General features: G+C 35.4%; 40 protein-coding genes and 3 tRNA genes (2 of these 43 cut by a window edge). 17 read left to right on the forward strand and 26 right to left on the reverse strand.

The annotated features are described in order from the left end of the window. On the forward strand, positions 1 to 203 hold the end of the coding sequence (locus tag DF185_RS16580) for a TorF family putative porin (protein ID WP_110361884.1). 547 nt of this gene lie to the left of the window's left edge; 203 of the gene's 750 nt are visible here — the last part of the coding sequence; the start codon falls outside the window, past its left edge; the stop codon is at positions 201 to 203. Between the two features lie 97 nt (positions 204 to 300). Here the strand turns inward: DF185_RS16580 and DF185_RS16585 are convergent, their stop codons facing one another. From DF185_RS16585 to DF185_RS16620, 8 genes are all read right to left on the reverse strand, one after another. Then, positions 301 to 936 (reverse strand): 7-carboxy-7-deazaguanine synthase QueE, encoded by a 636-nt coding sequence (locus tag DF185_RS16585; protein WP_110362011.1) that lies wholly within the window; start codon positions 934 to 936, stop codon positions 301 to 303. A gap of 127 nt (positions 937 to 1063) precedes the next feature. Continuing rightward, complete coding sequence (locus tag DF185_RS16590) at positions 1064 to 1990, reverse strand: hypothetical protein (RefSeq protein ID WP_110361885.1); 927 nt, start codon at positions 1988 to 1990, stop codon at positions 1064 to 1066. A gap of 72 nt (positions 1991 to 2062) precedes the next feature. Then, positions 2063 to 5422, reverse strand: a complete 3360-nt coding sequence (locus DF185_RS16595) for a PAS domain S-box protein (RefSeq protein WP_110361886.1) — start codon at positions 5420 to 5422, stop codon at positions 2063 to 2065. 210 nt (positions 5423 to 5632) lie between these two features. Beyond that, positions 5633 to 6094, reverse strand: coding sequence for an Lrp/AsnC family transcriptional regulator (locus tag DF185_RS16600; protein WP_110361887.1), 462 nt, complete (start codon positions 6092 to 6094; stop codon positions 5633 to 5635). 349 nt (positions 6095 to 6443) lie between these two features. Then, on the reverse strand, positions 6444 to 6698 hold the full coding sequence (locus DF185_RS16605) for a hypothetical protein (RefSeq protein WP_110361888.1): 255 nt from the start codon (positions 6696 to 6698) through the stop codon (positions 6444 to 6446). Between the two features lie 57 nt (positions 6699 to 6755). After that, positions 6756 to 9557: an alpha/beta hydrolase family protein gene (locus DF185_RS16610; protein WP_110361889.1), complete on the reverse strand. Its 2802-nt coding sequence runs from the start codon at positions 9555 to 9557 to the stop codon at positions 6756 to 6758. 44 nt (positions 9558 to 9601) lie between these two features. Further along, positions 9602 to 10411: a 3'(2'),5'-bisphosphate nucleotidase CysQ gene (gene cysQ, locus DF185_RS16615; protein ID WP_110361890.1), complete on the reverse strand. Its 810-nt coding sequence runs from the start codon at positions 10409 to 10411 to the stop codon at positions 9602 to 9604. 43 nt (positions 10412 to 10454) lie between these two features. Continuing rightward, positions 10455 to 12236 carry an SLC13 family permease gene (locus tag DF185_RS16620; protein WP_110361891.1) on the reverse strand — a complete coding sequence of 594 codons (1782 nt, stop codon included), beginning with the start codon at positions 12234 to 12236 and terminating at the stop codon, positions 10455 to 10457. A 146-nt stretch (positions 12237 to 12382) separates the two neighbouring features. Between DF185_RS16620 and DF185_RS16625 the strand changes: the two genes are divergently transcribed. Next, positions 12383 to 12958, forward strand: a complete 576-nt coding sequence (locus tag DF185_RS16625) for a DUF2284 domain-containing protein (protein WP_165836054.1) — start codon at positions 12383 to 12385, stop codon at positions 12956 to 12958. Positions 12959 to 13019: 61 nt separating this feature from the next. Here DF185_RS16625 and DF185_RS16630 read toward each other — a convergent pair whose 3' ends face one another. Together DF185_RS16630 and DF185_RS16635 are read right to left on the reverse strand one after the other, a co-directional pair. After that, positions 13020 to 13826, reverse strand: coding sequence for a toxin-antitoxin system YwqK family antitoxin (locus tag DF185_RS16630; RefSeq protein WP_110361893.1), 807 nt, complete (start codon positions 13824 to 13826; stop codon positions 13020 to 13022). A gap of 57 nt (positions 13827 to 13883) precedes the next feature. Further along, positions 13884 to 17141 carry a UvrD-helicase domain-containing protein gene (locus tag DF185_RS16635; RefSeq protein ID WP_110361894.1) on the reverse strand — a complete coding sequence of 1086 codons (3258 nt, stop codon included), beginning with the start codon at positions 17139 to 17141 and terminating at the stop codon, positions 13884 to 13886. 358 nt (positions 17142 to 17499) lie between these two features. On the opposite strand from DF185_RS16635, the gene DF185_RS16640 reads away from it, so the two are divergent. Beyond that, positions 17500 to 21381 carry a fibronectin type III domain-containing protein gene (locus tag DF185_RS16640; protein ID WP_110361895.1) on the forward strand — a complete coding sequence of 1294 codons (3882 nt, stop codon included), beginning with the start codon at positions 17500 to 17502 and terminating at the stop codon, positions 21379 to 21381. Positions 21382 to 21548: 167 nt separating this feature from the next. Next, positions 21549 to 21962 carry a DUF6146 family protein gene (locus tag DF185_RS16645; protein WP_110361896.1) on the forward strand — a complete coding sequence of 138 codons (414 nt, stop codon included), beginning with the start codon at positions 21549 to 21551 and terminating at the stop codon, positions 21960 to 21962. Positions 21963 to 22017: 55 nt separating this feature from the next. On the opposite strand, the gene DF185_RS16650 is transcribed toward DF185_RS16645, so the two are convergent. Next, positions 22018 to 22902, reverse strand: a complete 885-nt coding sequence (locus DF185_RS16650) for a DUF3078 domain-containing protein (RefSeq protein ID WP_110361897.1) — start codon at positions 22900 to 22902, stop codon at positions 22018 to 22020. Positions 22903 to 23532: 630 nt separating this feature from the next. Here DF185_RS16650 and mnmA point away from each other — a divergent pair. Next, positions 23533 to 24705, forward strand: a complete 1173-nt coding sequence (gene mnmA, locus DF185_RS16655; protein ID WP_110361898.1) for a tRNA 2-thiouridine(34) synthase MnmA — start codon at positions 23533 to 23535, stop codon at positions 24703 to 24705. Between the two features lie 533 nt (positions 24706 to 25238). On the opposite strand, the gene DF185_RS16660 is transcribed toward mnmA, so the two are convergent. From DF185_RS16660 to DF185_RS16695, 8 genes are all read right to left on the reverse strand, one after another. Then, a complete protein-coding gene (locus DF185_RS16660; RefSeq protein WP_110361899.1) occupies positions 25239 to 25868 on the reverse strand; it encodes a type 2 periplasmic-binding domain-containing protein in 630 nt (209 codons plus the stop codon). Positions 25869 to 26109: 241 nt separating this feature from the next. Continuing rightward, positions 26110 to 26859 (reverse strand): nucleotidyltransferase family protein, encoded by a 750-nt coding sequence (locus DF185_RS16665; protein WP_207784680.1) that lies wholly within the window; start codon positions 26857 to 26859, stop codon positions 26110 to 26112. Positions 26860 to 27066: 207 nt separating this feature from the next. After that, positions 27067 to 28506 (reverse strand): RapZ C-terminal domain-containing protein, encoded by a 1440-nt coding sequence (locus tag DF185_RS16670; RefSeq protein ID WP_110361900.1) that lies wholly within the window; start codon positions 28504 to 28506, stop codon positions 27067 to 27069. 44 nt (positions 28507 to 28550) lie between these two features. Then, complete coding sequence (locus DF185_RS16675; RefSeq protein ID WP_110361901.1) at positions 28551 to 29228, reverse strand: DUF554 domain-containing protein; 678 nt, start codon at positions 29226 to 29228, stop codon at positions 28551 to 28553. A 194-nt stretch (positions 29229 to 29422) separates the two neighbouring features. Continuing rightward, positions 29423 to 31717: a multiheme c-type cytochrome gene (locus DF185_RS16680; protein ID WP_110361902.1), complete on the reverse strand. Its 2295-nt coding sequence runs from the start codon at positions 31715 to 31717 to the stop codon at positions 29423 to 29425. Beyond that, the gene (locus DF185_RS16685) at positions 31717 to 32175 is read right to left on the reverse strand and encodes a QcrA and Rieske domain-containing protein (RefSeq protein WP_110361903.1); all 459 of its coding nucleotides are present in this window, start codon (positions 32173 to 32175) and stop codon (positions 31717 to 31719) included. The genes DF185_RS16680 and DF185_RS16685 overlap by 1 nt, the downstream gene beginning before the upstream one ends. An 18-nt stretch (positions 32176 to 32193) precedes the next feature. Further along, positions 32194 to 33480: a cytochrome b N-terminal domain-containing protein gene (locus tag DF185_RS16690; protein WP_110361904.1), complete on the reverse strand. Its 1287-nt coding sequence runs from the start codon at positions 33478 to 33480 to the stop codon at positions 32194 to 32196. 235 nt (positions 33481 to 33715) lie between these two features. Continuing rightward, positions 33716 to 33799, reverse strand: a tRNA-Leu gene (locus tag DF185_RS16695). A gap of 142 nt (positions 33800 to 33941) precedes the next feature. On the opposite strand from DF185_RS16695, the gene DF185_RS16700 reads away from it, so the two are divergent. Continuing rightward, complete coding sequence (locus DF185_RS16700) at positions 33942 to 34490, forward strand: hypothetical protein (protein ID WP_110361905.1); 549 nt, start codon at positions 33942 to 33944, stop codon at positions 34488 to 34490. Positions 34491 to 35038: 548 nt separating this feature from the next. Here the strand turns inward: DF185_RS16700 and DF185_RS16710 are convergent. The 3 genes from DF185_RS16710 to DF185_RS16720 form a co-directional block, all read right to left on the reverse strand. Further along, positions 35039 to 35111: transfer RNA gene (locus DF185_RS16710), tRNA-Gly, on the reverse strand. Between the two features lie 43 nt (positions 35112 to 35154). Next, a tRNA-Gly gene (locus DF185_RS16715) sits at positions 35155 to 35227 on the reverse strand. 184 nt (positions 35228 to 35411) lie between these two features. Continuing rightward, complete coding sequence (locus DF185_RS16720; protein ID WP_110361907.1) at positions 35412 to 37625, reverse strand: S9 family peptidase; 2214 nt, start codon at positions 37623 to 37625, stop codon at positions 35412 to 35414. A gap of 360 nt (positions 37626 to 37985) precedes the next feature. On the opposite strand from DF185_RS16720, the gene thrS reads away from it, so the two are divergent. The 8 genes from thrS (at position 37986) to DF185_RS16760 (ending at position 45778) form a co-directional block, all read left to right on the forward strand. Further along, the gene (gene thrS / locus DF185_RS16725) at positions 37986 to 39938 is read left to right on the forward strand and encodes a threonine--tRNA ligase (RefSeq protein ID WP_110361908.1); all 1953 of its coding nucleotides are present in this window, start codon (positions 37986 to 37988) and stop codon (positions 39936 to 39938) included. 21 nt (positions 39939 to 39959) lie between these two features. Next, positions 39960 to 40514: a translation initiation factor IF-3 gene (gene infC / locus DF185_RS16730; protein ID WP_110361909.1), complete on the forward strand. Its 555-nt coding sequence runs from the start codon at positions 39960 to 39962 to the stop codon at positions 40512 to 40514. Positions 40515 to 40560: 46 nt separating this feature from the next. Continuing rightward, entirely contained in the window at positions 40561 to 40749 is a 189-nt protein-coding gene (gene rpmI, locus DF185_RS16735; RefSeq protein WP_425593783.1) for a 50S ribosomal protein L35, read from the forward strand. A 90-nt stretch (positions 40750 to 40839) separates the two neighbouring features. Then, positions 40840 to 41193, forward strand: coding sequence for a 50S ribosomal protein L20 (gene rplT, locus DF185_RS16740; protein ID WP_110361910.1), 354 nt, complete (start codon positions 40840 to 40842; stop codon positions 41191 to 41193). Positions 41194 to 41415: 222 nt separating this feature from the next. Then, positions 41416 to 42129, forward strand: a complete 714-nt coding sequence (gene dapB, locus DF185_RS16745) for a 4-hydroxy-tetrahydrodipicolinate reductase (RefSeq protein ID WP_110361911.1) — start codon at positions 41416 to 41418, stop codon at positions 42127 to 42129. Positions 42130 to 42162: 33 nt separating this feature from the next. Next, positions 42163 to 43554, forward strand: a complete 1392-nt coding sequence (gene lepB, locus DF185_RS16750) for a signal peptidase I (RefSeq protein WP_110361912.1) — start codon at positions 42163 to 42165, stop codon at positions 43552 to 43554. A gap of 101 nt (positions 43555 to 43655) precedes the next feature. After that, positions 43656 to 45044, forward strand: coding sequence for a signal peptidase I (gene lepB, locus DF185_RS16755; protein WP_110361913.1), 1389 nt, complete (start codon positions 43656 to 43658; stop codon positions 45042 to 45044). Between the two features lie 92 nt (positions 45045 to 45136). After that, positions 45137 to 45778 (forward strand): WbqC family protein, encoded by a 642-nt coding sequence (locus DF185_RS16760; protein ID WP_110361914.1) that lies wholly within the window; start codon positions 45137 to 45139, stop codon positions 45776 to 45778. Here DF185_RS16760 and DF185_RS16765 read toward each other — a convergent pair. Both DF185_RS16765 and DF185_RS16770 read right to left on the reverse strand, forming a co-directional pair. Further along, positions 45770 to 46207 carry an NUDIX domain-containing protein gene (locus DF185_RS16765; RefSeq protein WP_207784681.1) on the reverse strand — a complete coding sequence of 146 codons (438 nt, stop codon included), beginning with the start codon at positions 46205 to 46207 and terminating at the stop codon, positions 45770 to 45772. The genes DF185_RS16760 and DF185_RS16765 overlap by 9 nt on opposite strands. A gap of 62 nt (positions 46208 to 46269) precedes the next feature. After that, complete coding sequence (locus DF185_RS16770; RefSeq protein WP_110361916.1) at positions 46270 to 47058, reverse strand: C40 family peptidase; 789 nt, start codon at positions 47056 to 47058, stop codon at positions 46270 to 46272. Positions 47059 to 47236: 178 nt separating this feature from the next. On the opposite strand from DF185_RS16770, the gene DF185_RS16775 reads away from it, so the two are divergent. From DF185_RS16775 to DF185_RS16785, 3 genes are all read left to right on the forward strand, one after another. Beyond that, on the forward strand, positions 47237 to 49381 hold the full coding sequence (locus DF185_RS16775; RefSeq protein ID WP_110361917.1) for an HD family phosphohydrolase: 2145 nt from the start codon (positions 47237 to 47239) through the stop codon (positions 49379 to 49381). A gap of 445 nt (positions 49382 to 49826) precedes the next feature. After that, positions 49827 to 51479, forward strand: coding sequence for a DUF8614 domain-containing protein (locus tag DF185_RS16780; protein WP_133250067.1), 1653 nt, complete (start codon positions 49827 to 49829; stop codon positions 51477 to 51479). A gap of 108 nt (positions 51480 to 51587) precedes the next feature. Next, entirely contained in the window at positions 51588 to 53978 is a 2391-nt protein-coding gene (locus DF185_RS16785; RefSeq protein WP_110361919.1) for a TonB-dependent receptor, read from the forward strand. A gap of 76 nt (positions 53979 to 54054) precedes the next feature. On the opposite strand, the gene DF185_RS16790 is transcribed toward DF185_RS16785, so the two are convergent. Together DF185_RS16790 and DF185_RS16795 are read right to left on the reverse strand one after the other, a co-directional pair. Then, positions 54055 to 55638 carry a SusD/RagB family nutrient-binding outer membrane lipoprotein gene (locus DF185_RS16790; protein WP_165836055.1) on the reverse strand — a complete coding sequence of 528 codons (1584 nt, stop codon included), beginning with the start codon at positions 55636 to 55638 and terminating at the stop codon, positions 54055 to 54057. Between the two features lie 19 nt (positions 55639 to 55657). Then, on the reverse strand, positions 55658 to 57671 hold the 3' portion of the coding sequence (locus tag DF185_RS16795) for a SusC/RagA family TonB-linked outer membrane protein (RefSeq protein WP_110361921.1). Its footprint extends 1235 nt past the window's final position; the window shows 2014 of its 3249 coding nt (coding positions 1236-3249); its start codon lies off the right edge, out of view; its stop codon occupies positions 55658 to 55660.

The raw sequence follows: 57671 nt of genomic DNA on the forward strand, positions 1-57671 counted from the left end.
TTGCGGGTCTCACTCCTTTCGATGCAGATGAGGACGAAGGAGAATCCGGTTTTTACGGGGATACAGCTGGCTTTGTAAACTTAGGATTTACAGCATCAAAGGAAGTAGCAATTACAGAAAAGTTTTCACTTCCACTTTCAGCTTCCGTTATTGCTAACCCAATGGCCGAAAATCTATTTTTAGTGTTTGGAGTATCATTTTAATCGCAATATTCTTCCAATTATTTAATTTATTAGCTTAGAACAAAGAAGGGCATTCAAAATTTTGAATACCCTTCTTTCTTGTTCTTCTATATATCCTTTATGGTATTCTCATAAACTTATGAGATTGTAAAGAAATATTCCATTTCGGATTATTCTTCACATACTCCACTATTGGTTTCACATTGTGAACATACTGACTCCATTCGGACTGCAGATACAATAAGCAATCATCACCTACATTTTTAGCCAACTCTTCTGCCCATTCGAAATCTTTTTCCAAATCGTAAATAATAACTTTAAGCTCATTGGCTTTTTGATAAGACGATGGCACTGGTAACTTATTTCTCTTTGGTGACAAACAAATCCAATCCCATTCCCCACTTATTTCGTATGCCCCTGAAGTTTCTAGAAAATTCTCAATATTGTGTTTCTTCAATTCAGTGCACAAAGGCTCCAAGTTGTATAAGGATGGTTCTCCACCCGTTACAACTACCGATTTAGCAGGAGATTCTACTGCTTTTCTTACCACCTCTTCAACTGAAATTAGCCTATGCTCTGCAGGATTCCATGAGATTTTACTGTCACACCAACGACATCCTATATCACAACCACCGATTCGAATAAAATATGCAGGTTTACCGGTATGGTACCCCTCCCCTTGAATGGTATAGAAATCCTCAACCAGAGGCAAATCTGTTCCTTTGTCGAATATTTCTTTGTACTTGTCTTTCAAAACCTTCTTCTTTTCTTGTAAAACAATTTTAAAGCTGTGGCTGTTTAGCAAATCGGGCTACAAAATTAGAAGCTTTTTAAGGAATTCAAAATCAAAGCAAGAGATTATTTGATATATCCCCCCAAGCTTAATTCTTAATCAATTGTTTCCAATCAATTTTGTATACAGCTTGCGCCTGCTTGGTTGCTTCTGTATTAATAAGCAAATTATTGGTATCGGTAAAAACAACACCTTCGGTTTGTGCTCCTCCCAAAGAACTCAAATCTAATCGGATGTGCTCACCTCCAAAGAAATCTGAGCCAATAAAGTTGTAAAAAAGAATCATGTAAGTTTTATAATCCTTATAACCTACCAAAGCCACGAGTTTACCATCAGAACTAATATCTGCACCCGTAACCATAAAATCGGTATCAAATTCAACTTTTGGATTTAAATCGTGATGCTTAACAGATTTTTCCATCACATACATCCTTGTTTTTTGATTTTCCCAATTCTTAGTAAAGAAATACAAAGAATCACCATAAGATAAAAAAGCTTCACAATCAAAGTTATGATTGTGCTTCCTACGTTTAAACTCTTTCTGATCAGCCCATACAAAACTAATCTCATCAGCTTTAATACTCAGCTCAGGTTTATCGTGGATTTTAGACTTATCAAGACTGAAAATTTTTAAATTCTTACGAGTACCATTGTTATTTCCGAATTCTCCAATGTAAAAATACTTCTCATCTTCAGCCAAAGCCTCCCAATCCTGATTCGAAACTCCTTCAATATTCAATTGTTGCTTTAACTCTCCATTTTTATTGTAAGCATATAAAGTAGCAGCTCCTCCACTATCATTATTCACCCAAATCAAATCATTATGCCAAATCATTCCCGATTGCTCATCCACCTTCTTTGGCAATTGGTCTGAAAGCAAAATTGGATCGTATTTTACCCAGTTGTAATTTTCTTGCTCACTACTGATTGATTCCTCCTTATTTACTTGAGAAGAGTGACGACATGAGACCAGTAAAATAACCAACAGGCTTAATGTGTAGGTATAGTTTTTCACAATATCTTGTTTTTATTGAAAAACAAATCTGTGAATTTTTATTGAATATTAAAAATATTTAGAATAAGTCGACTAATTATCTGTAATATGGCTTTGCAACAACTCGAACAACTTTATTCTATCAATTGGCTTAGTAATGTATGCAACACAACCCGAATCAATAGCTTTTTGCCTATCACCTTTTAAAGCATAAGCGGTTTGTGCAATAATCGGCAAACCTGGTTTTTGCTCCAATATTTTTTTAGTTGCATGATAACCATCCAAATGAGGTATTTTAACATCCATTAAAACCAAGTCAATTTCTGGATGCGATTGCATCATACCCACTGCAGAAACACCATTTTTTGCCCATAACACTTTTGCATTTGTTGGACTTAAAATCTCTTCAAGCAGTTCATAATTTATCTCAACATCCTCAACTATCAAAATATTTTTTCCTTTCAAATTTGGAGTTTGTATGGAGCTTAACATTTCACATTCCTTTGATTCTGGTATGGTAACTACATCATTTAATTTGAAATAAAAGCACGAACCTTTGCCTTTTTCAGATTCCAACCAAAGTTCGCCATCCAGCAAATTTGCTATCTCTTTGCAGATCGCCAAACCAAGACCAACTCCAGATTGTAATCCCCAATACGGTTCTTCTACCTGGCGAAAAATATCGAATATTACTTCTTTGTGCTCATCAGAAATACCAATTCCTGTATCCGATACAAAAAACACAATGTTATTATCATGAATTTTGCATCCATAGTCAATTTGCCCTACATCTGTGTACTTAATGGCATTATTAAGAAGATTGGTTATCAACTGCATCACTTTGGTTCTGTCTGATGTAATAAAAATATCGCATTCACTACAGGATTTAAAGTTGGTTCCCACTTCTGTTTTATTGAATTTCTTTACCTCAGCTTTTACATACTGCTGAATGGTATTAAACATTTCAAACAACGAGAACTGATCAATATTTAATTTCACCTCCTTGGCTTGAAGTAATGAAACATCAAAAATAGATTCAATAATTCTTAGCAAATGCTTACCACTAGCTTTAACAATGCCATTCCACTTCTCTATCTTATCGGATGGTGATTCCGGTTTTAACAATGTACTAAAACCAATAATCGCATTCAATGGCGTTCTTAACTCGTGAGACATAGAAGCTAAAAATGTTGATTTTAGCTGATCACTCTCTTCAGCCTTTTCTTTTGCAAAAATCAACTCCTGTTCATATCTCTTCCTACTAAGAACCCCTGCCAACATATCAGCAAAAGTCTTAATGTGAATAACATCGGTTTTATTCCATTTTTTAGCCTGATTCACAACGTCAAACACAACACAACCCAATATATTTTCTTGGGTAATTAATGGGAATACCAATAGCGATTTAACTACCTTTCTTGGATCGTATTCAAAATTGCCAAAAGCATGAGATGGTAGTTTTTTAATATCATTTACCACAAAGTTTTTATGCTTTTTAAACCTTTCTATCCACCAGGTAAAACCCTCACTTAGCATTAGTTTAGGATTATCAAATCGAGCTACTTTCTCATTGGTAAACCACTCGTGAGTTCTTTCCAAATACTTTTGATTCTTACCTACCAAAAACATATAGGCTCTATCTGCCTTTGTATGGCTCGCTATTTTCTCTATTGCGGAATCAATGGCTTTATCGATATTCTCAACCGGAGCACTTACCAAGTCCGCAGATATTTTACTAAGTAATTTTTCAATCCTTGTTTTTCGGGCCAATTCACTCTCCGCTTTTTTCTGCCTGCTAATATCACGAACTACAGTTTGAATATATTTTTTCCCATTAAGATCAATTAGATTTGCAGTTAACTCAACAGGAAACTCAACATCATCCTTAGTACGGTGCCATGTACGCATAAAGAAACTACCCAGCTCTTCAATAATTTCTCTTATCTCAGAAACTTTCTCTTTGCTTAATACTCCTTTACGAGCAATATCTATCGGATTTAAACTCAGAAACTCCTCTTTTGTATATCCATACCGATCTACAGCAGTATCATTAACTTCAATAAAATTCTCTAAACCATCTCCTTCCCAAGGGTGAACAAACACCGCTTCGTTCAATGAATTAAAGAGTAATCGAAACTTACTTTCACTTAATGCAAGATTCTGCTCTGCATGTTTTCTCTCCGTAATATCTGTGATGTAACCTTCAATAAAAAGCGGTCTTCCCATCCTATCTTTTATGTTAAGCCCTTGTTCGAATACCCACTTCTGCTTTCCTGATTTGGTATATATTCTGTATTCTAAGGAGAATCTCTTATTCTTATCACCTGCCATCGAAACCTCTTGAGCTACATAATCTCTATCTTCAGGGTGAATAATATCATTAAAAGCCAAGCTGGCATTATAATTTAATTCTTCTGCAGTATAACCCGTAAGTTCATTTACTCCTTCACTAACAAATAGCATCGTCCAGTATTCATCAACCAGGCAGCGGTATGCCATACCTTTCAGGTTTCCTATTAAAGTAGTTAACCTCCTTGTGGCTTCAATTACTTTTCGTTGTGAGCGTTTTTGCTCTGTGATGTCGCGTATAATTACCGTAACTTCTCTTTCTCCAATCGAACTTAGACGAAACTCGTAAAAGCAAACACCCTTATTCTCAACATTTTTACGATAATCAAATATTTGAACCAGCCTTGAATCAAAAGCCTCTTCCATTGCATTGGAGAATCTCTCTCGCAACTCTTGATCAAAAAGGCTTCTTATATTCTCATTATCTATACTCTTGGGATATGTAAATAATCCATTAGGCTTTCCATGTAAGTCTATTATTTTTCCATCACGAGTAATTCGTATAATTAAATCAGGTATGGTTTCCAACAAAGCCTTGGCTTTTGCTTCGCTATTTTTTATCTGCAGATCAGCATCTATTTTTGTAGTAATATCTTCAAAAATTGTAAAAACTTTCGTTGGCTTATTGGTTTGTCTATCCAACATTGGCGTTGCAGTTACACTAATCCAAATATAATCCTGTTTTTCAGGATTAAACACACCCAAAGTAGACCTCGTAATTTCTTTTCTTGTATCCAGCGCTACTTTTGCAGGATGAGCATTTGCATCCATTAGAGAGCCATCGGGTAAAATATTATTTATCCTAGGTTCGAAGCTGTCTACTCCTAGTAAATCTTTAATCGGTTGTCCCAGTATTTTCGATGCAGCGGGATTTGCATAGCTTATTTTTCCATCAGCATCTCTTATAATTATACCTTGTCCTGTAGATTTAAAAAGTAGATTGTACTCGTCGTTGGTTCTTGTATTTTTGAGCTCATTTGCCAAATAGGTATTTTCCGAATCGAGAGCAGATAAATGTTTTTGTAATTGTTCTATCTGTTCCTGACACTCAAACATTCGCTTTTCAAATTCTTCCGGCGATATATTCTCAAAACTTTCCGACATTCCTGATTTTACATTAGATACAAAATTCGCAGTCCATACTAAGTTAATAAAAATCGCGCCAAGTATTTAATCTAATTGGTAAAAGAGTTTGAGGGGTAAGTTATACCCAATGCAATATAAAAAAGACCAATAACTTCAATACGATTGTTATTGATCTTTAATTTATTCAATACGATATTAGACTTCATTCATATTAAAATGTAAATGTCATTAGATGTAGTATTCAGAGCTATGCTTGATTTCCTTTATTACGAATGTACTATTCAGTACACCAATGTTTTTTATTTTAGATAGCTTATAACGAACGAATTCATGATACTCCTCAAGGCTTTTTACATGAATCTTTAAAATAAAATCAACCTGACCTGCCATGTGGTAACACTCTTGAACTTCCTTTAAATCCTGAATTTGCTCCTCAAATTCATCAATAAAAGTCTCATCATGATAACGCATTGAAACCTGACAAATGGCTGTTACACTTCGCTCAATTCTTTTTTTATCGAGAATGGCCACGTATTTTTTAATGAACCCCTGATTCTCCAATCTTCTGATTCTCTCATACACTGGCGAAGGAGTTAAATTCAGCATACTTGCAATCTCTTTTGCTGTTTTCTTTGAGTCGGTTTGCAATATTCTAAGAATCGTTTTATCAGTTTGATCAAGCTTATCCATAAAAGAAATTTTTACTCTGATTTATAACGTTTGCGGAAACGTAAAAGTAGTTTTATCTATTAAGTGTCACAATATCGGTAAATTTTACTTATTTGAACAAAAACACTATGTTTTTTATCGGAAAGACCTTTACTTTGTCAGTATATAACACTGGAAACAACAACAAATACTCATATAATGTCAGCTATTTAATAGCTAAACAAACACAACACACTTAACTAACAATTAGGGTTAATATAAACACCTTTATTCTCTCAGGATAAAGGTGTTTTTTTATGCACTTCCAATTTGGGAAAGGCTATATTTTTCCATTTTAAACTTCCCCAGTCTGGGGAAGGACTCTTTTTTTTCATTTTGCATTTCCCCAAGCTGGGGAAGGCTTTTTATTTTCAATTGGAGCTTTCCCAAGCTGGGAAGGGCTCTCTTTTTTCGTTTTCTCCTTTTCCCAAACTGGGGAAGCCCTTCTTTTTTCAGTTCGAGTTTCCCCAAGCTGGGGAAGGTCTCTTTTTTTTAAACGGGCTTTCCCCAACTTGGGGAAGGCGTTTTTTTTCAAAATTGACTTCCCCAAAATCCAAAACTTGTCTTTTTTTCCAAAAAAAATCATTGCATAAAAAAATGCGCCTCAAAACTGAGACGCATCCTTCTATATTAATTTCAGGTTCTATTTCTTTAACTCATAACCATCCATTTTTCCTTTTTTAACTGCAGGAATCCCATCAGTCATCCAAACCGGAGCAGGTTTTCCTTTCAAATAATAATCGAAGAATTGCATGGTTCTAATCGATAAGTCCATTCGGTTAGGACGTTTTCTTAGGTTATGCTCCTCGTTGTTATAGGTTAGCATCCAACATGGTTTTTGCAAACGACGCATTGCTACAAACAACTCGATTCCCTGATACCATGGCACCGCACCATCGTTATCGTTGTGCATAATTAAAAGCGGAGTTTTAATTTTTGGCGCGAAGAAAACCGGCGAATTTTCGATGTACTGCAAAGTACTGTTCCAAAGCGTTCCTCCAATTCTACTTTGAGTACGTTCGTACTGGAACATACGGCTCATACCGCTCCCCCAACGGATTCCACCATATGCTGATGTCATATTACTTACAGGAGCTCCAGCCATTGCACATTTGTACAAATCGGTTCTGGTTACCAGGTAAGCAATTTGATATCCACCCCAGCTTTGTCCTTGCAAGGCAACATTTTCTTTATCGATAAAATCATAACGATACATCATTGCCAATGTTCCTGTAACAATTGAGCTATAAGCCGATTCTCCAGGATATCCAACCTTGTGATAAGTGATATCTGGCATGAAAATAAGATAGCCATTGCTTACACAATAACTTGGATTAATGATAGACCAATTTGGCTGTGGTACATGATAATTGTGTAATCGATCGGATGTTCTTTCGTAGAAATACACTAACATCGGGTATTTTTTGTTGGGATCGAAATCTTCTGGCTTGTACAATAAACCTTGCAATTTCTCTCCATCTCCTGATGTCCAATCAACCAATTCAACATTACCCCAGTTGATATTCTTTTGCTGTGGATTCGCATCAGACACTTTAGTTTGATTCGAAAAATTCAATTTACTGGTCCAAAGGTTTGGATAATCAACGAAAGTTGATCGTTTGAACATGATTTGTTCAGCAGTTTTTGCCTTTTCCACACCATATAACTTGGCATCTTCGAACACAATTTGTTTCGGATCATCCTCTCTTTTCAGTTGATAATAGCCCGATTTTTTATTGAACTCATGAAATGCACTTAAAAGAACTGGCTTTTTCAAATCAATAAACAATTCCTCATCATCCAATTTCACGTAATCAAAACGGATATTGTTTCTGCGACCAAAACCATTAGTCAAATTTACTGCCGGTTTCATCCCCGCCGGATCAATCATCCAAAAATCGTAACGGTCTTGAATGATTACATTCTTATCGCCTTTGGTCCACCCTACTATTCCATATGGATTTGGATCGTTTGGAGTATCGTGAGTTTCGCTGTAGAAATTCGCATTGATTTTTTTGGTTAAAGCAACTGTTTTTTTGCTTTCAATCTGGTAAGAATACCAGATGCTATCTTGAGTTTCGTACCACAATAAATATTTCTGAGCTGGAGAAATACGAACATCTGAATTTTTCTTTTCCAGAATCAATTCTCTCTTACCCGTACTGGTATTTACAAGATAATAATCGGAATACCAATCGTCCCACGAAGTTAATTGCTGATATGGAAGAGGTGAATTACCCAATGCCAATTCTGCATTGCCTTTATCGTACAACTCAACACTGCGCATATCTTTATCTGCTAGCTGAACCAATTTGTTGTTTTTGGTGTGATAAACCGCCATCCATGTGCGCTTTTTCTCTTTCTCTGCCTGAACTTTTTGTTGTGGCTGCAACAAAGGATCCTTCCAGTTCCATACATCAACATGGTACTTTTCCTCGTCCAACAAAGTATCTTTCACCTCTTTTTCTGGCTTTGGAGCAACACCAAAATACAATTTCTCACCATCTCTCGAGAAAGAAAGTCTTCCATTTTTACTCACTGTCCAATTCTCTTGAATCTCACGAGATAGAGTATCAACAATTCGCTTGCTATCGCTATTTAAATCGCCATAATACAATTCGTAACATTTGTTTTTGACAGTATCAGCAGAGAAAATAAAAGAAATCTGATCTCCATTTGCCGAAATGGTCGCTTTATCTGCTTCTCCCACTTTCTCGAAAACCTGATTCACTTTCGCAGTTTTACCATCAAAAGTTTTAACCAATACAGTTTGCGTACTATCGCCAACCGATTGCATAAAATTCACAGCATTTCCATTTCTTGATAGCGCATAATCGGTTACATCTTCAAACTTAAATTCCTTGCCATTTACAAAATTCTTGATCACAAGTTGGCCTTTTTTAAGCTTACCGTTGCCATTCTTTTTCTTTGGCTTTTTAACTTCTACCGAGTCCTTTGCCAAACTGTCTTTTTCCTCCTTTGGCATTTCAAGGTAGTAAGCCATCCACTCACCTTTTTCTTCAGGCATTTGGAAAGATTTTAACTCTGGTAATTTCACCAATTCTTTACTGCTTAGGTTCCAAATTCCGATAGAATCTTTTGGCATATCCTTCTTGTCAACTTTGTCTAATTTAGCCTGACGAACTGTATCGTACTGAGCCTTAATTTTAAAAGTTAAAATTTCAGATTTTGGTGAAAATTCAGCATTAAAACCTCTGGCAATCGAATCTAACTTTTTTGTTTTTACCTGGTACAGATAAAGAAATCCGTCCCCCTTTTGTGGATTTACTTCATAAGATATCCATTCTCCATTGGCAGAAATCTGCTGGCTCTTTAAGTTTTTCCATCCATCGTAATCGGTATGTTTCAATGGAACTTTTTGCGCATAAGCTGTTACTTGAATCATAAGTAAACAGACCAATACGGCTTTAAATAAATTTCTCATTTGTTTTAGTTGTAGGTTGCTTTATTGGTTAATTCTCAATGAATCTATCGCGAGCAAATAAAGCTCGGATTCATCAAATCCTTCTTATTGTATTTTAATTCTATATTGGTGTTAATCTGCAATACTTTACCTCCCGAGGCTTTAACAATTGCATGGCCAGCAGCTGTATCCCATTCCATAATCGGACCAAACCTAGGATAAACATCTGCTTCATTTTCCGCAATCATACAAAGTTTTAGTGAACTTCCTTTCGAAATCAACTTCACCTCTTTTTTATCTTGTTTCAATTTCGCAATAAACTGTTTGGTTTCCTCATTCATATGCGATCGGGAACCAACAATAAGCGTTTCATTACGATTTTGCGCCAAAGGCAATTTGTGAGATTTTTGAACTAGCATATCCAAATCCTTATCCCATTCACTTATTTTATCTACTCGATACGCACCTAATTCCACATCGGCAAAATATAACTGCTTATAAACCGGGACATAAATCACACCAGCAACTGGCGTTTCCTTATCAACTAAAGCAATATTAACAGTGAACTCATCATTTCGTTTTATGAATTCTTTGGTTCCGTCAAGCGGATCAACAATCCAACATTGCTCCCACTTCTGTCTCTCTTCATAATTCAAATGCTCCCCTTCTTCACTTAAAACAGGAATTCCCATATTATTAATAACAGAAACAATGGCATCATGAGCTCTTTGGTCAGCTAATGTTAAGGGTGTATTATCCAATTTTAATTGTATCTCGAAATCTTTGGATTCGTACACTTTCAGGATTTCTTTACCTGCCAATAATGATGCCGAAATGGCTTCAACCAAAAGCTTTTTTCTCCTACTAAAATTCATAGATAGATTGTCGTAATATTACTTTGTCCTATGCGCTTATCTATTAATAAAAATAAATGTATGACAGAATCAAAACTGTAAAAATCATGTAAATGATTGTTAGGGGAAATCCTATTTTAAAGAAATCTTTAAACGAATAACCTCCAGGACCATAGACCATGATATTCGTTTGATATCCAATAGGAGTCATGAAATTAGCTGCAGCTGCAAAAGCCACAATTAGTACAAATGGCTCGGGATCCAAATGCAAGCTTAAGGCCATTGTTAACGAAATTGGAAAAACAATTGCCACGGCTGCCTTGTTAGTAATGTAGGCAGCTAAAACAGAAGTAATCAAGTAAATTCCAAATAGAACACCCACTTTACCCAATGGAAGAAATACGGATATCAATAAATCCGCAATAATCTCAGCTAATCCTGATTTTATCATAGCAGTTCCAAAGGCCAGCGAGAGGGATATGATCAGTGCCAGATTAAAATCTACCATTCTGGCAATATCCTTAGGGTTGGATATCTTCAAGCCCAAAATTACAATGATCATTACAATCAATGTCATAAAGAGTGGCACTATATTTAAAGCAGATAATATTACTGCCAAGACTGTACCTCCCAGCAATAAACCAATTTTATATCCTTCTTGCTTTCTGAATTCTTTTACTTTAGAGATAAAGTAGAAATCCTGAATGCGATGCGTTCTTTCAACAAAATCATCCCCTCCAAGCAACAACAAAACGTCACCAGCACGTAACTTTACTTCTCCAATTTTTCCACTAACTCGGCCTCCATTTCTATGGATTCCAATTACAGCAGCATCGAATTGCCCTCTAAAATTTGCCTCTTTTACTGTTTTTGAAATCAGGGTTGAATTATGAGAAATCACAATCTCTACAACCTCAATATGCTTCTTATGCGTAAGCATACCCACTGTTGGAAGCGTTAAACCTGAATTTGGCAGTACCAAATCTGCAATGGTTTCCGTATCACCAGCAAATAATAGTCTATCTCCTTCTTCCAATCTAAATTCATGCGAAACTGCTGCAACTCTTACCCCTCCTCTATTAATTTGGAAAAGATAAAGTCCTTTTAAGTTTCGAAGGTCTGCTTCTTCAATTGATTTCCCAATCAAATCGGAATTGGGTTTAACGTGTGCCTCTACAATATACTTCCTGGTATTTTCCGAAAAATCGCCTAAAATATCCTCCTTATCTGGTAGTAGTTTTTTACTTACAAATAACAAATAAGCTGATCCAATAAACATCATTGGCACGCCCACATAAGCAAAACTAAACATACTTAAAGATTCCAAACCGGTAACAATGGTTTGGTCTTTTACCATACCGTTTACAATTAAGTTTGTTGATGTTCCGATAAGAGTTATACAACCACCCAAAATGGCTGCATAGGAAAGCGGAATTAGTAATTTTGAGGGAGAAATATTGTTTCGCTTGCTCCAAGAATGCACGTATGGCATCATTACAGCAACCAATGGAGTATTGTTTAAGAATGCCGAAAATCCACCAACCAAAAGCATCATTCGGGCCATAAAGGCTTTGTAGCCATTCGCCCGTTGAAACACTTTATCGAAGAGGGTTTCTACAATCCCCAAATCTCTAATAATATCACCAATAAGGAGTAGCATTAGAATTACAACAACCTGATCGTTGGCAAAACCACTAAGAATTTCTGATGGTGTTAAAATTCCACTTATCCCCAAAATCACCACACCTATTAAGAATGTAAAGGCAGGACCAATCCATTCTTTATAGAAGGAAATAAGAATAAAAACCAATACGATTAATACAATTATCGCATCAAGTGAGAGCATAGATAAATTTTTGGGTACAATTCAAGATACGAATATACAAAAATACCTTCAGGTACGGATGTCTTTCTCACACCTTTGCGCAAATGTTATACAAGCTATTTTTAAGAAAGCAATTATTATACTTTTGTGATAAATTGAATATTACAATGATAGAGGTTAAGACAGATACAATTGTTAAGCATTTTAAAAATCGGAAAATCGAAATGGAAAGAAAGGTGTTGGAAATTCCAAAATCTGAAATATTTCTTTTTCTGAATAAAGAAGAGTTCAATTCGCATTGTAGAAATGCTTGCCCAAACCACAATAGCAAATGGACTTGTCCGCCCAACTGTCCAAATTTCGAAGATTACTCCGAGTCCTATTCAAAAATCCAATTGTTTCTATTTGTTACTTCAACAAAACAATTTGATTTTCTGCCTCAAGAAGAATGCTCACTTGAAGCGTATAACTTTACAAAAGAAGAGTTACAAAATTATCTACGTATTAATGAACCCATTGATGGTAAAATGATAGCAGCCAACAGTTGTGAAGTTTGTGCTACCTGCTCAATAATAAATGGAAAACCATGTTACTTCCCTGAAAAAATGCGCTATAATTTGGTTGCTTTCGGATTTAATGTAGAAAAAATACTTACTGAATTGTTTCAACATGAATTAAAATGGTCAGCAGAAAATATCATCCCTGAATATGTAAGTAGTGTTGGTGCTATATTAAAAAAATAATCTGACATTAAACAAAAAAAGCTCCCTTCTGAGGAGCTTATTATTTCATTATAGTATATCCTTATTGTGGATTCCGAACCGAAATTGGCACACTTACCGATAATACTCTTTTGTTTTGATAAGATGTAGATTCTATGGCAACAAGTTTCACATTCTTTATCAACTGTGTTCCTTTACCAACTTTGAATTTGTACTCTGCAATGCCATTTTTTGATGTCAATTCCCCAAATCCATTAGCATCTGCAGGAAAATATTTTCCTTCTATCAGTTCCCCTATGTAGTAAACTACTTTTTTTCTACCGTTGCTTAATCTAAATCTTAGAATATACTCACCGGTTGTCTTTACTCTATCAATCTTATCAACAAGAATTTTGGGAGTAGATTTAAGCTTATTGGATTTGTTGATTTCTTTTAATCCTGTCGAAAGCATATTATTCTTATATACCAACTCGGATTTTAGGTTTCCAGATTCCCAATATTTCCTCTGGTATCCATCTTTCTTACCAAATTTGTAATCCGTTTCTCTATAAACTTTTCCGCTTTTGTAATACCAAATCACCTTACCATGCTTTTTTCCATCTTGATAAGGGATATCGTACTGTTTTTCTCCACTTTTGTAAAAGGTATTACTCACACCCACTTTTTTGCCATCCTTAAAAGTAACTATGGATTTGATACTTCCATTATCGTACTTGTATTTCTTGACTCCATTTTTAGGTTGCTTGTAAATAACTTCTTTTTCCTTTTTTACTTCTTCTTGCTTTTTTGTTTCCCGATTAATGGTCTTAATTGAATCAATAGCTGAAACAATTAAATCACATGAGCTAAACATGATAGCCACTAGGGATAAAATAATTATTTTTTTCATTTAAATGTTAGTTGGTTAGTTGGCTTCACAAGTTAACTAAAATTATCATAAATAGAACTAAACACTTACAATTTCAGATAATTTTCCATACAATACATATCCTTCAACATGATTGAAACCTAAAGACTCAACCAATCTTTTATAAACCGTAACTTGTTTTTCGTGAGATTTTAATTTCTTCTTCCCAAACTTGTAATCAATTACAATGGCATTTTTTCCTTTTCGAATTACCCTATCAGGACGGTAGACTTCACCGTTCCCTTTTAGGATATCTCTTTCATTCACAACTTCCCAATCTTTAGAAAACCATTTTGCAACCCGATCATCAGCCAGCAATGTTTTTGCAAACTCCAAGACTTCTTCAGCCTGTTTTTCATCTAACTTCCCTTCAAATTGCAATTGTGCAACAGCTTGGTCTAAATCTTCTGCATACTCTATTAATTGGAAAAGCTGATGCAAAATATTCCCCCTGCTCACAGGAGAAAAAGATTCCACTGATTCTGCTTCGGAAAAATCAAAATAATCTGCAGAATGAGATCTTAACTTTAACCTATCATCCAATAATGAAGCTGGATATTCCATCGACTTTTCTTTTGAAGCTGGGATACTTACATTTTTCTGACTTGGCAAATTCCCCATCTCAAAACATTTATCTTCTTCGTTCCAGAACTCACCAAGAGATACTATTTTGTCGCCATAAAAATCAGTTGAAAACACATTTGCCTCTTTAAAAACAAAATGCAGCAGATCAGCTACTGTTTTTAGCTCTTTGTTTTTGTTTATTGGCGAATAGCTAATAAATACCTCTTCTGCTCTGGTTTGAGCCACATACAATAAATTCAGATTATCAATATATGACTGCAACTTCTCTTCGAAGTATTCCTGATAATATATCGTTTCGCGTAACGAACTGCTGTAGCGAACCGGCAATACATCTAAAATATCAAAACCCTCAACTTTAGGCTGGCACCATAAAATATTGGTATGCCGTGTATTATCTAAATCCCAATTTGCGAAAGGTAATATTACAGCTTTAAATTCCAAACCTTTAGACTTATGAATTGTCATGATTCGAATGGCATCCTGTTCATCGGATACCGAAATTACCTCTTTGTCTTTTCTCTCCTCCCAATATTGCACAAAGGAATTCAAATCTGGAGAATCACTTTTGGTAAAGCCTAAAACCAAATCTTGAAATGCTTCCAGGAAAGGGTAATCATCCGAGTTTTGATTCAAGCCAAATATCTTAATCAACTTCTCGGTTAAATCGTACAATGGCTGACGTTTTAACTCTCCAATATGATCTTGAAATTCCTTTGGAAAAGTGGCATCAAAATTCTCATCGGTAATCACATACAAATCATCAGTACTTGTATTTACAGACTCCTGAACGTACAAACTATATTCCTGCTTTAAGAAACCAATGTTTATTTTATCATCAGGATAAACCAAATAATGAAGAAGGTGAACTAAAAAATTAACCGTAGATGAGTTCTTTAAATAAAGGGAATCATTGGAAATAACATCGTAATTGATATTCTCCTTTGCATTTTCACTAGCGCGATAAGCCATTAAGGTATCAGCTACCAATCCTCCTTCTTTACCATTTCTCACCAAAATTGAAATGTCTCTGGCTTTGTAACCACTAGATTGTAATTCTTCTATTTTCAGAGGTAAATCTTCCAAAACCTGTTCTACCCAATCCGATTCATTTTCCTTTTCAAGAAAATGAGCTTTAACATATCCTGATGCTACTTCTCCCTTATCAGGAATATGTTGATATACATCCTGGTATGCACTCACAATTTTTTGCTTCTCATCCTCCATTCGATCTGAAATCTCTACAGGAATAGATTCATTGTATTGATTTTGCATGATTTGAGCTCCCAATGCGAAAGTGGCATTGTTAAAATCAATCACATTTTTGCTACTTCTCCAATTGTAATTTAAGCTTAAGCCATTCACTCCATAAGCGCTAAAGTCTGTATCCAACTGATTTGCCAACAATTTCCAATCACCGTTTCTCCATCGATAAATAGATTGCTTTACATCACCTACTACAAGTGAATGCTGATCTTCAGCCAAAGAGTTTCCAACCAAAGGCCTGAAATTATCCCACTGCATAGACGATGTATCCTGAAACTCATCAATCATGAAGTGCTTGTACACATTACCAATTTTCTCGTAAATAAAAGGTGAATCATTGTTTCCGATAATGTCTCTTAACAACCTACTCGCATCCGATAATAGAAAAATATTTTCCTCTTCAGAGTACTCCCGAACTTTCTTCGAAAGGTCTGTAAGAATTCCCAAAGTATAAATGTAGCTGAGCGTCTTTTCGGTTGAATTGTACAACATCGATTGCTCATCGTAATAATTCACTACAGCTTTCAGAATATCATTTAAGCCAGATGAAACAGCTGTTTCAACAGCCATTTTGGTTTCTTTTGCAGCTTTACCTGCAACCCATTTCTTTGGCGTATCAATTGCAGCTCGGGCCCTTGCACCAGGTTCATACTTTCCGCCCTTTCCCAATCGTTCCAGATAACCTGCCACTCCTGTTTTGCCATATGAAAAATCGGCAACACTTAAAGTGTGACTCTCCATAATTCTTGTTGCTTCATCACCTTTTGATGCAAAAAATTGTTCAAACTCCTCCTTAATCTCATTCAGGATTTTTCGATAAGAGCTTAGAAACTTTTTATCTGATAATTTATCAATCAAACTGTTCGAGAAGTTTTGAAAATCTTCCTTGAACACTTCACTTCCAAGTGTTAATATATCTTGTTTAAAATTCCAAGTTTTTCCATCCCTGATTTTAGATTCTGCAAAGGAAGAAAGCCAGTTTCTTAATTGCGAATCCTTATCAACATCCTGCAACAAGTGGTCTACAACATCACTCAATACTGAGCTCTGATCCAACTCAATATTGTAACCCATTTGCAAGCCAATCTCTCGGGTAAAAGAACGCACAACCTTTTGAAAAAAACTATCAATGGTAGTTACTGAGAATCTTGAATAATCATGAAGCATTCGATTCAAAATCTCTTTTGCTCTTCTTCTCAACTCTTCAGAATTAAGCTGATTCGCCTCACACAATTGCTGTGCATATGGCGACTTTTTTCCGGATGAGATGATATGAATCTCTTTTAAGATTCTCGATTTCATTTCATCGGTAGCCTTATTCGTAAAAGTAACCGCTAAAATATTCTTATAGCTTAAAGGATCGCTGAAAACAATGCTTAAAAACTCACCAGTAAGTGTATACGTTTTTCCTGAGCCTGCTGAAGCTCTATATATATTAAGTTGTGACATTCCAAGTTGATTTAAGCCGAAAATTACAAATAATCTTTTCAGTACAGTTCTTAATAAACCATAAAATTAATATCAGATCCTCTAATAATAAAATTCATCTTTTTGATAAATAAATTTTATTAACCTAATATCATGAATAGTTTAATTTTAACTAATCAACTAAAATTAAACAAAATTCTCTACAAGCAAATAATAGCAAACAATCCTACGAAATTAAGGAACACCTTCGAACCATTAACAATAATTTCAACCTACAAGCTCCCAAAAACACTCCTAACCTTTTGATATTGTACTATTAAGCATTTTTAATTAACTTATTGAAAGTTTTATAAAAACATTCACTTTAAACCAAGCAGTTATGAAAAATTTTTTTACTCTATTTCTTTGTCTAATATTTCTAACTGGCTTCAGCTATAGTCAGGAAAAGGAGATTAATTCTGAGGGAAAATACAAAGGAATTATTCGAATTAAATTTGAACAAACTGAAGACCGAAAAGTTGAAGCCTTACATCAACTTCTCCAAGAAGCTAAGGATGTTAAGCTCAAACAAAAACCAGAATTTGTTCAAACCAATTTTGAAAGTGTCAATAGAGTTAATGAGCAATTTAAGGCTCATAAGATGAAAAGGGTTTATCGTCATGCGGGTAAACACGAAGCTCGACACAAAAAATTTGGTCTACACCTTTGGTATGAATTAGAATTTAATTCACCAACTCCTGTGAAACAATTAATCGAGTCATATAATAATGTTGCTGAAATTTCCATTGCAGAAGGTGTACATGCAGTGAAACATGTAGCAATGGATAAAGGAAAAACCATTGCTCCTGCAGCTTTGCCTTCTGGTACAAATGATCCATTGTTTGGAGATCAGTGGCATTACGAAAATACTGGTCAAAATAATGGTACTGCCGGAGCTGATATCAGTTTGCTTGAAGCATGGCAAATTGAGACTGGTAATTCTAATGTAATTGTTGCCGTAGAAGATGGTGGTGTAGATTTTGACCATGCTGATTTGGCTGCAAATATGTGGGTAAATCCAGGTGAAATACCAGGTAATGGAATTGATGATGACAACAATGGTTACGTTGATGATATATATGGTTACAACTTTGGTGATGACACTGGTGAAATTTATGTAGGTGACCATGGAACACACGTTGCTGGAACCATTGCAGCGGTTAATAATAATGGCATAGGTGTTAGCGGTGTTGCTGGTGGTAGTGGCAATGGCGATGGCGTTAGAATCATGTCATGTAATGTATTTGCCGCATCAACAGGTGGATTTGCAGAAGCATTTACCTACGCAGCAGATAATGGTGCTGTAATTTCTCAAAATAGTTGGAGTTACCGATATCCATATTACTACGATCAGGCTGTACTTGATGGAATCGATTATTTTATTGCCAATGCAGGTGGACCTGACGCGCCAATGGATGGTGGTATTGTTATTTTTTCAGCTGGTAACGACAATTCGCAAAGTAGATATTACCCAGCTTACTACGATAAAGTTCTTTCTGTTGCTGCAACAAACAAAAATGATGTAAGATCATACTATTCTAATTATGGGGATTGGGTTGACATTGCAGCTCCTGGAGGAGAATTGGAAACTACCAATGAAGATCCAACAGCAATTCACAGTACATATCCTAACGATCAATATGGAGTTATGCAAGGAACATCAATGGCTTGTCCACACGTTTCGGGTGTTGCTGCATTAATCGTTTCGAAATATGCAGGTAATATTACACCTACCGAACTTTGGAATAAACTGGTTGATAACACCGATGATATTGACGCATTACAAAGTTCAACCTATGCTGGTAAACTAGGTAGTGGTAGACTAAATGCCTATAAAGCATTAAGCGATGACAACTTGCCATCTGTTCCTTCGGGCCTAACAGCAACCAATGTAGGCCAAACTTCTTTTACCATTGAATGGAATGCTGTTTCGGGTGCAACTAGCTACGATTTGCAAGTAAGAGAAGAAGGTGGAAACTGGCAAGATTACAACACTACAGCTACAACTCATGATTACACAGGTGCAACTGCAGGCACAACTTACGAATTCCGTGTCAGAGCTAATAATGATGCCGGAGCAAGTGGTTACTCTGCAATTGCAAGTACAACAACCGAAGCTGCACCAACAGCTCCTGACACTCCTGAAAATCTTACAGCATCAGCAATTACCTACAATTCAATGACCATAAGCTGGGATGCAGTAACAGATGCTGATGACTACGATCTTGATGTTCGTCCACAAGGTGGATCATGGACTACAATTAATCAAGTTGGGACTTCATATGATTATACTAGTCTTTCAGCTGAGACAACTTACGAATTCCGTGTTAGAGCTAACAATGAAGTAGGATCAAGCGATTATTCTGCAATTGCCAGTGCAACTACAGAAGCTGCTCCTACTGCTCCAGATACACCTACCAATCTTACAGCATCTTCAATTACATATAGCTCGATGACAATCAGCTGGGATGCGATGCCAGAAACCGATGATTACGATCTGCAGGTAAGAGAACAAGGTGGAAGTTGGACAACCATTAATCAAACGGGAACTTCGTATAATTATACTGGATTAACTGGTGAAACAACTTATGAATTCCAAGTTAGAGCCAACAACAGCATTGGTTCAAGTGCATATTCAAACATTGAATCTGCAACTACACTTGAAGCTCCTACTGCTCCACAAACTCCTATAAACCTAATGGCTTCATCAATTACTTACAATTCCATGACCATAAGCTGGGATGCAGTAACAGATGCTGATGATTACGATCTTCAGGTAAGAGAACAAGGTGGAAGTTGGACTACCATTAATCAAACGGGAACTTCGTATAATTATACTGGATTAACAGGAGAAACAACCTATGAATTCCGAGTTAGAGCTAACAATGAAATAGGTTCAAGTGCATATTCAACTATAGAATCAGCAACAACTCTTGAAGCACCAAGCGCTCCTGGTATTCCACAGAACGTAATGGCTTCAAACATTACCTATAATTCATTTACAATTAGCTGGGATGCTTTAACTGATGCCGATGATTACGATCTTGATATTAGAATCGCCGGTGGTAGCTGGACATCTTTCAATACAAGTGCTACAACTTACGATTATACAAATGCTGATGCCTCAACAAACTATGAATTCAGGGTAAGAGGAAATAATGAAGTTGGATCTGGTGAATATTCTACAGTCGGAAGCTTGACTACAGATCCTGTTCCAGCTCCAAACACTCCTACCGGATTAAGTGCGTCAAACATCACATCTGGTTCATTTACACTTAGCTGGAATTCCATGCAATTTGCCGATAACTATGATATTCAAGTCAGAGAATTAGGTGGCGTGTGGGAATCTTACTCAACAACATCAACAAGCTTTGATTATACCAGCGCTTTGGCTGAAACCACATACGAATATCAGGTAAGAGCAACCAATTCAACTGGAGATAGCGATTATACTGCTGTACAATCCTTAACTACATTGGGAGAATCTCCAACTCCTGAGTATTGCGAATCATACGGTAGAGATACTCGATATGAATACATTGATTTAGTTGAATTTGCTGACATGAGTAATCCATCAGGAAATGATGGTGGTTATGGAGACTATACCGGACTAATCGCAAATGTTGCTCCAGGAGGTTCTTATACCTTAAACTTCTCGTTAGCATATACAAGAAGAACCTACGCGGCCCACTGGAAAATTTACATCGATTTTAATAGAGATGGTAACTTTAGCAATAGAGAATTAGTTGCAACAGGATATACAATCAATTCAGGCGTATCATCGAAAAATGTAAATATACCTTCTGATGCAGCGCTAGGACATACACGCATGAGAGTAATATTGAAGCACAGAAGAGCTGCAGCAAATGGTTGTCAAGTTTTCAGCCAGGGTGAAGTTGAAGATTACACGGTAAACATTTCGAATACAGCACCTGCAAGTATTGCTAAAAATTCTTCTTTTGGATTGCCATTAAGTGATACTCCTCCTGTTGAAGAACTAAAACTTTATCCTAATCCTGCCAAAGACTATGTGAACCTGTTTATTCAGGGTAACATTCAGTCGAGAGTAAAAATTAGCTCGATAACTGGCAAGACAATAAAAATTGTTACACTTGACATGGAAAATAACACGCTTGATGTTTCCGATCTTGCTCCAGGAATGTATTTCATTTCTATTGAAGATGAAGAAGAAGTAATTACGAAAAAACTACTAAAATTATAATTTCAAATACTAAATGTAAAGGCAGGTGTTTCACACCTGCTTTTCTTTTTTTAAGTGTTACCAATCGCAACTTTTTACCTTACAAAACGTTCCTATAATACAGCCTCTCTCAATATTGATTCAATCAATACTATAAGTGTTCTTTTAAGCATTAAAACGAATGAACTATGAAACATTTATTATTTATTCTAGTTGCTTTCTTTGCATTGGCGGCTTGCAGTTCATACTCTTCATTCAATCAACCTGAAATTGTAAATGATAATACAAGTGAGCTTGCTACAAACGAACTTGCAGATAGTACCGAATACGAATTATTAATTTTAGATATTGGTTTCGAAAATTGGTTTGTTACACGAAATATGCCAGCAACAGCACGCACCAATAGCTATTATAAAAATTGGAATCACAGGTATGTTACAGAGTGGAATATAAAACACTCACAAGGACATCCATATTTCGAGAATCACATTTACTACGATCCTTTCGAGGATTATGGTTTTGATATCAACTACAAGTTGTATCACTACTTTCAGTTTGTTGAAGAAAAAACAGGCGTTATTTTAGTGCAAAGAGGAAGATGAGCATAAAAAAAGCGGAAGACCATGAATCTTCCGCTTGTAATTTATATTAATTCGGTTAAAACTTGTAAGCCAAACCAACACCGATAATCTCCTTAAATTGAATTCTTGGACCTTTATTAATTCCTTCTTCATTAAAATAATCAACATCATCGTCGTATACTAGTGAAGTATTAACAGTAGCAGTTAAGAAGCTATTAATTTTCATGTTCAACATTACTTCCCAGGTCACATCAATATTACCAAAGCTCTCCGAGTAATTGGTAAACAAATCAAGCGTACTTTTTAAGTTTACATTTTCCATGATATCCTTGTTCAAAGACAATTTTGAAAAGGCACCAAACTCACTTCTAAACTTATCTCCTGGATCAACTCCAAAGGCTCCTTTATCCGAAAGATCATCATCATTTACAACTGTCATCTTTCCGGTTACTGGTGAAATGTATGCCGAGAACACATCACTTGGTTTATAATCCATACCGACTGATAAATTCATGTAAGCAGGAGCAAGAAAATTCGAAATTTTCACATCATCTACTCCCTCTTCGCTACTGTAATTGTAACCTTTGGCAAACTGTGTCTTAAAATCGAAGAGAGCTGTATAGTACCAATGTCCTCCATTTTTATAACCATACTTGGTGCTATATTCAATCTTATCGATACTCTTACGCACTCCTTCGTCTCCTTGCTTTACCAAACCATATTCCAGGTTCAATTTGTTCTCCCAACTATTTTTTCCTTTGTTGTAATTGGCGAATAAATTTAACTGCGAGTTTGTTGAAATCGCATTATCACCACCACCAGACCAATTGGTTAAAGATGTTTGCGAAAATGATATCGAAATCATCCCACCTTTTTTCCAGTAAGATGTATCTTGCTTTTCCTGAGATATTGCAACAAAACATATCATTGCAGCAATAAGTGTTAAACCAAGTTTCTTCATGTGTTAAATTTTAGCTTTGTTTATTAGTTAGTTAAAGAGAGTAATCTCAATTTTAAATTATAAACGAATTTAACGCAATTTGTGGATCAAAAAAAATTCATAAGAAATTTTATCATCGAAATTTACAATTGCTTATTAAAGATTATCTATAAAAGAGTTTTAATCAATTCCATTTCTATAAAACTAATGGCTTAAAAGGCTTTTCAACCACTATTTTTTTTGCATAAGGGGCTTACCTAAAAGAATCTACATACCACAAATTTAAATCATCTTACTTTAACTGCTAAAGCCGCAGAGGCTCATCCTTTTTCCATTGATGAAAAAGGATGCAAAAAATCTAGGGCGAGTAAGCTCAAACAACTGATACTTGAAAACTTTAAGTGCGGCGGGGTGATCTTCTCAATTCTTCGAAGCTTCCCCGACTTACTAAAAGTTTTCTTCGTATAAGCAGCTTGACCTTCCAATGCCCAAAAATCCTTCTTGAATCGGTCTGCATCTTTGTAAGCTAACAGATTAAATGTAGACTATTTGTATGGATATATATTAACATCTGTTTAAAGTTTGATTGTTTGCCACATCTGTAAAAAATGAATACTTTTGCTCCTTGAAAAAACAAGGAGATTTTATTTAATGAAGAAAAAAGTTGTAATCGGACTGTCGGGAGGAGTAGACTCAAGTGTTGCTGCACATTTATTAATTGAGCAAGGCTATGAGGTTGAAGCTCTGTTCATGCAAAACTGGAACGATACAGTTGGATTAAAATCGGAAGAGTGTCCGTTCGAAGAGGATGTTTTGTTTGCACAAATGGTTGCTAAAAAACTAAATATTCCTTTTCACTTTGTGGATTTGAGTACCGAATATCGTGCGCAAGTAATTGATTACATGTTTGCCGAATACGAAAAAGGGAAAACTCCTAATCCTGATGTATTGTGTAATCGTGAAATTAAATTCGATGTTTTCTTAAAGAAAGCTTTGGAATTGGGTGCCGATTACGTTGCAACAGGACATTATTGCCAGAAAGAAACCATTGTTAAAGATGGTAAAGAAGTTTACCGCTTAATTGCTGGTGAAGACAACAACAAAGATCAGTCTTACTTCTTGTGTCAACTTTCACAGGAGCAATTATCGAAGGCGATGTTTCCAATCGGACATATCGAAAAGCCTGAGGTAAGAGAAATTGCCCGAAGAGAAAAATTAGCATCGGCCGAGAAGAAAGATTCACAGGGAATTTGTTTTGTGGGTAAGGTTGATTTGCCTGTATTTCTTCAGCAAAAGCTAAAAGCTAAAAAAGGAAGAATCATCGAAATATCTGCCGATAAGGCAAACGAAATCATTCCACAATCAGAGGAGTTGAAAGACATTGCTCAACCCTATCAGTTTTCTCCTGAAATGGGAGAAGAAGTAGGAACGCACAATGGAGCTCACTTTTTTACCGTAGGTCAGCGTAAAGGGCTAAATGTTGGTGGAAAAGCAGAACCTTTGTTTGTTATTGGTACCGATGTAAAGGAAAACATTGTTTACGTGGGAATGGGACACGAACATCCATTGCTAATGCGCAAAGCCTTGTTTATTCCGAACGAAGACATTCACTTTATTCGCGAAGATTTGCGTCCGACCGAAAACTGTGAAAGAAGATACGATATCAGAATTCGTTATCGCCAACCTTTACAAGGTGGAAGCATTCATTTTAAAGAGGAAGGATTGTACATCCACTTTGATGATCCACAACGTGCCGTTGTTTCAGGACAGTTTGCTGCCTGGTACGATGAAGGTGAATTAATTGGTTCGGGTGTGATTGATTAAATTCTACGATAATATTTTAAAGCCATTCATTTTTTGAGTGGCTTTTTTTATGGAAACAATCTGCTGAACCAATTCAGGAACTTCTTTTTTGAGAAAACGATTACCTGAACCAATTCAGGAGCTTCTTTTTTGAGAAAATGATTACCTGAACCAATTCAGGAGCTTCTTTTTTGAGAAAACAATTACCTGAACCAATTCAGGAGCTTCTTTTTTGAGAAAACGATTACCTGAACCGATTGAGGAACTTCTTTTTTAAGAAAATGATCTCCTCAGCCAATTGAGGAACTTCTTTTTTGAAAAAATGATCTCCTCAGCCAATTGAAGAGCTTATTTTTAAGGAAATAAACCTCTCACAATCATTCATGTACAATCTAATGTCAAAAGTACTAAATCAAACACAAAATTTATATCATAAAAAAAGCACACCATAAAGTGCGCTTTAAATTATATTCTTTAGTGATTTTAACCTAAACTATTTAAGAGATTAAAATAGCTCTCTATTTTTTTAATATGGTATAATTTGTGGTTAAAATTTATTCTTTCAGCTTTTTCGAAACATATACGTAAAACTCAATTGCCGCTATAAAAAGCAAGGTATATCCAAATAGCTCACTTCCTTCTTCAACTGCATTTTTTACCCAACGTTGCACTGGTTCCAACTTTTCAACATCGAACAAGGCACGCCACACTTTCTTGGTTCCAAACAAACGTGAGAAAACAAATACACTTAAAAAACCTGCAATAAAGGTTCCGAATGCTGGTGTTGTAAAAAATTCCTCAAGGTTTTCCCAAATTTGCTGGCGTTTGCGATATACCAAGAAGATGGAAAGCAACAATACAAACAATGCAAATGGGAACCAGGCTCCGTGATAGATCTTATCGAAATAAACATCGAACTCGCGAATTAAGGCTACCAAGGCACCACCACCAAATAGGTATGAAATGGCTTGATGTCCTCTGGAACGAATGCCAGCCAAAATAAACACAATACTGGTTAGCAACAAATACATTTGCTGCATCCATTCGGTTTGGGAACCTTCTCCAAATTTTCCCCCATCGATAAGAATACCTGCATCGCTTTTAATGATTAATGCTGATGCTGCAACTGGAATTGCATATAGAATTACTCTAAGTGCAGCAAAAATGATTGGTTTTAAATTCATCTGTTTATATTTTTTAAAGTATCAAAAGTCTAATTGTCGAACCGCTAGAAAGTTCAATAGTTATAATTTATTCAAACATTTCTTTACACAAAATCATTTCTCATATTAAGCAAAAAAATAGAAGAAAGTATCCTAACAACACCCCTCTCCCTATCGGGATCTCCCCCTGAAAGGAAGAACTCCTTACATGCAACTTTTGTTCTTCAATTATATCTATGTGTAAAGAATCGTTATTCGTAATTTATTCCTGATCGTTATCAGGATCGTAATTCGTAATTAATGTTTCTGCTTTTTTCAGTTGCTCAGGTTTGCCCAAGTCGAACCACAAATCCGATTGATCTTTGTAGGCCAACATTTTTTCAGTTTTGGCCAAACGCAGATACAAATCGATAATGGAGAATTTCCCCTCTTCTTCAATCAAATCAAAGATTTTCGAATCGATTAAATGAATGCCACTGAACGCCAATGGTTCTGATTCATTCATATCAGCTCTAGCTTGTTTCACCTCTTCGGTCTTGCAATTCTTCCAACCTGTTAGCTGCCTATCGCTATTAAAATACAAATATCGACTGCTTTCACGCTTTCGCATCACCATGCTAACCAAAGCTTTTGCTGATTGGTGTTCTTTAATCAAATCAGCCAAATTAATGGAAGAAAGAATATCAACATTGTAAATCAACACGGGAGCATCAGGAATGAATAAATCTTTCGCCTTTTTTAATCCTCCTCCAGTATCTAAAAGTTCTTCTCTTTCATCTGAAATGCGAATGTCCGCTCCAAAATAATTCTTCTCTTCTAAAAACTCTTCAATCAGATCTGCAAAATGGTGCACATTAATCACAATACGATCAACGCCTAAATCAATTAATTTTAAAATCGCTCTTTCGAGCAGAGGTTTGCCGGCAAGTTCAACCAAAGCCTTTGGTTTGGTATTGGTATAAGGCTTTAACCTTGTGCCCAATCCTGCGGCAAATATCATTGCATTCAACATTCTTTTCAGTTAACAGTGATCAGTAAACAGTTACCAGTAACTATCTGTAAAATATTCTGTCTTTATCTATTTCTATCTTTTTCGCCTTGCAAAGCTTCTTGGCACTTTTCGCTACTCTATTGCATTTCGGACAAATAAATTGTTCCGTTTTACAAACTTTCTCCGCATACTCCTCAGGTGACAATTTACAACGCTTCTTACTCATTTTTAACTCCCCTCTATCTCTCTTTCAATATGTCGCAAACTAATATTCACATCAAATTTTTCACGCAAATGCTTGGCTAAACTTTCTGCTGAAAACACCGAACGATGTCGACCTCCTGTACAACCAAAACTCACCTGTAAATTGGTAAATTTTCGCTTGATGTATTTGTCAACACTCATATCAACTATAGCGAAAACCGATGTAAGGAATTCATCCATTTCACTTTTTTCCTTAAAAAAGTCAATTACTGGCTGATCTTTTCCTGTCATTTCCACATACTCCTTATACCTTCCCGGATTATGAATGGCACGACAATCGAAAACGAATCCTCCTCCATTTGTCGACTTGTCCAAAGGTATTCCCCTGCGATATGAGAAACTGTTGATTTCAACATGAAGTTTCACCTCTTCTTCTTGACCAACTTGTTGTAAAAATTCTGAATCAACCACTTCATTCAATGCTTTGGTTAACTCTGGTAATTCCGCAGGCATATCCAATCTACCTAATATGGTTTTCAGGTTCTTTAGTGCATATGGAATCGATTTTAAGAAATGCTCTTTTCTCTCGTAAAATCCACGGAATCCATAAGCTCCCATTGCTTGCATGATGCGAATCAAAACATATCCCTGGAAGAATGATTTGAATGCTTTCGGATCGACCTCCTGTACTTTCTGAATCTCCTGAAGATAATGATCAAACAATTCATCTCTTACCTCCTGAGGCAAATCTGCTTTTGCATCGTATAGTAAAGATGCTAAATCGTATTGTAAAGCTCCTTTTCTTCCTCCCTGATAATCGATAAACCAAGGCTCACCATTCACCAACATGATATTTCTTGATTGAAAATCGCGATACAAAAAGTATTCTCTTGGTGCATCTAAAAGGTAATCCGAAAATTTCTGGTAGTCATTTTCCAGCAATTGCTCATCGAAAGGAATCTTGGCCAGTTTTAGGAAATAGTACTTGAAGTAATGTAAATCCCAAATCATCGACTGCTTATCGAAGCTATCGCGCGGATAACATGCCGAGAAATCCAAACCTTCACCACCTTCAACCTGAAAACGTACCAGCTGAGTAATGATTTTCTTGTAAATCAAGACCAAATCGGTAGCGAATCCTTCACCAACACGAAGGTGTAGAATGTAATCGAATAAGGTGGTTTTTCCCAAATCCTGTAAAAGGTATAATCCATTTTCATCATCTTGATGATAGATTTCGGGAACGGGTAAATTTTTAGATAGAAAATGCTTGCTAAAACTTATGAAAGCATGATTTTCTTTTAGGTCGGCATTAAAGGCTCCTAGAACAGTTCTCTTTTCACCAATAATTCTTATATATTCTCGGTACGAACCAGATTGCGGAAGAAGTTCTGTTTCAACAACTTTATCTCCTGCCCAATTTTCAAACAATCTGATTAACGCGTTTTTAGTTTCTTGTTTCAATTCAGTATTTTTTTGAGGTTATCCTGATTTGCGGATTTACAAATTTATAAAAAGATATAACACAGAAGTATTTCAATCAAAATTGCAGGTAACATATTTAAAACTTTAATTTTTTTAAGCTCTAAAATACTTATCCCTAAAGCGATTATTAACACACCTCCTATTCCTGTTATTTCATTGATTACAACTTGTGGAATGATATCGCCAAACAGAGCTGCCAAAAGGGTTAAGCCGCCTTGGTAAATTAAAAGTGGGATAACCGAAAATAGAACTCCTATTCCCATTACGGCCGCCAAAGCAACCGAAGATATCCCATCCATTAATGATTTGGTTAGCAACAAGGTTGGTTCTTTGCCCATTCCTTCTTCTAAACTGCCTACAATGGTCATTGCGCCCATGCAAAAAAGCATAAATGCAGTAAGCAAACCTGTTGAAAAGTTAGCATCTCCACTGCCTACCCTTTTTTTCAAGCTTTCACTTAACTTCTCTACTCGATCTTCCAATCGCAGCAATTCTCCCAACAAAGATCCCAACACCAAACTAAACACCATAATCAGCAGTTCGCTTGCTTTTAGTGCCATACTAATTCCCAGGTAAAGGGTAAATACACCAATTGCCTGGAATACAATTTTAAATAAACGTTCGGGAATTTTTGTTCGAAATAAAAGTCCAATGCTTCCTCCAACAATTACAGCACCAACGTTGACCAGAGTTCCTATCATAAATCTTCACTTTGATATCAAAACAACTAATTTAAATAAATTAATGGAAGCTAGGTATAGAATTACAAAAAGCTTTGCCCAACGACAAAGCTTCTTACTCCCATGAAGTAGTTCTTAAATCTTATATGATTATACATTAACCTATTTAAAACATGAATTCCAACTGTTTAATGAACACAAGTCCTTTTTGATCTCTAATTATTAATAATAGCTTCAATATTTTCCCTGTCGTTGATATCAGGAAATTTTCTTAATATTTTCCTCGCCAGATCCTTTGACTCTCTTTTTTGTTGATATTTCACGCGTAAATTCAATAAGGCTATATAATAGTTTGGATCTTCCGGATTGATATCAATAGCAGACTGCAAATATTTAACGGCTTGTTTTCTATCTTTCCTGAAATCATACATCATGGCTACATTGTAGAAAATTCGAGGATTGTCAGGAGATAATCTACTTGCCTTTAGCAAATATTCCATTGACTCATCATATCGTTGACGTTCTGATAAGAATAAGGCATAAGTAAACATGGTTGCACCATCATCGGGAACATGCTTCAGATAGTCTTTCAATAAAATCTCTGCCTTTTTATGCTCTCCTTTATTGTTGTATAAAATTGCCAAATTGATTTTCACAGGATGTAATAATTCATCTTGCTCAATGGCTCTTTTATAGAATTCTTCAGCTTTATCAACCTGTTTACTATTGTAGTAGAAGTTCGCCAAATTGAATTTCCCCGAAGGAAAATCGGCATTGTATTCCAGTGCCTCCAAGTATTCTTTAGTCGCTTTTTTTAACTGTTCTTGATATTTCTGAGGAATTTGATCTTTGCCAATAGTACTCAGTTTTGTTGCAGACGCCACTCGAATTGCCTTCGAAGGATCGCTAAGCATTTCCAACACCTTATTGAATGATTGTTCGTCATCCATCTGAAGTTGTTGAATGGCATTGTATCGAATATGACCATTGAAATTATTTAAGGCCTCGAATAAAATCTCTTTACTTTGAGATTGATAGTTGGCTCCAAGTAATTGAATCGCAGTTGCACGAATAATTTCAGGATATACCTCATCATTGTAAATGTGTACCAAACCATCAAAACCTTCTTGACTGCCGGTTTGCGCTTCTTTAAATACTGTGCCGTATTGTGCAGGACGACCGATGCCATGCCACTTGTTCACATGATCAATGGCCCATTTTGTAGATTTATCTGCATGGCATTGATTACATGCATTAGGAGTTCCCAATTTCTCGGTTAAATCGGGACGAGGAATCCTAAAGCTATGATCGTTTCGATAGTCTGGTCCCATGTAAAAACGTGCTGGCATATGACAATTGATACATCTTGTTCCTTCTCCAACTTCGAATTTAACGCCATCGTCAGCAATTACAGCCTTACCAATTTCACCTTTCGATTTGTGGAAATGATGATTGTAAGTGTCGTAATCATCGGCTCTGTGACATTGAGTACACAACCTGTTATCTTCAAACAAACGTTTTGTACTGTGAACATTGTGGCAATCGTTGCACTTTACATCACGCATGTACATTTTACTCTGAGTAAACGATCCATACACATAATCTTCATCCAATATTTGACCATCAATAAAGTAATCATCGCCTGTTGGTAAATCAGGAATGGTGTGATTATAGAGATCTGCAGAGTGATGATAATCGGATAAAGATCCACGACGAGAATGACAACGAACACATAAATCAACATATTCCTTATTGTCGATTCCACTGGTTTTTACCACCAAGCCAAAGTTATTATCGGTTTCACGAGCATATTCAGCCTTATTGGCCCACTCAAGGTGTTTGGAAGCCGGACCGTGACAAGCTTCGCAACTTACATCAATTTCGCTCCATGTTGTGTGATAGGTATCAGTCTTAGAATCGTATCCTTTTACCAAATTGGTCGAGTGGCAATCAGCACACATTCCATTCCAGTTTTGAGCCTGATTGGTCCAATGCAACCAATTGTCATGCTTGATGATTTCATCTTTATAAACAGCACTCGCCATATGGTACCAAACACTATCCTTCGAGTTCCATGTTAAAGGTAAACATTGTAATCTTCCTTTATCAAATTCAACCAAATATTGCTGTAATGGATAATGGCCAAATACGTATTTAATTTCGAATTCCTGCAATGTACCATCTTCTCCATCTGCTAAAGCAAAAAAACGATTATCCTTCTTGAATAACTTATGTGTCATTCCATTGTATTCAAGTGTTTTGTTGTTAAAATCTCCCAAAACAGTAGAATCATTGGCATGATCCATTGCCTTATCGTGATCAGATCCAACCCAATCGTTGTATTCGTTTAAATGACACTCAATACATGTTTCTCGCCCTACATAAGTAGCTTCGTGCGAAACATTTTGCTCACTCCCATAGGTTTTAAGCAGCATATACATTGGAATCGAAAGTAATGCTACCAGTATAGCTAAAAAACTAATTTGTTCTGTTCTTTTTCGATTTTCCATTATGCGTAGGTTAACTGCGATTTGTTATAACTTGATCTTTTCACAGGCTTTCTTGTATCTACCAATACTTCCCCCTTTTCAATGCTAATTGGAAAAATATCTAAAGGTCTTGTAGCTGGTGCTGATAGTACCTCACCGAATTTATTAAACTGTGAAGCATGACACGGGCAATTAAACCCTCCTGTTTTAGAATTTGCATTTACCACACATCCTAAGTGAGTACATTTTACCGACATGGCAAGAAACCCACCATCCTCAAATCTTTTTAAAAAGAATTGGCCAGTGGAAAATGGATATAGTTTATTTTTCTCGAATGAATCTGCTTTTCCCGCATTAAACAATTCTTTTGAAGAAGAAGTATCAACTTTACTTACACCATCTTTCAGTAAGAAAACGGCCTCTATTGATGCTGCAACTATTAATATGCGTTTTATGAATTTCCTTCGGTTCAGTTTCATCAGTCTCTCTATTCAAAATTAAAATATCAGTTGCATTCCTTCGCCTCTTAGCAGTAACGAAATTAATAACATGCACACATAAGAGGATAACAATATACTGGTACAAGCCATAATAATTTCAGTATTATTTGCCTTGTGATTTTTATACCAAAACAATAGGTATCCGGCAAGTGGTAATGTATAAAGTAAAAATGGAATAACTCCAGTACTAATTACACTAGGAATCCCCGAAAACCAGATATCAAAATGTAAGAAATGATCTAATAGGTAGATCAAAAAGAAAGTAAAAATAAAGCTTATAATACTTGATTGAATACTCATTTTCTTTCCAAGCGGAGAATTAAACCAAACACCTATATTTACATTATTATATCTGAAATAAGGCAAACCAAAAAAGAACAAGGCCGCCGAAAATGGTATAATTACAGCACCAAAAAAAGGATGCAAATGCAATAGAAGTTCTTGAGCGCCCAAAAAATACCAAGGTGCCTTACTTGGGTTAGGGCTTTTTAAGGGGTTGGCTTGTTCCAACAAGGGTGCTTCGTAAAAAACCGAAACGATAAACAATCCACCAATTACAATACTGGCAACCATTATTTCTTTCCACAATAGATTTGGAATTACATCTACCGTCTCTTTTTCTTCTGTTTTTGGCAACGCAACACCTCCAGCTTTTCGAACCAGCCAAAAGTGTACACTCATTAAAACAACAAATAACAAAGGAATGACACCTGTATGTAATGTATAAAAGTTGATCAACGTATTGCCATCAACGGTATCGCTTCCGCGCAATAGATATGCTAAAGAATTTCCAATCAAAGGGATGTATTCTATAATTTGGCTAATTACTGTAACTGCCCAATAAGCCAATTGATCCCATGGCAACAGGTAGCCTGTAAAACTGCTAGCTAATACCAAAAAGAAAAGTAATAAACCGTAAGTCCAGTTTTCTGCTCGTTTTTGAAATATGCTTTGTGAGTAGTATACCCGAATTAGGTGCAAAAAGGAGACAAGTACCATCAGTTTTGCTGATAGGTGATGTAAATTTCTAATGAACTGTCCAAGCACAGTATTGTCTCTAATTCCGATAATAGAATCATAAGCATGTTCTACTGTAGGGATATAAGAAAAACGTAAAATTAAACCAGTTAATGAAACCAGGACGAATAATAATGCGAGTATTCCTCCCAATCCAAATGTTCTGCTAAATTTTATTGCTCTGCTATCAATTTTCTTTGGATGAAGGTGTAATATAAACTTTTCCAGAGATGAGGGTATTCTCTGTTCACTTTCCTTATTCGCCATTACTAAAACCTGATTTTGATGTAAGAGTACAAAGAAAGCGAAAATGCATTGAATGTGAAAAAAAAGAAGCAAACGACTCTTTAGTAGAGATTATTTATGGAATTTTCGACATTCGCTAGATCTGCTCTCCCCATATTTCCTTTTAAATGCTATTCATTAAGGTTTTCTGCAATCAAAAATGCACTTACTTTCAATGAAAATAAGCGCATTTAATTTTTGTTGTACTTAATAAAAGTGCCCAAGGCGGGAGTCGAACCCGCACGCCCAATCGGACACATGGCCCTCAACCATGCCTGTCTACCAATTCCAGCACTTGGGCAAGGCAAGCAAAATTAACAAAAAAGTAATAATTGCAAAAGATTTCTGATGCGATCCAAATAATTTCATCTAATTAATTCTGCTGTTTTGTATATTGGAGAATACTTTCATGTTTATATCTTTGCGCAAATTAAAATTTCGATATGGCTAATCAGAAAAAGGACTACTCCTATTTAGATAAAATCGCATTGCAAGCAGACAAATGGGATGAATTGGATAAGAATGAATTGCAAGTAATGGCTTTTAGAACCTGTTTTTTATATGGTGAAAGTCGCAACAAGAATATTATTCCTGTTCTTTTTCGCATGTTTGAATATTTAATCGAAAACACTACCAGCGAAGAACGAACCAAACTGCTTACAGCTCTTAGTTCAGTTATCAGAAAAAATAACCCGAAAGCTGTGATGGCTTTGTTTCCTTTCATTCAGGTTGAAACTGATGGACAAATTGTTCGTACTGCAAGTCAATTTTTCGTAAACCTTTCTGTTTTATCGAACAAAGAGTTTCATTCAGGAACCAATATTCTAATGGAATTGATTAAGGATGCTCCTGAAGATAGAAATTCAGCATACATTATTCTTGGATTAACCGATATCGAGAATGAAAAAATAAACCAAATGCTAAGAGCTGTAAAACCTCAATTGGGTAATGAAGTAATTAGCATACTTCACAACAACGGAGTTCAATTTTAAGCAGATTCTTCTAATCAAATAATAACACATAAGACTTCCGAAAGGGAGTCTTTTTTTGTATATAAATGAGGTAAACTACCTTCTTTTTCATGAAAAAGACTTAAAATAAACTTTGCAGGCCAACAAAGGGGATTCTACAGCAAAAAAATATACATCTCATGCATGCAACACACACTCTTCAACAGAAAAATACTCTTCCCACTCTTGCAAACTATATTTTCTCACAAAAAAAATTGCAATACAGACTTGCAAAGCATATGTCACTGCAAAAGAATATACTTTGCATGATTGCAATCCATGTTGAACCAGAATCAAATATGCTTTACATGTTTGCATAGCTTATTCGATCAACTAAAAATAAGCTTTGTAAAGCTGCAAACTACATTTTTCAATTTTTTACCGATCATTCTAAAATACACCAAAAATTACAAAAGTTATTTTTGAAGGATTCATGAAATAAAAAAGCTGCTTCATAAGAAATGAAGCAGCTTTAGTAATGCTAGTTTGTACAGTAAAAAAATCCTCCTAAGAGGAAATCTCTTCAAAAGAGCGAGAAACGAGACTCGAACTCGCGACCCTAACCTTGGCAAGGTTATGCTCTACCAACTGAGCTATTCTCGCATTTTCTTTTTTTTATTCAAACGGAAAAGAAAAACCGTTTTTGAGCGAGAAACGAGACTCGAACTCGCGACCCTAACCTTGGCAAGGTTATGCTCTACCAACTGAGCTATTCTCGCATTTTGTAATGAACCCTTGTTCTTACTTTTGCGATGCAAATATAGATATTCCCTAGGTTTTCGCAAGTGTTTTTTTCAAAAAAATAACGATCGATCTTCTAAAATTCTGACTATTTGCACAAAAGAAAAGGGAAAAAATTTCTCAATTCTTTCCCTTCATTATTTAAATCAGCTAAAATCGTGCTTATAGATTATCTCTTAAAAATTTATTGAAACGCTTGTAAAGATGCAACCTGGTTTTACCTCCGTAAATGCTATGATTTCTGTTGGTATAAATTTGCATTTCAAATTGCTTATCAGCCTGAACCAATCTCTCAGCAAACTCATAAACATTCTGTACATGCACATTATCATCCGCAGTTCCATGACAAAGCAATAAACTTCCCTGTAATTTGTCGACATGATTAATTGGAGAATTATCGTCGTAACCTTTAGGATTTTCTTGTGGCGTTCTCATGAAACGCTCAGTATAAACTGAATCATAGTATCTCCAGTTCGTTACTGGAGCAATCGCAATTGCAGCAGCAAAAACATCAGGAGCTTTCTCCAAACAAAGCGATGACATGAATCCACCAAAACTCCACCCCCAAATTGCTATTCTCTTTTCATCGGTATACGATTCCTCAGATAAAGCTCTTATTGCAGAAATCATATCATCCGATTCCAATCTACCCAGCTGCATATAAGTACACTTGCGGAATTCCTGACCTCGGGCTCCAGTTCCACGAGGATCAACACATACCACAATATATCCTTCTTGAGCTAAATATTGATACCAATCAAAACTCCATCTGTTCTGAACACTCTGCGAATTTGGGCCACTATATTGAGTAACTACAACCGGATATTTCTTAGAAGGATTGAAATTGAATGGCTTTATCATCCAGGCATTCAACATGGTCATGCCATCAGCTGCTGGCAACATGGTAAACTCTTTCGGATTGTACTGATAGTTTTTCAATTTCTCAACCAAAGCCTTATTATCTTCCAAAACACGAATCAATTTCCCTTTGTAGTTGTACAAACTAACCGTGTTTGGCTGAGTAACACTCGAAAAATAATTGATATAGTATTTAAAGCCGTTACTAAATACCGTTCTATTGGTTCCTTTAGCAGGAGTTATCTGTTTTTTTCCAGTTCCATTAAGCTTCACAGAATAAGTATTTCTGTCCATTGGCGAAACCTCTGCCGATTCGTAATAACACACTTTCTTCGCTTCATCAAAACCTAGAAAATCTGTCATATCCCAATCTCCAGATGTAATTTGATTAACAGGTTTTCCAGTAATCATATCAAATAAATACAAGTGATTGAATCCATCTTTCTCATCAGCATAAATGAATTGATTTCCATTATCCAAGAAAGTTAGGAAATCAAAATTACGTTCCTCAACGTAATATTTGTTCTCTTGTGTATACATTACATCCGTTTCACCAGTTTTAGCGTTAGCAAGCAAAAACTCCAATTTATTCTGATGACGATTCAAACGGAAAATGGTCAATTTCTTAGGATCTTTAGTCCACTTCAATCGTGGAATGTACTGATCTTTCTCCTCTCCCACATCCATTTTCTTAGTAATACGATCTTCAACATTGTATACCCATACACTTACATCCGAGTTCTTCTCTCCTGCTTTAGGATATTTGTAAGTATAGTTTTCAGGATAAAGTGCATTTTCCTTCACTTGTGGATACAAACCTTCAAACTTGTTCATGTTGAACATTTTCACCTCGCTCTCATCGAACTTCATGTATGCAAGAAACTTACTATCAGGCGACCAAGTAAATGCTTTATTAAATTCGAATTCCTCTTCATAAACCCAGTCTGGTGTACCGTTTTGAATTTTATTGAACTCACCGTCTTTGGTAATCCTAATTTCCGATCCGAAAAGTACATTATGAATAAATAAGTTGTTATCTCTTACGAAAGCAATTCGGTTTCCATTTGGCGAAAAAGTTGCCAATCGCTGTTTACCATTTTTCGAAAGTGGAACCAACTCTTTATTTTTAAATGAAAAAACGTAATAATCTGCCGTGAACGATCTTCTGTAAATTCTTTCTTGATTAGTTGTCAAAAGCAGCCTCTTCTCATCATTACTAAATGTATATTCACTGATATACTTTAACTCAGTATCCTTCATCTCACTTAAATCGAAAAGAGTATCAACCACTTTTCCTGTTGCAAAACTGTACTTCACAATTTTAGTTCCATTGCCTTCCAATGTGGTATAGTGTACACCATCATTCATCGAGCGCAAGCCATACACCGATTTTTGCCCAAATGTGCGATTTAGCATCAAATCTTCCATGCTTATTTTCTTCACTTCTTGTTGCGCAAGAACTACAAGTGAGAAACACATCACGATGGCTGATGTTAAAATCAATTTTATTTTTCTCATGTTTGTTGAATTATTTACAATTTGTATAGGTTGTATTTACAAAGTCCAAAGATTCCACTTTTTTTGCAGAAAAGAAAAATTTTTAATCCTGATATAAATCAGGACTAACAAGCATTACAAGTCCTAATACCACTCTTAAAATTACCTGTAATCTTAAGAAATTGCTAATTCTATTGAAATGATAAATATTGCTTCCATTTTAAAGTTCTATTTGCTTAGAAAGTTATATCTTTGTGGATTGAATTTCAAAAGGCTTGATTTTTATTGAAATCAACTGAATATTAGAATGAAATTCATATTTTCTATTTAAATATATCATGCTGGTTTGTAGCAGTGTGAATAAAAATTAAACACAATAGGATGATTAAAATTACATTTCCAGATGGAACAGTAAAAGAGTTTGAAGCTGGAATCTCTGGTATTGAGATCGCGAAAAGCATTTCTAGTCGATTGGCAAAAGAAGTTTTGTCGATAACCGTTAACGATCAGTTGTATGATCTTACACGTGCGATTAACGAAGATGCAAGTATTAAGCTTCACACTTGGAATGATGAAGAAGGGAAACATGCTTTTTGGCACAGCTCGGCTCACTTAATGGCTGAAGCACTAGAGGTATTGTATCCAGGAGTAAAATTTGGTATTGGTCCTGCAATTGAAATGGGCTTTTACTACGATGTTGATTTAGGAAATGGTACGGTACTTACCGACAAAGATCTTCCTAAGATTGAACAAAAAATGCTTGAACTTGCGCGAAGCAAGAACGAATATAAAAGAACCGATGTAACCAAAGAGGAAGCTCTTCAGTTCTTCGGTGAAAGAAATGAGGAGTACAAAGTTGAGTTGATCAACGAATTAGAAGATGGTACTATTAGCTTTTACCAACAAGGCGGCTTTACCGATTTGTGTAGAGGACCACATTTGCCAAACACAAGCTATATTAAAGCTATCAAACTAAACTCAGTAGCTGGTGCTTATTGGAGAGGCGACGAAAAACGTCCTCAGCTTACTCGTGTTTATGGTATTACTTTCCCTAAGAAAAAATACCTTGACGAATATGAGGTGATGATGGAAGAAGCTAAAAAACGTGACCACAGAAAATTGGGTAAGGAAATGGAATTGTTCACTTTCTCTCAAAATGTTGGTCAGGGTATGCCAATTTGGTTGCCAAAAGGAGCTCAATTGCGTGAAAGTCTTGAGAACTTCCTAAAAAGAGTTCAGAAGAAATTCGGATATGAGCAAATCATCACTCCACATATTGGTAACATCAACCTTTATAAAACTTCTGGTCACTACGACAAGTATGGTGAAGATTCATTCCAGGCAATTCAAACTCCACAAGAAGGAGAAGAGTATTTGTTGAAACCAATGAACTGCCCTCACCACTGTGAAGCATATAAATTTAAACCTCGTTCATATAAAGATCTTCCTGTTCGTTTTGCTGAATTTGGAACTGTTTATCGTTACGAGCAAAGTGGAGAGCTTCACGGATTAACTCGTGTACGTAGTTTTACTCAGGATGATGCTCACTTGTTCTGTACTCCAGATCAATTGAAAGATGAATTTAAAAAGGTAATCGATATCATTTTCATCATCTTTAAAGCATTGAACTTTACCGAATATGTTGCTCAGGTTTCTCTTCGCGATAAAGAGAATCGTGCAAAATACATTGGTTCTGAAGAAAACTGGGATAAAGCAGAACAAGCTATTATCGAAGCTGCTGAAGAAAAAGGATTGAAAACTGTTGTAGAATATGGAGAAGCTGCATTCTACGGTCCAAAACTTGACTTCATGATCAAGGATGCAATTGGTCGTAAATGGCAGTTGGGTACAATTCAGGTTGATTACAACTTGCCAGAACGTTTCGAATTGGAATATGTAGGTAGTGATAACCAAAAACATAGACCTATTATGATTCATCGTGCACCGTTTGGATCTATGGAGCGTTTCGTTGCTGTATTGCTTGAGCATACAGGTGGTAAATTCCCATTGTGGTTAACACCTGAACAAGCTGTTATCATGCCGATTAGCGAAAAATATAACGATTATGCAAAAAAAGTTTTAAATTCGTTAAATAATTCCGATATTCGCGCCGTATTAGATGATCGCAACGAGAAAATCGGAAGAAAAATCCGTGACAACGAGTTGAAAAAGACCCCATACCTAATTATTGTTGGTGAAAAAGAAGCTACAGAAAATACAGTTTCGGTTCGCAAACAAGGAGAAGGTGACATGGGATCTATGACTATTACAGAATTTTCAGAATTTATTAATAAAGAAGTAGAAGTACAATTGTCTTCTATCGAAAATTACTAACTAAAATAGGAGGACCTAGCCATAGCTGGATTTCATCACAGAAACAACAGAGGTCAAAGAAGACCTCAAGAGGCTCAACACAAAATTAACAAGTTAATCAGAGCCCGTAGCGTTCGCGTTGTTGGAGACAACGTAGAACCCGGAGTTTATTCAATTTCCGAAGCATTAAAACTTGCTGAAGATCAAGAATTGGATTTAGTTGAAATTTCACCAAAAGCCGATCCACCAGTTTGTAAGATCATCGATTACAAAAAGTTTCTTTATCAGCAGAAAAAGAAACAAAAGGAAATGAAGGCTAAAGCGGTTAAAGTTGTTGTAAAAGAAATTCGTTTCGGACCAAATACCGACGAACATGATTACAACTTTAAATTGAAACATGCTGAGAAATTCCTTAACGAAGGAGCAAAAGTAAAGGCATACGTTTTCTTTAAAGGACGTTCAATCCTATTTAAAGATAAAGGTGAAATTTTATTGTTAAAATTCGCTCAAGACCTTGAAGAATTAGGAAAGGTTGAACAAATGCCTCGTTTAGAGGGTAAGCGTATGACAATGTTCATTACTCCAAAGAAAAAGTAGAATAATTTATATATACATTAATTTTTAAATTTGTACAATGCCTAAGATGAAAACAAATTGCAGTGCAAAGAAAAGATTTACTTTGACTGCATCTGGAAAAATCAAAAGAAAGCACGCTTTTAAAAGTCACATTTTGACTAAAAAAAGCACTAAAAGGAAGAGAAATCTTACCTACTTCGGTACTGTAAATAAAGCAGACCAGAAAAACGTTAAGTTAATGCTTAACATGTTGTAAGAATCAGTTATTGATTTTTTTAGTTATTAACCGAGTGGTTAGCACCAAAGAGTCCTTAAGTGGAACGCTAACATTCAAAAATTAGGAATTATGCCAAGATCAGTAAATTCTGTAGCTTCAAGAGCTAGAAGAAAAAGAATTTTAAAAGAAACCAGAGGTAACTTTGGAGCGAGAGCTAATGTTTGGACCGTAGCCAAAAACACCTACGAAAAAGGTTTGCAGTATGCATACCGCGATAGAAAAAAGAAGAAATCAAACTTCAGAGCATTGTGGATTCAGCGTATTAACGCAGCGGCAAGACTTGAAGGTCTTTCGTATTCACAATTAATTGGTTTGATGCACAAAGCTAACATCGAAATTAACCGTAAGGTTTTAGCAGATTTAGCTGTAAATCATCCAGAAGCATTTAAAGCTGTAGTGGGTAAAGCACAAGCAGCTAAATAGTACTATAAATTATTTACTTTGAAAAGGGGTTGTGATTCACAATCCCTTTTTTACGTTTCAACTTCTAATAATTAGTGCTTATTGCTCTCAATAAGTATATTATCGAAAAAGCATAATAATCGCAGCAATGCTTGACATCATTATGCTTTGGATTTACTATTTTTGAAATCATAACAAGGGAAAGATATTAACCAAACCAATTTCCCCCTAAATAAACCACAAATGAGAATTGCATTAATAGGCTACGGAAAAATGGGTAAGGAAATAGAGCAAATTGCTCTGGATCGTGGCCATGAAATCGGATTAATTATAGATCAGCACAATCCAAAAGATCTTAGTGCAGATCAATTACAAAATATTGATGTTGCTATTGAGTTTACGAATCCTGATTCGGCTTTTGGCAATTATCTAAAATGCTTTGAAGCAAATGTTCCTGTAGTATCCGGAACAACTGGCTGGCTTGATCAATTGCCAGAGATCGAGAAACAGTGTTCTGAAGGCAAAGGATTCTTTTATGCATCAAACTTTAGTTTGGGAGTAAACCTATTCTTCGAATTGAATAAAAAACTAACCCAACTAATGGCTCCATTTAAAGAATACAATGTAGATATGGAGGAAATTCACCATATCCACAAATTGGATTCTCCAAGTGGAACTGCTTTGACATTAGCTGAAGGAATTCTTGAAAATCATCCAACGAAAGACAAATGGATTGAAGCTACTAGCATGAAAGAAGACGAACTTAGCATATTGGCCAAACGCCATGGAGCAGTTCCTGGTACACATTCTATCACCTGGCATTCTGAAGTTGATGAAATTATTATTCAGCACCAAGCCTATAGCAGAAAAGGATTTGCTTTGGGAGCAGTGTTAGCAGCCGAATTTATGCCTGAAAAAGAAGGGTTTTATGGCATGAAAGATTTGCTTCAACTTTAATTAAAAACAATATTCAACACCTTAAAACAAACTGTGGGAAAGATACTACGAAACAAATGGTTTAAATTTTCAATCATTCTTATCATTACTCTGTTAATGATTATTTGGATTGGAAATTATTGGCTTTTATTAGGATTACCAATCCTTTTTGATGTATATATCAGCAAAAAAGTACATTGGACTTTCTGGAAAAAAAAGGGAGTTAAGAAACAAAGTACTACCGTTGAATGGATTGATGCCATTATATTTGCCGTTGTGGCTGCTACTATAATTAGAATGTTCTTTATAGAAGCGTATACAATACCTTCATCATCCATGGAAAAATCCATGTTGGTTGGTGATTATTTATTTGTTAGTAAGGTAGCATACGGGCCTAAAATGCCAAATACACCTTTGTCTTTCCCATTCGCTCATCACACACTTCCGGGTACTAAATCAACAAATTCATACTCTGAGTTAATAAAATGGCCTTACAAGCGCTTGGGAGGATTTGGAGAAGTAAAACTCAATGATGTTGTTGTTTTTAATTTTCCGACTGGAGATACAGTTTGGATGGGAAATACTCAGACTGATATATATTCTTTGCTAAGATTTCATAGCAGTCAGTTTCGCAATGAGGATAAGCAAAAACAAAACAAGATTCAATCAAACAGCTATTACAATAAGATGGCTTATCAGCTTCTTGAAAGCAAAGCTGAGATTAAGATTCGACCTGTAGACAAACGTGAAAACTACATCAAACGCTGCGTAGCTTTACCTGGAGATGAACTAATATCCAGAGATGGACAATTGTTTGTTAATGGAACAGCATTGGAAAATCCAATACAGATGCAGTTCAATTATATTGTAGAGACAAATGGTACTGCCATTAATCCTAGAAAGTTAGATGAGTTAAATATTGCGAAGGCTGATAGAAAAAAACGTAATTCCAATACCTACATTCTTCCATTGAGTATTGAAAAAGTGGAAGCTTTAAAGAAATTCAATAATGTAACATCTATAACAAGAATTTTATATCCCCAAGGTAAAACTGAAGATGTTTTTCCTTTTAGCCCAAACTACAATTGGAATCGCGATAATTTTGGTCCAATAACAATGCCTAAAAAAGGTGAAAACATAGAGATAACAACCGATAATCTACCTCTTTACGAAAGAATTATCCGAACCTATGAAGGCAACAAGCTGGAAATAATAAATGACCAAGTCCATATTAACAACATACCGGTTAAATCTTATACATTTAAAATGGATTACTACTGGATGATGGGCGACAATAGACACATGTCTGCAGATTCGCGTTATTGGGGATTTGTTCCAGAAGATCATGTAGTAGGAAAGGCATCATTTATTTGGCTATCTCTTGACAAGGATAAATCCTTTTTTAATAAAATTCGCTGGAACAGATTTTTCAAGAGTGTAAAATAGCACAAAGAGTTGTTACCTCTACTCTATCATTTAAATGGAAATAATAATTTTTGTAGATTCGCAACAACTAAAGTTAAGCTTATAAAAAACATACATACCTTATGAAGGAATTTTTAAGAAACAAATGGTTTAAATTTTCAATCGCTCTTATCATTACTTTGCTAATGATTATTTGGATTGGCAATTATTGGCTTTTATTAGGATTACCAATCCTTTTTGATGTTTATATCAGTAAAAAGGTACATTGGGCCTTCTGGAAGAAAAAAGGAGTTAAAAAACAAAGTACAGCTGTTGAATGGATTGATGCCATTATTTTTGCAGTAGTTGCTGCAACAATCATTAGAATGTTCTTTATTGAAGCTTACACAATCCCAACAAGCTCGATGGAGAAATCATTACTTGTTGGAGATTATTTATTTGTAAGTAAGGTTGCATATGGTCCTAAAGTACCTAACACACCTTTATCCTTCCCTTTTGCACATCACACCATGCCTGGGACAACCAAAACAAAATCATATTTGGAATGGATTAATTGGCCTTACAAGCGTCTTGCAGGATTGAATGAGATAAAGCGTAACGATGTTGTGGTATTCAATTTCCCTGCAGGAGATACCATTGTTGTAGGAGCCGAAAATCCAGATTACTACTCTCAATTAAGAGCGGCGACAGCAACTATAAAAGAGAATGACATGAGAAGAGGACGTGCACTTCAATCTGATAAAGCCTATATGAAAGTTGCTCGTAAATATTTCGCTCAAAATATGGAAATTGCCACTCGTCCTGTTGATAAGCGAGAGAACTACATTAAAAGGTGTGTTGCTATGCCAGGTGATACCATTTCTAGTATAGATGGACAACTTTACATCAATGGGAAGGCTCAGGATAAAGTTGGAGAAGTACAATACAATTATGAAATCCGTACAAATGGAACAATGATCAATCCTCGCAAACTAGAGGAAATGAACATAGCTAAAGACGAAATTGGTCATAGTGGTTCGGTTTATCACATGCCTTTATCAAAAGAAAAAGCGGATAAACTTAGCAAACTTAGCAATGTTTCGTCTATGGTAAAAATGGTTCATGGCGTTGGTACTCCAGAAGATGTTTTTCCATTTAGCGAGCATTACAACTGGAACAGAGATAATTTTGGACCTCTTGTAATCCCTCAAAAAGGTCAAACTGTTGAGCTAAATTTAAAAACTCTTCCATTGTACGAAAGAGCAATCAATGCCTACGAAGGAAACGATTTGGCAGTAAAAGATTCTACCATCTACATCAATGGGAAAGCAGCAAACACTTACACTTTTGAAATGGATTACTACTGGATGATGGGTGATAATCGTCACCGTTCAGCTGATTCTCGTTATTGGGGATATGTTCCGGAAGACCATGTGGTAGGTAAGGCTTCATTTATTTGGCTTTCACTTGATAAGGACCAAAGCGGTTTTGGAAAAATCAGATGGGATAGAATTTTTAAGTGGATACACTAAAATATTAAATTCATATAAGTAAAGGCATCTGCAAAGATGCCTTTTTCTTTTACCTATATTTTTTATAGTTTCGCAATCCAAACAGAACTAAAATGGAAAATACCACAGCTCTTCTTTCAACAGCATATTTTGCACCAATTCAGTACTATTGCAAAATGATTCAACATTCTAATGTGATGATTGAACAATGGGAAAACTATTCAAAGCAATCGTATCGTAACAGGTGTAATATTTATGGAGCAAACGGATCTTTGGCCATTTCTGTTCCTGTGGTAAAGGCTACCAATAAAAAGGTTTTAACCAAAGATGTTCAGATCTCTTACGATACCAACTGGCAAAAACTACATTGGAAAGGAATCGAATCTGCTTACAAATCATCACCTTTTTACGAATATTACATCGATGATTTAGAACGTTTTTTTAGCCAAAAATGGAACTTCCTTTTAGATTTTAACCTTGAAATTCAAGCGGAGATTTGTGAAATCCTCGAAATAGAAAACAAGAATTCCTTGACCGATGATTTTATTCCTTTAAACGCTCCAGACATTGCTGATTTTAGGAATGTAATTCATCCAAAACCATCAAAAGGAATAAATGATACCGAATTTACCCCACAGGCTTACACTCAGGTTTTTGGCAACAAGCATGGTTTCATTCCCAACCTAAGTATTTTGGATTTGATATTTAATTTAGGCCCTGATAGCTCGTACTATCTGGAATCTTGCCTAAAATAATTTAAGGTGCTCTTTTAAATCTTGCATAATTGCATCATGATCGAAAGCCAAGGATGGCAGTTTGCTAACATCAATCCATTGAGCTTTTAATGCATCATCATCGCCTTTAACTTGTGGTAAAGATTTTGCCTCCATTTGAGCTAAATAAACAACAGAAACGGTACGTCCTCTAGGATCACGATCTACTGCACCATATGTCTTGAATTGCGAAATAGAAACACCTTCAAAACCTGTTTCTTCCTTTAATTCTCGAAACGCTGCAGTATCCAAATCCTCATCCATATCAACAAAGCCACCAGGAAAAGCCCATTTGTTCTTGAAAGGTTCATTGGCTCTTTCAATTAACAAGACATGGTATTTGCTTTCACATTTGCAGAAAATGGCACAATCAACAGTTAATGCCGGACGTGGGTATTCGTATGTATACATGATTTAATTAGCTTATTGAATTGTGAAGCCATTGGCTTCGATTTGCTGATAACTGATCACTGTTAAATGATTCTTTTTATTACTCTCAACTTGTGCGTGTAACGTTTGGTATCAACATTAAAAATTCCTTGATGATCAACATTATCAATCCTTACCTTACCAGAAGCATGAATAATTTTGTGTCTATCCCAAATAATACCAACATGCGTAATTTTACCTTCTGCGTTATCGAAAAAGGCCAAATCGCCTGGCATTGCTTCTTCAACAAAGGTTAGTGGTTCACCAACCAATACTTGCTGACTGGCATCGCGAGGTAAACTGATTCCATTTAGTTTGTAAACAATTTGAGTTAAGCCTGAACAATCAATTCCATAAGGAGTTCTTCCTCCCCAAAGGTAAGGCGCATTAAAATATTTTAATGCTGCTTCAATTATAGAATCACGCACATTTGTTTCATCTCCATTTCCGGTAACTTTTCCTTGGTAAAAGTACTTCTTCTCTCCTATTTTAAAAGATTTCTCTTCCCGATCACAAAATGGGAAAGAACTACCCGGAACAATCAATTTATTGGAATAATCTTTCTCCTGAAAGACAAGGTTAAAAGTATCATTTGCCACTGCAGGTAACTGAGTAGCTAGTAGGTTATAAAACTCTTCATTGATAACGCTTATCATTTTAGTATCAACCCAACCCTCGTAATTATCGTAGGCCAATCTTACCTTACTCCAGTTTTCAACATCCTCAATAACTTCAAAATGCTCTCCAAACAAAATTTGGGTTACCATTTCGCTTTTTTCGGCAGGTTCACTGCGTACTGGAATGATACTTAAATCGGAAATTCCGTAATTCATGAATTGGTTACTTAATGATTGTTATCAATCAAATATAAAAAATATAATTATGTTTTTACATTTGCATTGATATATTTGCTGTATATATCGCAGGTAAAAGAAAGGAATAAATATTTTTTACCAAAAAATATTCAACTAATTTTATAAAAAGAATTTCAACACTCCTAATCAGAATAGAATGAATAAATACTTTAGGTTAATTCGACAAAACTTAAGTAACATTTATCGCTTTACCATTACTACAATTACCATTGTACTGATCATGCTTCTATTCCCGAACACCGGAAATTTTAAGTATGAATATCAGAAAGGTAAGCCTTGGATGCACGAAACCCTTATTGCTCCTTTTGATTTTTCCATATTAAAAACAGAACAGGAATTGAATCAGAATCGAGATAGTATTTTGAATCGATTCAGCCCCTATTTTAAAGTGGACACTTCCGTTTATCCTTCGGTAATAGTACGATTTGAGAAGAATTTCGAGAAAAAATGGAACAAATTTGAGAAGTCATCAGCTTATAAAAAGCTAAACTATTCTCAAAAGAGATCGGATGCAGAAAAATTACTATGCTACAATTACCTTAAAACAAACCTTAAGAATTATTACAACATCGGTATTGCTGACTTTCAAAACGAGAAACTTCAGTACAATTTCAAACTGCCTGAGACAATCAACAAATCATTAAATAACATTAATGAGAAAGTTCTTACCGATAAAATATACTCTGCAAGAACTGCCTATGAAAACGTTAGTTCTAATCTAAAATCGGATTACAGCAATCCTGTTTTTCAAAGCTTTCTTCAGAATCTGAACCTCGATTCTTACTTGACTCAAAACCTGTTCTACGACAAAACCATGTCCGATCAGGTTAAAAACAGCATGCTTTCAAACGTCTCTCTTACCAAAGGTAAAGTGGATTTTGGAACTCGTATTGTTCTAAGAGGTGATGTAATCAATGATGATACCTTTCTAATTTTGGAATCACTAAAAAAAGAATATGAAAACTTTTTAGGAGCATCGCAAAACCATTACCTAATTGTTGGAGGGCAGGCTTTATTAATCATTTCCTGTGTGGTTCTTTTGTTTCTATACCTGCGAAACTTTAGAAAACAAATCTTGCACGACAACAAAAAACTCCTTTTCATATTTCTGTTGGTATTGTTATTTGTTGCTCTTACTACATTGGTATTAAAACTCCAGAATCAAAACGTTGATGTTAATATCTACATTATTCCGTTTGCTCTCATTACCATTGTGGTGCGAACACTAATGGACAGCCGTACTGCATTGTTTGTTTTCATCGTTACGGTTTTAATCACTGGATTCCTTGCTCCTAACGGTTTCGAATTTGTATTTCTTCAGTTAGCAGCAGGTATCATGGCCATATACAGCTTGCCTAGGTTGGAGAGACGTGGTCAGCTTGTATTAACTGCTATTATTACATTCTTTACCTACAGTGTAGTTTATTTCGCTTTCGCGATAACACAGGAAGGTAGCATAGAAGAAATTGAATGGTTCAACTTTGTATGGTTTGCTTTTAATGGATTGTTACTTACCTTCTCCTATTCTTTAATTTACATTTTTGAGAAATTATTCGGATTCCTTTCAGATGTTACATTAATCGAGTTATCGAATCAAAACCATCCGTTATTGAAACAGCTAATTCAACATTCGCCAGGAACATTCCAGCACTGCTTGCAAGTTGCTAACCTTGCCGAAGCTGCAATTAATAAAATCGGAGGTAATCCATTATTAGCAAGAACTGGTGCACTTTATCATGATATTGGAAAAATGAAACATCCAATTTATTTTATCGAAAATCAGATGTCGAACAAAAACCCTCATGATGATCTTGAATTTGATAAGAGTGCGCAAATCATTACCGACCATGTAAAGTATGGAGTAAAAATTGCAAAAAAACACAAGTTGCCTCAACAAATTATCGACTTTATTGAAACTCATCATGGTGCGGGTAAGGTGATGTACTTCTACACTTCCTTTAAAAACAAGTATCCCGATAAAGAGATTGACGAAGAGAAATTCCAATACCCAGGACCAGATCCATTCACCAAAGAAACTGCGGTTTTAATGATGGCCGATGGTATTGAAGCTGCATCGAGAAGTTTGAAGGAAAAAACTCCTGAAACCATTCGCGAATTAATCGATAAAATCATCGACAAGCAGGTAAAAGAAAATCGCTTCGCCAATGCGGATATCACCTTTAAGAATATCAACGAAATAAAGGAGATTTTCACCACCAACTTGATTAATGTGTATCATGCAAGAATTGAATATCCCAAAGAAATAAAAAACAAAAACTAATTAACTTGAAGATAAAACGAGCTTAAGTAGATCTTTCTACCTAAGCTCGTTTCATTTGAAGTGAAACTACGCAAATAAATTATAACACGCATTAAAATATTTTTTGACACGTGTTATAATTCATTTTAACACCTGTTATAAATACTACCGCTAATTACGCATGCTTCAGTTTTTCACTTCCAATCAATAAAAACATCAGGTTAAATCCTACTTAGAGTCTGCACTCCAAAACAACAATATCATCAATTGTTATCCTCCCGCTTTCTTCCTTCTAATCCAGTTCACTTTCACTCTCTGTTTTGGGTAGCTCAATTTTTTTCCCACTCCTATTTTTTGTAACTTATAGAGTGTGACCTACTTCATGAAAAACATATTAGTTTTTCATGTGAAATGTATTTGATGTATAACATCTGTTTACTTAATCTTTACCCAAAACCCCACTATTATGATACGAAATAGCATATTTTTACTCGGTCTTATAGTATCAATCGCATTTGTAGTGTCTTGTCAACCTGAAAAAAAGACAGAAAGCAAGAAGCCTAGTGATACTGTGATACAAAGAAAATTAGCCAACTATGCAGAAGTTAAGCTATCTGCAGATCTAAACACACTCTCTTCAGAGCAAATAAAACTGTTCTCTCATTTAATTAAGGCTGCCGATGCTATTGATGACATTTATTGGATGCAATCCTATGGAGATAAAAATGCCTTATTAAATAGCATCGAAGATCCTGATATGAAACAATATGCCAAAATAAATTATGGTCCTTGGGATAGATTAGATGGATTTAAACCATTTACTGAAGATTTTCCTCCAAGACCATTAGGAATTGGGTTTTTCCCGGCTGATATCAATCAGGAAGAGTTCTTTCAATTGAACAACGATGAAAAATACAGTGCATTTACAAATCTTACAAGAGATGCAAATGGAAACTTAAAAGTAGTTCCTTTTAATATTGCTTACAGTACACAATTACAATTGGCTTCAGATCATTTGAAAGAAGCTGCCAATTTAGCTGAATCTGATGATTTCAAACAGTATTTACTTCAAAGAGCTAAGGACCTCAATTCCGATAACTTTACTGAAAGTGATAAACTTTGGTTAGAACTCAACAATAACCAACTTGATTTTATTGCAGGTCCTATTGTAAACACGGAAGATCAGTTGATTTGGACAAAATACTCCTATGGTGCCTTTATTCTCCTAAGAGATAACGAATGTACCAACAACGTATCTAAATACGCTTCTTTATTGCCATTCTTACAGCAAAATTTACCTGTTGATGATAAGCTTAAAGCCGAATCTGTAAGTAGCAAAGCCAATTTATCGATTTATAACGTCCTATATAATTCCGGATACTGCAATGCTGGTAATAAACTAATTGGTTTAAATCTTCCGGTAGGTCTTCAAAAGGCATCAGATGCAAAACGAGTATACTTTAAAAATGTAATGCAGGCCAAATTCAATAAAATATTAGATCCAATTAGCGGTTTGGTAATTGATGAACAACAACGCAAACATGTAAATTTTGAATCGTTTTTCTTGAATACCATTTTCTTTGAACTTACCAGTGGTATTGATATCACAAACACAATTAACGGAAACGGAGATGTAAAAGATGCCTTAAAAGAACATTATAATGTTATTAACGAGCTTAAAAATGATGTATTAAGAATGTATCTTTTAAATCAGGTTCATGATATGCGACAAATAGAAGGAATAGAAATGCTTGACAACTATGTAACTTACATGGCTGATGTATTCAGATCCATTCGATTTGGCGTTACTGATGCTCAAGGTGTTGCAAACATGATCCGCTTCTATTATTTCCAGGAACATGAAGCTTTTAAGTACCATCAGAATACGGGAACTTATAAAATTAATGATTACAAAATGGAAAAAGCAATTGAATCGCTTGCCAAGATGGTTCTTGAAATTCAAGGAAATGGAGACTACGCAGCTGCCGATAAACTTATAAAGGATAAAGGATATATTAGAAATGAATTATTACAAGATTTATATCGAATTCAACGTGCAAAAATTCCTAAAGATCTAACGTATGATCAAGGAGAAAAAGTAATAATTGCTGAAAAGTAATTTTACTTTTAATAAGTAATTTTTAAAGGGCATCCAAGAGATGCCTTTTTTTATACTCCAAATAAAATATTAATCATATATTTGAGTTTTCTCTTTAACTCAGAATATATGTTTCGCCTACTAGCCTCTTTCTTACTTGTATTGATCACAAACTATAGTTTTTCACAACAAATAAAAGTTGTTGATAACGAAACCAATAAGCCAATCGAGAATGTATACATATATGAAAAATATAATTCCATACTAACTAATGAATTTGGAATTGCTGATTTATCAGAATTTAAAGAAAAAGGATTGATTTATTTTCAACATCCATCATACCAGAACTTGGAAATGAATTTTATTGATCTCCAAATTCAAAATTTCATTGTTAAGCTACACTCCAATATTTTTCCTATACAAGAGGTGGTAGTTTCTGCAAATAAATGGGAACAAAACATTAAGGAAGTACCTTTAAAAGTTCATAAAATAGACAAAGCCGAAATCACCCATTCTAACTCGCAAACCACGGCAGAACTTTTAAAATCATGTAATCAGGTTTATATTCAAAAAAGTCAGCTAGGTGGCGGTAGTCCAATGATTAGAGGCTTTGCAGCAAACCGAGTATTATTGGTTCTGGACGGGGTTCGTCTAAACAATGCAATTTACCGCAGTGGTAACCTACAAAATGTGATAAGTATTGATGCCAATAGTCTTGAATCAGCGGAAGTAATTTTAGGGCCAGGTTCAATTATATACGGCAGTGATGCTATTGGAGGTGTTATGGACTTTCATACCATAAAACCACTTTATTCTACTTCAGGAAAAACCAATACCTATTTTAAATACAAGAACCGTTATTCATCGGCAAATAATGAAATAATGAACCATACATCCTATAATATAGGGAAAGAACGTTTGAGTTTTGCTGGAAGTATTACATATAGTGATTTTGATGATCAAAAAATGGGGAATCATGGACCCGATGAATATTTAAGAAATGAATACACAATTAAAGAAAATGGCACAGATAAAATAATTACTAACTCTGATCCTAAAAGCCAAAAACAATCAGGTTACAATCAATTCAACCTGCTCCAAAAGGTTAGATACAAAGCATCAGAGAATACCGATTTACTATATGGATTTCATTACACGACGAGCTCTGATATTCCTCGTTACGATCGGTTAATACAATACAAAGGAGATAACCTAAAGTATGCTGAATGGTATTACGGGCCTCAAACATTACAAATGCATAACTTTCAACTAACATTAAAGAAAGCCAATCTTTTGTATGATTCCTTCAAATTAACTACAGCATTTCAAAATTATAAAGAAAGTAGACACGATCGAAAATTCTCCTCAACTACAAAACGAAATCGATCTGAGAAATTAAAGATCTACATCGTAAATGCTGATGCAGAAAAAAAATTATCAAAATCAACCCATTTGTTCTGGGGAGCAGAAATGACTCACAATCGATTAAGATCCAAAGGGCACAGTACCAATATTGAAATCAATACTTTTGAGGAAATTGCAAGTCGCTATCCAGATAAATCTAAATACTCAACTATTGCTTTTTACAGTAATTTTAAAAGAAAGCTGAATTCAAACTGGACCTTAAATACAGGAATCAGGTATTCCCATATTTGGATCAATTCAGAACTAGATAATACCTACTATAGCTTTCCATTTACCAATCTTGATTTATCGACTGGTGCACTTAATGGAGGTTTAGGTGTTACATACAATTCCAATTCTGGTTGGGATTTCAAATTCAATGCAAGCTCTGGTTTTCGAGCACCAAACATTGATGACATAGGTAAAGTCTTTGATTCAGAACCCGGTAAAGTTGTTGTTCCTAACAAAGATCTGAAACCAGAATATATTTACAATGTCGACTTTAATATCAGTAAAAATTTTAATCAAAAATTTTTCATCGATATTAATGCATTCTATTCATTTCTTGATGACGCAATGATCCGAAGCGACTACAGTTTTGATGGTCAGAACACCATAATTTACGATGGTGTAGAAAGCGAAGTACAAGCAATTGTTAATGCAGATAATGCTAAAGTATGGGGTATAAACTTCCAATGTATTGCCAAAATCAATCAAAACTTTTCAGCCACTGCAAATATGAACTACAACAATGGCGAATATAAAGATGGTAGTCCCGTTAGGCATATTGCTCCAATGTTTAGCTCATTTAAACTGGATTATAAATCAAATAAGCTATCTTCCAACATTGCACTAGAGTATAACGCTAAAATAGCCAACAAAGATCTTGCAGAGGTCGAAAAAGACAAAGCATATCTGTATGCTCAAGATATGAATGGTAATCCTTATTCTCCTGAATGGTTAATTGTAAATTGGAACAACAATTATCAACTTACTAACTCAATAAATCTCAACTTTTCAATCGAGAACATATTTGATAAAAGATATCGTCCGTATTCTTCAGGAATTGCAGGCGTGGGAAGGAATTTTGTTATAGGATTACAATATCAATTATAGATTTTTACATTCTAACAAAAAAAGCCGGTAAGCAATGCTTACCGGCTATATTTTTGATGATTTTTAATTGACAACATTAGTCAACATCCCACCATAATTTAGAATAAATTACATCTCCGTTACTTAAAGCGTCTGCAGCAACTTTACGGTTTGCACCATTTAATGTTTGCTCTTGTGCAGGGTATCTCATTCTGTAAGGAAGATCTGTTACCTCTTCTACCAATGGAGTAAATACTTTATCTAACCATGTGTCAGCAGTTGGATCATAAACACTATATTCTGCAAATGGAGGAATTAATGTTTTAGGATATCCAGTACGACGATAGTTCATCCAAGAAGTGTGTCCTTGCATATATAAAGCAATATAGTTTTGTGTTAAAACATTTTCCTCATTTGCTGCAGGAACAGCTGCAAGATAATCTGTAATATCAGCCTCACTTACACCCCATTTTTCCATTGATGCACGAATACCAGCTTCATACCAAGTTTGATCCCATCCATTTAATTCACTTTGAATGAAACAAACTTCTGCATATTCCATTAATGTTTCTGCAAAATCAGGCTTATCGATAATATCAACTCCTGGCAATGATTCAATAGTAAAAGTAGCAGCTTCTGCAGAACTTTCAGAAATGAACATTCCAACATAATCACCATTACTATTTGGCTGTGCATACTCATGGATTCTAGGATCAATAATTCCTAAAAACGGATTAGCATTTGCACCAGCAGTTACAGCAGTATGTGTATGATCTACTAGGTTTTCACCGTTTAGTAAGTTGATGAAACTATGACCAACTGCGAAATCACTTCGGTTATCTACATTCCAAGCTCTATACATACGTGAAGCATTCTTATCTCCAGCTTCGTATTTGAACATAGCGTTATCGCTATTTGAGGTAAAAACTCCTGAAGCGATTGCATCTGCAATATGCGTATTTGCCAATGAAGCATTTACACCTTTAATTTTATTTGCAATTCTTAAACGAAGCGAGTTTGCAAATACTTTCCATTTTGCAACATCTCCACCAAAAACATTATCACCACCGATTCCAGTTTTTGACTCATCTAGTTGATTAGCAGCAGCCTGAAGTTCCTTCAAGATATCCTCGTTAATTTTAGCTTGAGTAGCATAAACAGGACTAATTATTGCTTCATCATCTCCAAAACCAGAAACTCTTAACGCTTGAAAATCTGCATCTTCAGTACCATATGAATAATAAGGAATATCACCCCAAGTATCAGTCATCAAATTAAAAGTCCAAGCAAGCATGATACGACAAATCGCTATTTGATTTTGGTTATCTCCAGATGCCGCAGCAGAAGACATTGTACTTTCATTCTCATTTAAGCGAATTATTTCTCTAAAGTTTTCAGCTACCTCATAAAGAGTATTTTGAGTTTGTCTCATAGACTCTCTATATACATAACGGTCTTCATCACCATATTCAGATTGTTGCCAATATTGCATTGTAGCATAGGTAAAACGACCAGAGAACCATGTATCTTGAGTTGCATCAACAACTCTTTTCATATTGTTATTAAACAATGCTTCTGTAGGTACAGTGGTTGGTTCATTTGGATTCTCAAAATAATCCACATCGCACGCCACCATGAACAGAATCAGGTTAAACGCAAGTAATATTTTAATATTTTTCATTTTCATCATTTTTTAATGTCTAAAAGTTTAATTTCAAGTTAAAACCATAAGATCTGAACATTGGCTGTAAACCTCCTTCTAAACCTTGAACATTACCGGAACCATTTGCAGCCATTTCTGGATCGAAACCTTTCTTATCCAAGCCCCATGTAAATAAATTTTTACCGTACACAGAAATTCTAGCACTATTGAAAATTCCGTTAAGGAAACTCTTTGGAATATTGTAACCAATAGTTACTTCTCTAAGCTTCACATAGTCAGCATTAAATACCGATTGAGCACTAGGATATCCAAAACCATGATAGTGTCTTGCACCCCAACCTGCAGCCGAAACATACTTCTCATTTGCTGCAGTATTAGAAACAGTGTAAGTTCCATCTTCATTCCAAACTACATCACCAGTAACACCTTCTAGACGAATACCTCCGCCATCTGCTACTGCATCACGAATTTCATTACCTTTATCATTTACACCAGCTGTTTCCTTATACATACCTGAGTACATACCCCACATGTGAGAAAGTGAGTAAAACTTACCACCTTTGCGAATATCAATCAAGAAATTCATGTCGAAGTTTTTATAAGAGAAACCGTTACGGATACCTAAAGTAAAATCAGGTAATACTGAACCAAGAGGTACAAGATCTGATGTAGACTCATAATAACCATTAGAGCCAATTACTTTATTTCCAGCATCATCATAAAGGAAATCAGTTCCCCATAACGTACCATAAGTATCACCTAAACTAGCTCTCAAGAAAACACCACCAAATGGAGCTCTCTGAATATCTAATGATTCCAAATCATTATATAACTTTTCTAGTTTGTTGTTAACTTTAGTATAGTTGAACATTACATTCCACTCAAAATCTTTTGTGCGGACTGGTGTAACACCTAATGCAATCTCAATACCTTTGTTTGTCATTTCACCAGCATTGATAAATCTACTAGCATATCCTGTTGCTTGTGAAAGTTGCAATGGCATAATCTGATCAAAAGTTCTATTATCAAAATATGTAGCACTTAAATCAATACGATTATTAAATAAATTCAAATCAAGTCCAATTTCTTTTGATCTTGTAGTCTCAGACTTTAAATTTTCATTTAATAAGTCATCTGGAACACCTAAACGTGGTTTGTTCATAAATGCACCGTCACCATTGTATTCATAAGTTTTTTGAACATTATATGGGTCAGTATCATTACCTACTTCTGCCCAACCTAATCTCAATTTACCCATATTTAACCAAGTGATATCTTCAAGCAATTCTGAGAATACAAAACTACCTGAAATAGAAGGATAAGAATATTTATTCTCAAAACCAGGAAGAGTAGAAGACCAGTCTGTACGATAGGTTGCTTCTAAATAAAGCATGTTACGATAACCCACTGCAAATTGAGCAAAAACAGAATTTGTTTGTCTCTCAGTTGTGATATCATTCATCAATGCAGGGTCAACTGAGTTTAACAGGTTGTAAACTCCTGGTACTACAAGACCTCCTGATGTTTGTCCTCTTAAGAAATCATATCTTACATCTCTTCGGTTAACACCAACTAAACCTGATAAATCAAAGTCATCAATTTTTTTAGAATAAGATACAATACCTTCATAGTTAAATTCACTATATTCTCTGGCTGCCTCATAATAAGACGGAGTTGCCTGAGAGCCTACTGCTGTTCTTTCACGAATGGTAAAGTTATAGTAGTCACCATAAACACTACCTTTCACAAGAAGATTTTCTATAATTTCATAAGAAGCAGATACATTACCATAGAATCTATTTCTCATATCATCCGAATAGTTCTCGTAAGCAGTCCAATAAGGGTTATCAGCATACTTAGGATGAGGATCTGTAAATGATTTTCTATTCCATGTAATAGGCTCACCTGTTGAAGTCTTATAATTCTTCAATCTCTTGTAATCCAATTGTCTTTGTCCCCACTGGAAAAACTTCTGACCAACTGAGTTATCACCATATCCAATTTCCGGACGTCCTTTTGCCTTAGTTCTTACATAAGTTATACTACCATTA

This window comes from Marinifilum breve (genome assembly GCF_003202155.1).
GTDB lineage: Bacteria > Bacteroidota > Bacteroidia > Bacteroidales > Marinifilaceae > Marinifilum > Marinifilum breve.

What these genes read in the sequence shown, in the direction of transcription:
- DF185_RS16660 (WP_110361899.1), bottom strand. Translation starts at nt 25,868, where the DNA reads ATGAATTTAAAACCAATCATTTTTGCTGCACTTAGAGTAATTCTATAT.
- DF185_RS16700 (WP_110361905.1), top strand. Translation starts at nt 33,942, where the DNA reads ATGGCTAATCAGAAAAAGGACTACTCCTATTTAGATAAAATCGCATTG.
- DF185_RS16720 (WP_110361907.1), bottom strand. Translation starts at nt 37,625, where the DNA reads ATGAGAAAAATAAAATTGATTTTAACATCAGCCATCGTGATGTGTTTC.
- DF185_RS16775 (WP_110361917.1), top strand. Translation starts at nt 47,237, where the DNA reads ATGAATAAATACTTTAGGTTAATTCGACAAAACTTAAGTAACATTTAT.
- rpmI (WP_425593783.1), top strand. Translation starts at nt 40,561, where the DNA reads ATGAAAACAAATTGCAGTGCAAAGAAAAGATTTACTTTGACTGCATCT.
- DF185_RS16770 (WP_110361916.1), bottom strand. Translation starts at nt 47,058, where the DNA reads ATGAATTACGGAATTTCCGATTTAAGTATCATTCCAGTACGCAGTGAA.
- DF185_RS16600 (WP_110361887.1), bottom strand. Translation starts at nt 6,094, where the DNA reads ATGGATAAGCTTGATCAAACTGATAAAACGATTCTTAGAATATTGCAA.
- DF185_RS16685 (WP_110361903.1), bottom strand. Translation starts at nt 32,175, where the DNA reads ATGAAACTGAACCGAAGGAAATTCATAAAACGCATATTAATAGTTGCA.
- thrS (WP_110361908.1), top strand. Translation starts at nt 37,986, where the DNA reads ATGATTAAAATTACATTTCCAGATGGAACAGTAAAAGAGTTTGAAGCT.
- DF185_RS16790 (WP_165836055.1), bottom strand. Translation starts at nt 55,638, where the DNA reads ATGAAAAATATTAAAATATTACTTGCGTTTAACCTGATTCTGTTCATG.
- DF185_RS16625 (WP_165836054.1), top strand. Translation starts at nt 12,383, where the DNA reads ATGATAGAGGTTAAGACAGATACAATTGTTAAGCATTTTAAAAATCGG.
- DF185_RS16620 (WP_110361891.1), bottom strand. Translation starts at nt 12,236, where the DNA reads ATGCTCTCACTTGATGCGATAATTGTATTAATCGTATTGGTTTTTATT.
- DF185_RS16630 (WP_110361893.1), bottom strand. Translation starts at nt 13,826, where the DNA reads ATGAAAAAAATAATTATTTTATCCCTAGTGGCTATCATGTTTAGCTCA.
- rplT (WP_110361910.1), top strand. Translation starts at nt 40,840, where the DNA reads ATGCCAAGATCAGTAAATTCTGTAGCTTCAAGAGCTAGAAGAAAAAGA.
- DF185_RS16605 (WP_110361888.1), bottom strand. Translation starts at nt 6,698, where the DNA reads ATGATTTTTTTTGGAAAAAAAGACAAGTTTTGGATTTTGGGGAAGTCA.
- cysQ (WP_110361890.1), bottom strand. Translation starts at nt 10,411, where the DNA reads ATGAATTTTAGTAGGAGAAAAAAGCTTTTGGTTGAAGCCATTTCGGCA.
- DF185_RS16680 (WP_110361902.1), bottom strand. Translation starts at nt 31,717, where the DNA reads ATGGAAAATCGAAAAAGAACAGAACAAATTAGTTTTTTAGCTATACTG.
- DF185_RS16690 (WP_110361904.1), bottom strand. Translation starts at nt 33,480, where the DNA reads ATGGCGAATAAGGAAAGTGAACAGAGAATACCCTCATCTCTGGAAAAG.
- mnmA (WP_110361898.1), top strand. Translation starts at nt 23,533, where the DNA reads ATGAAGAAAAAAGTTGTAATCGGACTGTCGGGAGGAGTAGACTCAAGT.
- DF185_RS16650 (WP_110361897.1), bottom strand. Translation starts at nt 22,902, where the DNA reads ATGAAGAAACTTGGTTTAACACTTATTGCTGCAATGATATGTTTTGTT.
- dapB (WP_110361911.1), top strand. Translation starts at nt 41,416, where the DNA reads ATGAGAATTGCATTAATAGGCTACGGAAAAATGGGTAAGGAAATAGAG.
- DF185_RS16640 (WP_110361895.1), top strand. Translation starts at nt 17,500, where the DNA reads ATGAAAAATTTTTTTACTCTATTTCTTTGTCTAATATTTCTAACTGGC.
- DF185_RS16780 (WP_133250067.1), top strand. Translation starts at nt 49,827, where the DNA reads ATGATACGAAATAGCATATTTTTACTCGGTCTTATAGTATCAATCGCA.
- DF185_RS16635 (WP_110361894.1), bottom strand. Translation starts at nt 17,141, where the DNA reads ATGTCACAACTTAATATATATAGAGCTTCAGCAGGCTCAGGAAAAACG.
- DF185_RS16595 (WP_110361886.1), bottom strand. Translation starts at nt 5,422, where the DNA reads ATGTCGGAAAGTTTTGAGAATATATCGCCGGAAGAATTTGAAAAGCGA.
- DF185_RS16785 (WP_110361919.1), top strand. Translation starts at nt 51,588, where the DNA reads ATGTTTCGCCTACTAGCCTCTTTCTTACTTGTATTGATCACAAACTAT.
- DF185_RS16760 (WP_110361914.1), top strand. Translation starts at nt 45,137, where the DNA reads ATGGAAAATACCACAGCTCTTCTTTCAACAGCATATTTTGCACCAATT.
- DF185_RS16675 (WP_110361901.1), bottom strand. Translation starts at nt 29,228, where the DNA reads ATGATAGGAACTCTGGTCAACGTTGGTGCTGTAATTGTTGGAGGAAGC.
- lepB (WP_110361913.1), top strand. Translation starts at nt 43,656, where the DNA reads ATGAAGGAATTTTTAAGAAACAAATGGTTTAAATTTTCAATCGCTCTT.
- DF185_RS16610 (WP_110361889.1), bottom strand. Translation starts at nt 9,557, where the DNA reads ATGAGAAATTTATTTAAAGCCGTATTGGTCTGTTTACTTATGATTCAA.
- DF185_RS16665 (WP_207784680.1), bottom strand. Translation starts at nt 26,859, where the DNA reads ATGTTGAATGCAATGATATTTGCCGCAGGATTGGGCACAAGGTTAAAG.
- DF185_RS16645 (WP_110361896.1), top strand. Translation starts at nt 21,549, where the DNA reads ATGAAACATTTATTATTTATTCTAGTTGCTTTCTTTGCATTGGCGGCT.
- DF185_RS16765 (WP_207784681.1), bottom strand. Translation starts at nt 46,207, where the DNA reads ATGTATACATACGAATACCCACGTCCGGCATTAACTGTTGATTGTGCC.